The sequence below is a fragment of the Sandarakinorhabdus sp. genome (assembly GCF_040398665.1).
GTDB lineage: Bacteria > Pseudomonadota > Alphaproteobacteria > Sphingomonadales > Sphingomonadaceae > Sandarakinorhabdus.
This window is the reverse complement of the sequence record NZ_JBBATQ010000003.1, coordinates 230687-288234: the sequence shown is the minus strand read 5'-3', so window position 1 is coordinate 288234 and position 57548 is coordinate 230687. Positions and strand designations below refer to the sequence as shown.

Annotated in this window: 54 protein-coding genes and 1 tRNA gene (2 of these 55 running past the window's edge); 24 read left to right on the top strand and 31 right to left on the bottom strand. The window is 64.7% G+C overall.

Features of this window, described 5'->3' with window-relative positions:
* The 7 genes from ABWP22_RS06325 to nhaA all read left to right on the top strand — a co-directional run.
* Nucleotides 1-671, top strand: partial view of a glycosyltransferase gene (locus tag ABWP22_RS06325; protein WP_353199111.1) — the 3' portion only. Its footprint begins 364 nt before the window's first position; only the last 671 of its 1035 coding nucleotides appear in the window; its start codon lies beyond the left edge, outside the window; the stop codon is at nucleotides 669-671.
* 142 nt (nucleotides 672-813) lie between these two features.
* Complete coding sequence (locus tag ABWP22_RS06320) at nucleotides 814-1818, top strand: hypothetical protein (protein WP_353199110.1); 1005 nt, start codon at nucleotides 814-816, stop codon at nucleotides 1816-1818.
* 117 nt (nucleotides 1819-1935) lie between these two features.
* Nucleotides 1936-2811: a glucose-1-phosphate thymidylyltransferase RfbA gene (gene rfbA, locus ABWP22_RS06315; RefSeq protein WP_353199109.1), complete on the top strand. Its 876-nt coding sequence runs from the start codon at nucleotides 1936-1938 to the stop codon at nucleotides 2809-2811.
* Nucleotides 2808-3353 (top strand): dTDP-4-dehydrorhamnose 3,5-epimerase, encoded by a 546-nt coding sequence (gene rfbC, locus ABWP22_RS06310; protein WP_353199108.1) that lies wholly within the window; start codon nucleotides 2808-2810, stop codon nucleotides 3351-3353. The genes rfbA and rfbC overlap by 4 nt, the downstream gene beginning before the upstream one ends.
* Nucleotides 3350-4213: a dTDP-4-dehydrorhamnose reductase gene (gene rfbD, locus ABWP22_RS06305; RefSeq protein ID WP_353199107.1), complete on the top strand. Its 864-nt coding sequence runs from the start codon at nucleotides 3350-3352 to the stop codon at nucleotides 4211-4213. Before rfbC ends, rfbD begins: the two co-directional genes overlap by 4 nt.
* Nucleotides 4210-5304, top strand: coding sequence for a dTDP-glucose 4,6-dehydratase (gene rfbB / locus ABWP22_RS06300; RefSeq protein ID WP_353199106.1), 1095 nt, complete (start codon nucleotides 4210-4212; stop codon nucleotides 5302-5304). The genes rfbD and rfbB overlap by 4 nt, the downstream gene beginning before the upstream one ends.
* Before the next feature lie 60 nt (nucleotides 5305-5364).
* Nucleotides 5365-6552 carry a Na+/H+ antiporter NhaA gene (nhaA, locus tag ABWP22_RS06295; RefSeq protein WP_353199105.1) on the top strand — a complete coding sequence of 396 codons (1188 nt, stop codon included), beginning with the start codon at nucleotides 5365-5367 and terminating at the stop codon, nucleotides 6550-6552.
* A gap of 2 nt (nucleotides 6553-6554) precedes the next feature.
* Here the strand turns inward: nhaA and ABWP22_RS06290 are convergent, their stop codons facing one another.
* The 8 genes from ABWP22_RS06290 to ABWP22_RS06255 form a co-directional block, all read right to left on the bottom strand.
* On the bottom strand, nucleotides 6555-7052 hold the full coding sequence (locus ABWP22_RS06290; protein ID WP_353199104.1) for a Dps family protein: 498 nt from the start codon (nucleotides 7050-7052) through the stop codon (nucleotides 6555-6557).
* Nucleotides 7053-7143: 91 nt separating this feature from the next.
* On the bottom strand, nucleotides 7144-7800 hold the full coding sequence (locus ABWP22_RS06285; RefSeq protein WP_353199103.1) for a hypothetical protein: 657 nt from the start codon (nucleotides 7798-7800) through the stop codon (nucleotides 7144-7146).
* A 23-nt stretch (nucleotides 7801-7823) separates the two neighbouring features.
* Complete coding sequence (locus tag ABWP22_RS06280) at nucleotides 7824-8297, bottom strand: glycine zipper 2TM domain-containing protein (protein WP_353199102.1); 474 nt, start codon at nucleotides 8295-8297, stop codon at nucleotides 7824-7826.
* 94 nt (nucleotides 8298-8391) lie between these two features.
* Nucleotides 8392-9396 (bottom strand): EF-P beta-lysylation protein EpmB, encoded by a 1005-nt coding sequence (gene epmB, locus ABWP22_RS06275; RefSeq protein ID WP_353199101.1) that lies wholly within the window; start codon nucleotides 9394-9396, stop codon nucleotides 8392-8394.
* Nucleotides 9397-9430: 34 nt separating this feature from the next.
* Nucleotides 9431-9505, bottom strand: a tRNA-Val gene (locus ABWP22_RS06270).
* A gap of 104 nt (nucleotides 9506-9609) precedes the next feature.
* Complete coding sequence (gene lon, locus ABWP22_RS06265) at nucleotides 9610-12000, bottom strand: endopeptidase La (protein ID WP_353199100.1); 2391 nt, start codon at nucleotides 11998-12000, stop codon at nucleotides 9610-9612.
* A 139-nt stretch (nucleotides 12001-12139) separates the two neighbouring features.
* Entirely contained in the window at nucleotides 12140-13360 is a 1221-nt protein-coding gene (locus ABWP22_RS06260) for a CaiB/BaiF CoA transferase family protein (protein WP_353199099.1), read from the bottom strand.
* Between the two features lie 15 nt (nucleotides 13361-13375).
* On the bottom strand, nucleotides 13376-14959 hold the full coding sequence (locus ABWP22_RS06255) for an MFS transporter (RefSeq protein WP_353199098.1): 1584 nt from the start codon (nucleotides 14957-14959) through the stop codon (nucleotides 13376-13378).
* Between the two features lie 85 nt (nucleotides 14960-15044).
* Here ABWP22_RS06255 and ABWP22_RS06250 point away from each other — a divergent pair, with 85 nt between their 5' ends.
* Nucleotides 15045-16631, top strand: a complete 1587-nt coding sequence (locus ABWP22_RS06250; RefSeq protein ID WP_353199097.1) for a phytoene desaturase family protein — start codon at nucleotides 15045-15047, stop codon at nucleotides 16629-16631.
* On the opposite strand, the gene ABWP22_RS06245 is transcribed toward ABWP22_RS06250, so the two are convergent.
* Nucleotides 16574-17881, bottom strand: a complete 1308-nt coding sequence (locus tag ABWP22_RS06245) for an amino acid permease (RefSeq protein WP_353199096.1) — start codon at nucleotides 17879-17881, stop codon at nucleotides 16574-16576. The two genes, ABWP22_RS06250 and ABWP22_RS06245, sit on opposite strands and share 58 nt — an antisense overlap.
* Before the next feature lie 88 nt (nucleotides 17882-17969).
* On the opposite strand from ABWP22_RS06245, the gene edd reads away from it, so the two are divergent.
* Entirely contained in the window at nucleotides 17970-19784 is a 1815-nt protein-coding gene (gene edd, locus ABWP22_RS06240; protein WP_353199095.1) for a phosphogluconate dehydratase, read from the top strand.
* Between the two features lie 3 nt (nucleotides 19785-19787).
* Here edd and ABWP22_RS06235 read toward each other — a convergent pair whose 3' ends face one another.
* Nucleotides 19788-20816: a DUF2855 family protein gene (locus tag ABWP22_RS06235; protein ID WP_353199094.1), complete on the bottom strand. Its 1029-nt coding sequence runs from the start codon at nucleotides 20814-20816 to the stop codon at nucleotides 19788-19790.
* Nucleotides 20817-20825: 9 nt separating this feature from the next.
* Nucleotides 20826-22118, bottom strand: a complete 1293-nt coding sequence (locus ABWP22_RS06230) for an acyl-CoA dehydrogenase family protein (protein ID WP_353199093.1) — start codon at nucleotides 22116-22118, stop codon at nucleotides 20826-20828.
* Nucleotides 22119-22340: 222 nt separating this feature from the next.
* Here ABWP22_RS06230 and ABWP22_RS06225 point away from each other — a divergent pair, with 222 nt between their 5' ends.
* Complete coding sequence (locus ABWP22_RS06225; protein ID WP_353199092.1) at nucleotides 22341-22661, top strand: hypothetical protein; 321 nt, start codon at nucleotides 22341-22343, stop codon at nucleotides 22659-22661.
* A gap of 154 nt (nucleotides 22662-22815) precedes the next feature.
* Nucleotides 22816-24516 carry an amidohydrolase gene (locus tag ABWP22_RS06220; protein ID WP_353199091.1) on the top strand — a complete coding sequence of 567 codons (1701 nt, stop codon included), beginning with the start codon at nucleotides 22816-22818 and terminating at the stop codon, nucleotides 24514-24516.
* On the opposite strand, the gene ABWP22_RS06215 is transcribed toward ABWP22_RS06220, so the two are convergent.
* Both ABWP22_RS06215 and ABWP22_RS06210 read right to left on the bottom strand, forming a co-directional pair.
* Entirely contained in the window at nucleotides 24509-25453 is a 945-nt protein-coding gene (locus ABWP22_RS06215) for a pilus assembly protein TadG-related protein (protein WP_353199090.1), read from the bottom strand. The genes ABWP22_RS06220 and ABWP22_RS06215 overlap by 8 nt on opposite strands.
* Entirely contained in the window at nucleotides 25450-26043 is a 594-nt protein-coding gene (locus tag ABWP22_RS06210; RefSeq protein WP_353199089.1) for a TadE family protein, read from the bottom strand. The genes ABWP22_RS06215 and ABWP22_RS06210 overlap by 4 nt, the downstream gene beginning before the upstream one ends.
* Before the next feature lie 20 nt (nucleotides 26044-26063).
* Between ABWP22_RS06210 and ABWP22_RS06205 the strand changes: the two genes are divergently transcribed.
* The 3 genes from ABWP22_RS06205 to ABWP22_RS06195 all read left to right on the top strand — a co-directional run bounded on the left by ABWP22_RS06205 (nucleotide 26064) and on the right by ABWP22_RS06195 (nucleotide 30215).
* The gene (locus ABWP22_RS06205) at nucleotides 26064-26612 is read left to right on the top strand and encodes a GNAT family N-acetyltransferase (RefSeq protein ID WP_353199088.1); all 549 of its coding nucleotides are present in this window, start codon (nucleotides 26064-26066) and stop codon (nucleotides 26610-26612) included.
* A gap of 43 nt (nucleotides 26613-26655) precedes the next feature.
* Complete coding sequence (locus ABWP22_RS06200) at nucleotides 26656-29652, top strand: TonB-dependent receptor plug domain-containing protein (protein WP_353199087.1); 2997 nt, start codon at nucleotides 26656-26658, stop codon at nucleotides 29650-29652.
* Between the two features lie 89 nt (nucleotides 29653-29741).
* Nucleotides 29742-30215 (top strand): Rid family hydrolase, encoded by a 474-nt coding sequence (locus tag ABWP22_RS06195; RefSeq protein WP_353199086.1) that lies wholly within the window; start codon nucleotides 29742-29744, stop codon nucleotides 30213-30215.
* Between the two features lie 55 nt (nucleotides 30216-30270).
* On the opposite strand, the gene ABWP22_RS06190 is transcribed toward ABWP22_RS06195, so the two are convergent.
* Together ABWP22_RS06190 and ABWP22_RS06185 are read right to left on the bottom strand one after the other, a co-directional pair.
* Complete coding sequence (locus tag ABWP22_RS06190) at nucleotides 30271-30909, bottom strand: carbonic anhydrase (RefSeq protein ID WP_353199085.1); 639 nt, start codon at nucleotides 30907-30909, stop codon at nucleotides 30271-30273.
* 10 nt (nucleotides 30910-30919) lie between these two features.
* The gene (locus ABWP22_RS06185; protein WP_353199084.1) at nucleotides 30920-32500 is read right to left on the bottom strand and encodes a SulP family inorganic anion transporter; all 1581 of its coding nucleotides are present in this window, start codon (nucleotides 32498-32500) and stop codon (nucleotides 30920-30922) included.
* A gap of 118 nt (nucleotides 32501-32618) precedes the next feature.
* Here ABWP22_RS06185 and ABWP22_RS06180 point away from each other — a divergent pair, with 118 nt between their 5' ends.
* Nucleotides 32619-33278, top strand: coding sequence for an MBL fold metallo-hydrolase (locus ABWP22_RS06180; RefSeq protein ID WP_353199083.1), 660 nt, complete (start codon nucleotides 32619-32621; stop codon nucleotides 33276-33278).
* A gap of 166 nt (nucleotides 33279-33444) precedes the next feature.
* Here the strand turns inward: ABWP22_RS06180 and ABWP22_RS06175 are convergent, their stop codons facing one another.
* The 5 genes from ABWP22_RS06175 to ABWP22_RS06155 all read right to left on the bottom strand — a co-directional run bounded on the left by ABWP22_RS06175 (nucleotide 33445) and on the right by ABWP22_RS06155 (nucleotide 38218).
* Nucleotides 33445-33861 carry an MAPEG family protein gene (locus ABWP22_RS06175; protein WP_353199082.1) on the bottom strand — a complete coding sequence of 139 codons (417 nt, stop codon included), beginning with the start codon at nucleotides 33859-33861 and terminating at the stop codon, nucleotides 33445-33447.
* The gene (locus ABWP22_RS06170) at nucleotides 33861-34655 is read right to left on the bottom strand and encodes an outer membrane protein assembly factor BamD (protein WP_353199081.1); all 795 of its coding nucleotides are present in this window, start codon (nucleotides 34653-34655) and stop codon (nucleotides 33861-33863) included. Before ABWP22_RS06170 ends, ABWP22_RS06175 begins: the two co-directional genes overlap by 1 nt.
* Before the next feature lie 173 nt (nucleotides 34656-34828).
* Nucleotides 34829-36271, bottom strand: a complete 1443-nt coding sequence (locus ABWP22_RS06165) for an aldehyde dehydrogenase family protein (RefSeq protein ID WP_353199080.1) — start codon at nucleotides 36269-36271, stop codon at nucleotides 34829-34831.
* A 23-nt stretch (nucleotides 36272-36294) separates the two neighbouring features.
* On the bottom strand, nucleotides 36295-37269 hold the full coding sequence (locus ABWP22_RS06160; RefSeq protein ID WP_353199079.1) for an NADPH:quinone oxidoreductase family protein: 975 nt from the start codon (nucleotides 37267-37269) through the stop codon (nucleotides 36295-36297).
* Between the two features lie 43 nt (nucleotides 37270-37312).
* The gene (locus tag ABWP22_RS06155) at nucleotides 37313-38218 is read right to left on the bottom strand and encodes a hydrogen peroxide-inducible genes activator (protein WP_353199078.1); all 906 of its coding nucleotides are present in this window, start codon (nucleotides 38216-38218) and stop codon (nucleotides 37313-37315) included.
* A 133-nt stretch (nucleotides 38219-38351) separates the two neighbouring features.
* Here ABWP22_RS06155 and ABWP22_RS06150 point away from each other — a divergent pair, with 133 nt between their 5' ends.
* From ABWP22_RS06150 to ABWP22_RS06135, 4 genes are all read left to right on the top strand, one after another.
* On the top strand, nucleotides 38352-38900 hold the full coding sequence (locus ABWP22_RS06150) for a peroxiredoxin (RefSeq protein ID WP_353199077.1): 549 nt from the start codon (nucleotides 38352-38354) through the stop codon (nucleotides 38898-38900).
* Between the two features lie 176 nt (nucleotides 38901-39076).
* Nucleotides 39077-39595 (top strand): alkylhydroperoxidase, AhpD family, encoded by a 519-nt coding sequence (gene ahpD, locus ABWP22_RS06145; protein ID WP_353199076.1) that lies wholly within the window; start codon nucleotides 39077-39079, stop codon nucleotides 39593-39595.
* 137 nt (nucleotides 39596-39732) lie between these two features.
* On the top strand, nucleotides 39733-40419 hold the full coding sequence (gene epsC / locus ABWP22_RS06140; protein ID WP_353199075.1) for a serine O-acetyltransferase EpsC: 687 nt from the start codon (nucleotides 39733-39735) through the stop codon (nucleotides 40417-40419).
* A 31-nt stretch (nucleotides 40420-40450) separates the two neighbouring features.
* Nucleotides 40451-40795, top strand: coding sequence for a DUF2794 domain-containing protein (locus tag ABWP22_RS06135; RefSeq protein ID WP_353199074.1), 345 nt, complete (start codon nucleotides 40451-40453; stop codon nucleotides 40793-40795).
* A gap of 1 nt (nucleotide 40796) precedes the next feature.
* Here ABWP22_RS06135 and ABWP22_RS06130 read toward each other — a convergent pair whose 3' ends face one another.
* The 10 genes from ABWP22_RS06130 to gph form a co-directional block, all read right to left on the bottom strand.
* Nucleotides 40797-41837 (bottom strand): hypothetical protein, encoded by a 1041-nt coding sequence (locus ABWP22_RS06130; protein ID WP_353199073.1) that lies wholly within the window; start codon nucleotides 41835-41837, stop codon nucleotides 40797-40799.
* 7 nt (nucleotides 41838-41844) lie between these two features.
* Nucleotides 41845-42741: an SDR family oxidoreductase gene (locus ABWP22_RS06125; RefSeq protein ID WP_353199072.1), complete on the bottom strand. Its 897-nt coding sequence runs from the start codon at nucleotides 42739-42741 to the stop codon at nucleotides 41845-41847.
* Between the two features lie 159 nt (nucleotides 42742-42900).
* Nucleotides 42901-43617: a phosphate regulon transcriptional regulator PhoB gene (phoB, locus tag ABWP22_RS06120; RefSeq protein WP_353199071.1), complete on the bottom strand. Its 717-nt coding sequence runs from the start codon at nucleotides 43615-43617 to the stop codon at nucleotides 42901-42903.
* A 27-nt stretch (nucleotides 43618-43644) separates the two neighbouring features.
* Entirely contained in the window at nucleotides 43645-44355 is a 711-nt protein-coding gene (gene phoU / locus ABWP22_RS06115; RefSeq protein WP_353199070.1) for a phosphate signaling complex protein PhoU, read from the bottom strand.
* A gap of 35 nt (nucleotides 44356-44390) precedes the next feature.
* Nucleotides 44391-45137, bottom strand: coding sequence for a phosphate ABC transporter ATP-binding protein PstB (gene pstB / locus ABWP22_RS06110; RefSeq protein ID WP_353199157.1), 747 nt, complete (start codon nucleotides 45135-45137; stop codon nucleotides 44391-44393).
* Nucleotides 45138-45187: 50 nt separating this feature from the next.
* Nucleotides 45188-46498, bottom strand: coding sequence for a phosphate ABC transporter permease PstA (pstA, locus tag ABWP22_RS06105; RefSeq protein ID WP_353199156.1), 1311 nt, complete (start codon nucleotides 46496-46498; stop codon nucleotides 45188-45190).
* Nucleotides 46498-47892: a phosphate ABC transporter permease subunit PstC gene (gene pstC / locus ABWP22_RS06100; protein WP_353199069.1), complete on the bottom strand. Its 1395-nt coding sequence runs from the start codon at nucleotides 47890-47892 to the stop codon at nucleotides 46498-46500. Before pstC ends, pstA begins: the two co-directional genes overlap by 1 nt.
* Nucleotides 47889-48941, bottom strand: coding sequence for a substrate-binding domain-containing protein (locus ABWP22_RS06095; protein WP_353199068.1), 1053 nt, complete (start codon nucleotides 48939-48941; stop codon nucleotides 47889-47891). Before ABWP22_RS06095 ends, pstC begins: the two co-directional genes overlap by 4 nt.
* 139 nt (nucleotides 48942-49080) lie before the next feature.
* Complete coding sequence (locus ABWP22_RS06090) at nucleotides 49081-50247, bottom strand: sensor histidine kinase (RefSeq protein WP_353199067.1); 1167 nt, start codon at nucleotides 50245-50247, stop codon at nucleotides 49081-49083.
* Complete coding sequence (gene gph / locus ABWP22_RS06085) at nucleotides 50244-50912, bottom strand: phosphoglycolate phosphatase (RefSeq protein WP_353199066.1); 669 nt, start codon at nucleotides 50910-50912, stop codon at nucleotides 50244-50246. The genes ABWP22_RS06090 and gph overlap by 4 nt, the downstream gene beginning before the upstream one ends.
* 134 nt (nucleotides 50913-51046) lie before the next feature.
* Between gph and glmU the strand changes: the two genes are divergently transcribed.
* Together glmU and glmS are read left to right on the top strand one after the other, a co-directional pair.
* Nucleotides 51047-52411 (top strand): bifunctional UDP-N-acetylglucosamine diphosphorylase/glucosamine-1-phosphate N-acetyltransferase GlmU, encoded by a 1365-nt coding sequence (glmU, locus tag ABWP22_RS06080; protein WP_353199065.1) that lies wholly within the window; start codon nucleotides 51047-51049, stop codon nucleotides 52409-52411.
* On the top strand, nucleotides 52411-54234 hold the full coding sequence (gene glmS, locus ABWP22_RS06075; protein ID WP_353199064.1) for a glutamine--fructose-6-phosphate transaminase (isomerizing): 1824 nt from the start codon (nucleotides 52411-52413) through the stop codon (nucleotides 54232-54234). Before glmU ends, glmS begins: the two co-directional genes overlap by 1 nt.
* Nucleotides 54235-54238: 4 nt before the next feature.
* Here glmS and msrA read toward each other — a convergent pair whose 3' ends face one another.
* The gene (gene msrA, locus ABWP22_RS06070) at nucleotides 54239-54775 is read right to left on the bottom strand and encodes a peptide-methionine (S)-S-oxide reductase MsrA (RefSeq protein WP_353199063.1); all 537 of its coding nucleotides are present in this window, start codon (nucleotides 54773-54775) and stop codon (nucleotides 54239-54241) included.
* Between the two features lie 188 nt (nucleotides 54776-54963).
* Between msrA and ABWP22_RS06065 the strand changes: the two genes are divergently transcribed.
* The 3 genes from ABWP22_RS06065 to ABWP22_RS06055 form a co-directional block, all read left to right on the top strand.
* Nucleotides 54964-55752 (top strand): helix-turn-helix transcriptional regulator, encoded by a 789-nt coding sequence (locus ABWP22_RS06065; protein WP_353199062.1) that lies wholly within the window; start codon nucleotides 54964-54966, stop codon nucleotides 55750-55752.
* Between the two features lie 62 nt (nucleotides 55753-55814).
* Nucleotides 55815-57443, top strand: a complete 1629-nt coding sequence (locus tag ABWP22_RS06060; RefSeq protein WP_353199061.1) for a spinster family MFS transporter — start codon at nucleotides 55815-55817, stop codon at nucleotides 57441-57443.
* A gap of 11 nt (nucleotides 57444-57454) precedes the next feature.
* Nucleotides 57455-57548, top strand: partial view of an SDR family oxidoreductase gene (locus tag ABWP22_RS06055; RefSeq protein WP_353199060.1) — the 5' end (the start) only. It continues 677 nt past the right edge of the window; only the first 94 of its 771 coding nucleotides appear in the window; the start codon lies at nucleotides 57455-57457; its stop codon lies off the right edge, out of view.

The following is a 57548-nucleotide window of genomic DNA, read 5'->3' as shown; positions in this document are numbered from 1 at the left end:
ATCTGCGCTCCGATCCGCGTCTGACGGCCTTCTGGCTGCTCAACAACGACACGGTCGTCACCCCGGAATCGCCGGGCGCGTTGCTGATCCGCATGCTAGCCACCCCGCGCGTTGGCATGTGCGGCACGGTGGTGCGCCATTATTGGGAGCCAAGTCGCCTGCAGGCCCTGAATGGGTCATCGTTCAATCTGTGGACAGGCATGGGCAGATCACTGGGCGGCGAAGAGCCGGCAACAATGACATACAGCCCGCAGGATGTTGCCGACGCCACCGATTATGTGCTCGGCGCCAGCCTCGCGGTCAGCCGTGGTTTCCTGGATGCCGTCGGCCCGATGGCCGAGGCCTATTTCCTCTATTTTGAAGAAGCGGATTGGGCCTGGCGCAACCGTCGCCTTGGCAGTGACCGCTTCGAGATTGCCTTTGCCCATGGCGCCACGGTTTTCCACAAGGCCGGCAGCTCGATCGGGTCCAGCAGCGCGCGCAGCGCGCGCTCGCCGTTTTCGGAGTATTGGCTGGCCCGATCGCGGCTGAAATTCATCTGGCGGTTCGCCCGCCTGCTGTGGCCATGGCATTGGGCGCTGTGCTGGGCGCTGGTGCTGCGCCGGTTGATCCGGCGCAAACCGGCGCATGCCAACGCCATCGCCCGCGCAGCGCTGGGCCTGAAACCATGACATGTCGCCGATGCGTAGATGATGCCAACACGGCCACCTCCATGGAGGCATTGACTGTCGCTTCGGCAACAGCAACAGCAACAAACGAAAATCATTCGATGCCTGGCACGGTCAGGCGCGGACTTCAAGAGGAGACTTCGGGATGAACATGCAACGCACATCGCTGTTGGTGATGGCGGCAACCGCCGCCTTGCTGGCCGGCTGCTCCAAGGATGCGGACAAGCCCGATGGCCAGGTTGTGGCCAAGATCGATGGCCGGGATGTGACCATTCACGAAGTGAACCAGGAGATTTCCTCGCTGGGCGCGCAGGCGCAGGGCGCGCCGCGCAAGCTGGTCGAAGCCGTTGGCCTCGCCCGGGTGATCGAGCGCAAGATGCTCGCCCAGGAAGCCCGCAACCGCAAGCTCGACCAATCGCCGCAGTTCGTGCTGGCCAAGACCCGCAATGACGAAAATCTGCTGGTGCAGGCGTTGCAGGCCGAAGTGGCCGGCAAGGTGGCCGAAACACCGCGGGAACAGGCGCAGAAGTTCGTCGAGGAAAATCCGGTGATCTTCGGTGATCGTCGCATCCTGACCCTCGATCAGATCCAGTTCCTGCAACCGCCCAATTTCGGCGCCTTGCCGCTGAAGGACGCCAAATCGATGCAGGCGGTGGAGCGGGTGCTGCTCGACGCCAACATCGAATATCGCCGCGCGCCGCAGCAGCTCGATTCGCTCATCCTCGATCCGCGGCTGAGCACCGAAGTCATCCGCATGGCCAAGGGCCCCAATGGCGAACCGTTCATGTTCACCGATCAGCCGGCCGGGGCGCCGGCGCCGATCGTCTATGTCAACGTCGTCAGCAACATGAAGGTGGAGCCGTTCACCGGTGAACGCGCCATCGCCTATGCCCAGCAGTTGATCGAGCGCCAGGAAATCGCCCGCCGTCTGCAGGCCGAGCTCACCAAGTTGCGCGAAGCGGTCAAGGGCAAGATCACCTATGCCAACGGCCTCGACACGCCCGAAAAGATCGCCGCACAGCTTGACAAGCAGGCGGAGGCCGTGGCGAAGCAAAAAGCCGCCGAGGATGCGCGGGCCAAGGCCGGCAGCGCCAAGGCACCGGCCAAGCCACCGGCGGCTGCGGCACCCGCCGCGCCAGCGGCGAAGTGAGGATCAGGCGGCGGGTAACCGTCGTCGGCAAGGCTTCTCTCACGGTGGCATGATCCGGGTGGCGTTGGCTGGCCAGCCTTGGCTGAGCCGGGTGACAACAGGATCAAGGGATTGAACATGCGCCGTGGGGTCATTCTGGCAGGTGGTTCGGGCACGCGGCTGTATCCGCTGACCAAGCCGGTATCGAAGCAGTTGATGCCGGTTTATGACAAGCCGATGATCTATTATCCGCTGTCGGTGCTGATGCTCGCCGGCGTGCGCGATATCCTGATCATCACCACCCCTGCCGATGCGCCGGCGTTCCACGGCTTGCTCGGCGATGGCAGCCAATGGGGCCTCAATATCCAATATGCCCAGCAGCCGCGCCCGGAAGGGCTGGCGCAGGCCTATCATATCGGCGCTGACTTTGTGGGCAACGACCCGTCGGTGCTGATCCTGGGGGACAATATCTTCTATGGCCATGGCCTGCCGGAGCTGTTGACCAGGGCCGATGCACGCGACCATGGCGCCACTGTGTTCGGCTATTATGTGAAAGACCCGCGATCGTACGGGGTGGTGTCGTTCGACGGCCATGGCCGCGCGCTGACCATCGAGGAAAAGCCCGCCCAGCCCAAAAGCAATTTCGCGGTCACCGGCCTGTATTTCTATGACGGCAATGCCGTGGCCATGGCACGTGATCTGAAGCCATCGCCGCGCGGCGAACTGGAGATCACTGACCTGAACCGGCTCTATCTTGAGGCCGGTTCGCTGGATGTGGAACTGATGGGCCGCGGCTTTGCCTGGCTGGATACGGGCACCCATGGCTCACTGCTCGATGCGGCGCTTTATGTGCGCATCGTCGAAGAACGCCAGGGCCTGAAGATCTGCTGCCCGGAAGAAATCGCCTGGCGCAAGGGCTTCATCGACGCCGAACAACTGGCCCGCATTGCCGAACCGCTGCGCAAATCCGGCTATGGCGAATATCTGCTCGAACAACTGGAGCACGGCCGGTGAAGCTGACCCAAACCGCCTTGCCCGGCGTCGTGCTGATCGAACCCAAGGTGTTCGGCGACGCCCGCGGCTTTTTCCTGGAAAGCTGGAATGCCCGCAGCTTTGCCGAAAATGGTCTCGATCTCGATTTCGTGCAGGACAATCACAGCCGGTCCGCGCGCGGGGTGCTGCGCGGCCTGCATTATCAAATGGTCAATCCGCAAGGAAAGCTGGTGCGGGTGACGCGCGGGGCTGTCTATGATGTCGCCGTCGATATCCGCCGGTCCTCGCCGCATTTCGGCCAGTGGGTGGGTTATGAACTGTCCGACAGCAATCACCACATGCTCTATATTCCGCCGGGCTTTGCCCATGGTTTTGTGGTGCTGAGCGAGGTCGCAGACTTCGTGTACAAGTGCACCAGCCTGTATGATGCCGGCAGCGATCGCGGCATCCGCTGGGACGATCCGGCGATTGGGATCACCTGGCCCGAAACCGGCACTGCCCCCTTGCTGTCCGGCAAGGATGCGGTCGCGCCGTTGCTGGCCGACGCGGAGGTGTTCGCATGAGGGTGCTGGTGGCCGGCAGTGGCGGCCAATTGGGCCGCGCGCTTGGCGCGAGCGTGCCAGCCGGCGTCACGCTGGTTTCGCCGCCAGAGGCTGAATTCGATATCTGCAACGCCGATCAGGTCGCCGCCGTGGTCGCCGCTGCCCGCCCGGATCTGGTGATCAATGCCGCGGCGTGGACCGCCGTGGACAAGGCCGAAGCCGAAGAAGACGCGGCGCTGGCGGTCAACGCCACCGCGGTCGGCCATCTGGCAGGCGCGGCCGCAGCCGCCGGCGCACGCTTCGTGCAGGTGTCCACCGATTATGTCTTCGATGGCGAGGCCTTTCGGCCCTATGCGCCCGATACCGCGCCGGCCCCGGCCAGTGCCTATGGCCGCACCAAACTGGCGGGCGAACGCGCGGCGCAGGCGCTGCATCCGGCGCCGCTGATCATCCGCACCGCCTGGGTCTATGCAGCCGCCGGCAACAATTTCGTGCACACCATGCTGCGCCTGATGGCAACGCGCGATGAACTGCGCGTGGTGGGAGACCAGATCGGATCGCCCACCCACGCCGCCAGCCTGGCCCGCGCCATCTGGGCTCTGCAAGGGCACAGCGGCATGTTCCACTGGACCGATGCCGGCGTGGCGAGCTGGCATGATTTTGCCGTCGCCATCCAGGATGAGGCGGTGGCGCTGGGCTTGCTGACACGGGCCGTGCCGGTGATTCCGATCCGCACGGAAGATTATCCCACCCCGGCGCGCCGCCCGGCATGGAGCGTGCTCGACAAAACCAGCAGCTGGGCCGTCACCGGCCCGGCGCGGCACTGGCGCCACGAACTGATCGATTGCCTGCACGAGATCGCGAAAGACAAGGCCGCATGACCAATATGCTCGTCACCGGCGGGGCCGGCTTCATCGGTGCCAATTTCGTGCATTACTGGCGGCAGCATCATGCCGGCGATACCATCGTTGTGCTCGATGCCCTGACCTATGCCGGCAACCGCGCCAATCTGGCCGGGCTGGATGATGTCGTGTTCGAACATGGCGACATCCGCGACACCGCGCTGGTCGAACGGCTGCTCGGCGATCATGCCGTCGACACCATCGTGCATTTCGCCGCCGAAAGCCATGTCGACCGATCGATCCACGGCCCGGCGGCATTCGTAGACACCAATGTGCTCGGCACGCTCAGCCTGCTTACGGCGGCGCGCAGCGTGTGGCTGGCGGGCAGCGGGCGGCCGCACCGCTTCCACCATGTCTCCACCGATGAAGTCTATGGCACGCTCGGCCCCAACGACCCGGCGTTCAGCGAGACAACGGCCTATGCCCCCAACAGCCCCTATTCGGCGAGCAAGGCGGCCAGCGACCATCTGGTGCGCGCCTGGCACCACACCTATGGTCTGGATACGGTGACCAGCAATTGTTCGAACAATTATGGCCCGTATCAATTCCCCGAAAAACTGATCCCGCTGTTCCTGATCAACGCGCTGCATGGCCGGCCGCTGCCGATCTATGGCGACGGGCAGCAAGTGCGCGACTGGCTGCATGTCGAGGATCATTGCCGCGGCATCGAAGCCTGCCTGACGCGCGGCCGCGTGGGGGAAACCTATAACATCGGCGGCGGTGCCGAACTGCCGAACCTGACCGTGATCGACACGCTATGCGCGGCGGTGGATGCTGCTTTTGCGGCCGATCCGGCGCTGGCGGCGCGCTTCCCCGACGCACCGGCGGCAAAGGGCCTGCCCACCGCCAGCCTGAAGACGTTCGTCACCGACCGCCCCGGCCATGATCGCCGCTATGCCATCGACGAAACCAAGGCCCGCAATGAACTGGGCTACGCCCCGGCACGGACGTTCGAGCAGGGCTTTGCCGCCACGCTTGGCTGGTATCTGGCCAACGAAGGCTGGTGGCGCGCGATCATGGACGGCAGCTATCGCGACTGGGTCGCCACCAACTACGCAGCGCGGGCCTGACGCTCCCCGACGCCGGCCGGTTTTGCTGTTGTCAGGGGCGGCCCGCTGGTAATCAGGGGCATGCCCCGCCTCACCCCCCGTTTGCGCCTGTCAGCCATCAGGCGACTGCTCGCCAGCCAGGCGGGCGGCGGCTATGTGCTGATGGCCGCGGCGGCGATCGCCATGCTGGTCGCCAATTCGGGGCTTGCCGCCGATTATGTTCATCTCCAGCATCTGCAGCTTGGCCCGCTCAGCCTGCTGCACTGGATCAACGATGCGCTGATGGCGTTGTTCTTCCTGCTGGTCGGCTGCGAGATCAAACGCGAATTCGTCGATGGCGAAATGGCGACCTGGCCGCGCCGCATCCTGCCCGGCGTGGCGGCACTGGCGGGCATGGCGGCGCCGGCCCTGGTGTTTCTGGCGGTCAATCGTGAAGTGCCGGCCAACAGCAACGGCTGGGCGATCCCCACCGCGACCGATATCGCCTTTGCCCTGGGCGTGCTGGCCTTGCTCGGCAATCGCGTGCCGGGCAGCCTGAAATTGCTGCTGACCGCGATTGCCGTGATCGATGATCTGGGGGCGATCGTCGTGATCGCCGCTGTCTATACATCCGGCGTCGAGGTGGCGGCCCTGGCGGCGGCCGCAGCCTTGGGCGCGGTGCTGGCGGTGATGAACGCCCGCAATGTGGCTGCGGCCTGGCCCTATCTGCTGGTGGGGGCGGCCTTGTGGGTGGCGGTGTATCTGTCGGGGCTGCATGCCACGCTGGCCGGCGTGATCGTCGCGCTGGCCTTGCCGATCACGCGCAGCCGCGGCGTGCCCGAACATCGCGAAAGTCCCTTGCTGCAAGTGGAACATGCGCTGGCGCCGGTGGTGGCCTTTGCCATCGTGCCGCTGTTCGGGTTTTTCAATGCTGGTGTCGACGTGCGGGCGTTGACCCTGTCGGCTGCGCTCGATCCGCTGGTGATCGGCGTTGTCGCCGGGCTGGTGCTGGGAAAACAGATCGGCATTTTCGGCGCCATCATGGCATTGGTGCGCTCTGGCGTCGTGACCATGCCGGCCGGCGCCACCACACGGCAGATCTGGGGCCTGTCGCTGCTGTGCGGCATCGGTTTCACCATGAGCCTGTTCATCGCCGGGCTGGCGTTCGGCGAAGGCAGTGCACGGGACAACGCCGCCAAGCTGGGCATCATCGCCGGCAGCGTGATCGCGGCCATGGCCGGGGTTGCCGTGCTGGCAGGCAGCCGACGCGGGGCGCCGGCTGCCCAGTGATATCAACCGAGCGTGGAGCGCAGCATCCACGCCGTCTTTTCGTGGACCTGCATCCGCTGGGTGAGCAGATCGCAGGTCGGCTCGTCGTGAGCATCGTCGGCGACCGGGAAGATGCTGCGTGCCGTGCGCACCACCGCCAGTTGATCGTCGGAAAGGATGCGGATCATCTCGGCGGCTTCGGGCACGCCGCTGGCCTCCTTGATGGTCGACAGCGCGGCATAGGCCGAATAGCTGCCGGGCGCCGGTTCGCCGAGCGCCCGGATACGTTCGGCGATCACGTCCACCGCCAGCGCCAGTTCGGAGTACTGACCTTCGAACATCAGGTGCAGCGAATTGAACTGCGGGCCGGTGACGTTCCAGTGGAAATTGTGGGTCTTCAGATACAGCGTGTAGGTATCGGCGAGCAGGCGCGACAGGCCGGCGGCAATGGCGCGCCGGTCGGCATCGGGCATGCCCAGATCAATATCGGCATCGGCGGGAATGAGCTTCTTCTTGGCCATATTGTCTCTCCGTTGACGCGGCCTTGCCGCCGGAACGCCGATGGCGTCCAACGGGTATTCCCGAAGAACGCCATCGCTTTTCCCTTGTGTGTTACTGGCAGACGACCGGGCCGCGATCGATGCTGTTGCCGACCACGGCACCCAGGCCGCCACCGATGATGCTGCCCAGCAGTTTGGAGCCGCCCGGTGCGATCACATTGCCGAGCGCGCCGCCGGCGAGACCGCCGATGATCAGGCCGGTGGTGCCGTCACTGCGCCGGCAATAATAGCGGTTGTCATAACCGCGCCACACCGGCTCGTTGCGGCCGAGCGTGACCGGGCGATAATTGCCGCCGGGGCGATAGAATTGCTCGGCGTGCCAGCCCTGCTGGCGCCAGCCATCCTGTCGCCAGCCGGGGCCATTGCCCTGATTGATGCCCGGCTGGCCATAGGCATAGCGCGGGTTGGCGTTGCCCTGATTGCCATGACGCTGGTTGCCATAGCGATTGTTCGCCAGATCGGCGCGCTCGCGCTGATATTCCCGCTCGGCCCGCTGCAGTTCGCGGCGCTCCTGGCGGATCTCGCGCGGGTTGCCGCGTTGCTCGGCGCGAAAGAGATCGCGGCGCTCGTCCTGCACGCGCTGGGCGGCGCGCGACACGTCGCGGCGGTCTTCACGACGTTCGTTCGGGCCATCCCAGGCCAGGGCCGGGGTGGCCACCGCGCCGGCTGCCATCAGGCCAGCCAGCATCATGATCGGAAGCTTCGTCATTGCGTATCTCCTTGGTTGTTCGTTCAGCGGCAAACCGTCCGGCCGGAATCGATGCTCCGGCCGAGCAAACCGCCGACAATGGCACCGGCCACCGTCCCCAGAGCCTTGTCGCCGCGGCGTGCGACCTGATTGCCGATCACACCACCAACCCCGGCACCGATCAGCGTGCCGGTGCGACCGTCGCTGCGCCGGCACCAGCCGCCATCGTGACGGCCGTTCCAGTTCTGGTTGGTGCCGCGCTGGTCATGCTGGCCCTGATTGTAACGGCCCTGCTCATAGAACCCGCCGGACGGACGATCGTTCCGACCCTGGTGGCGCCAGTGGCGATTGTCCGAACCGCGATCGTTCCGGGCACGATCATCCCAGCCACGATCGTCTTTCCAGCCTTGGGACTGTTGCGGCGCATCATGCCACTGGGCCGCAGCGGGGGCGGCCAGGCCCACAAGAAGTGGGCCAAGGCTGGCCAGCATTGCGGTGGTGATCCGGCTGCGCATCATGTGTCTCCTCGGGTTGACGAGACCTGATTCGCACAATGCGGCTGCCAACAGCCTGAACGGACTTGTTATCGCTTGTTCAGATTGGCAGCCGGCATTACAGCGCCAACAGCGGAGTTTTCGCCGCCTCGCCAGGCACTTCGCGCACAAAGCGCGGCACCAGATAGCCCGGCAGCGACGCCCGCACTTGCGCTTCGATCCGGAGGGCATCGGATTCGTTCACATCAAAATGCGCTGCCCCGGCGACGGGATCGGTGAGATGCATGTAATAAGGCAGCACGCCGCAAGCGAACAGCCGCCGGCAATGCGCGGCGATGGTTTCGGCAGTGTCGTTCACCCGGGCCAGCAACACCGACTGGTTGAGCAGCATCACCCCCGCCCCGCGCAACCGCGCCAGCGCCGCCGCCCCGGCTGCAGACAGTTCGTGGGCGTGGTTGCTGTGAATGACGATCACCACCCGCAGGCGCGTGCCGGCCAGCAGCGCCAGCAGGGCAGCGGTGACGCGCGCCGGAATGGCCACCAGGGTGCGGCTGTGCAAGCGAAGCGTGGTGATGTGCGGAATGACGGCAATCGCGTCCACCAGTGCCGCCAGCCGCGCATCGGGCAAGCTGAGCGGATCACCACCCGACAGGATCACTTCGTCGATGGCAGGATCGGCGGCGATCAATGCCAGCGCCTCTGCCACCCGCGCGCGCGTCAGCATGGTGGCGCCATAATCGGTGTGGCGGCGAAAACAATATCGGCAATGGATGGCGCACGATCCGCTGGCCATCAGCAGCGCCCGGCTGCGATATTTCTGCAGCATGCCGGGGGCGGCGCGGTAATCGGCTTCGGACAGCGGATCGGTGAGGCGCTCGGGCTGCGGCCAGGCCTCCTCACCGCGCGCCAGCACTTGCAGCAGCAGCGGATCGGCGGGATCACCCGGCCGGATCAGGCCGAGAAAATGCGGCGGCACCATCAGCGGAAATGCCGGATCGGCAATCACCCCGGCGGGAAAATCAGCCGCATCCAGGCCCAGCCGTGCCAGCAGCGCCGCTGTGGTAATGCGGGCGGCACGCGCCTCATGCTGCCAATCGTCAGGCGCGTTCAGAACAACAGACATGGGTTCGCCGGGATCAAGGATTGGAAGGCGGACATGGTGGGCGCGACAGGGATTGAACCTGTGACCCCTGCCGTGTGAAAGCAGTGCTCTACCGCTGAGCTACGCGCCCCGATGTCCGCGGGTACACCCTGTCGGGAGCGGCGGATTAGGCGGTTTGGGCGAGGCTGTAAAGCCCCGCCCGCGTTTTTACCGCCCGCTGTCCACGGCCCGGTATCAATGCCGAACCGCCGGTTCGATGGCTGTCACGGCCGACGGCTGCACGGCCAGCGTGTCGGCCTCGCTCCATTCGATGGCGACCAGCGGCTTGGTCAGGGCCAGCGCCAGCACTTCATCGACATGGCTGACCGGCACGATGGTCAGCCCCTGCTTCACATTGTCAGGGATTTCGATCAGGTCCTTCTCGTTTTCGGCCGGGATCAGCACCGTGGTGATGCCGCCGCGCAGGGCTGCCAGCAATTTTTCCTTCAGCCCACCGATCGGCAGCACGCGGCCGCGCAGCGTCACTTCGCCGGTCATCGCCACATCCGGGCGCACCGGCACGCCGGTCAGCGTGGAGATGATCGCCGTCACCATGGCAATGCCCGCCGAAGGGCCATCCTTGGGCGTGGCGCCTTCCGGCACGTGGACGTGGATGTCCTTTTTCTCGAACACGGTGGGGCGGATGCCATAATTGTGGGCGCCGGCGCGCACGAACGACAGCGCCGCCGAAATCGATTCGGTCATCACTTCGCCGAGCTTGCCCGTGGTCTTGATGACGCCCTTGCCCGGCGCGGTCACCGCTTCGATGGTCAGCAGATCGCCGCCCACTTCCGTCCACGCCAGGCCGGTCACCGCGCCGATCTGGTCTTCGATATCAGCGAGGCCATAGCGATATTTGCGCACCCCGGCGAACTCGGCAAGATTCTCGGCGTCGATGGTGACGCTGGTCGCCTTGCCTTCCAGGATGCGGCGCAGCGCCTTGCGGGCCAGCTTGGCGATTTCCCGTTCCAGGGTGCGCACCCCGGCTTCGCGCGTATAATAACGCACCAGATCGCGCAGCGCCGATTCCGCCACGCTGAACTCGGTCTTCTTCAGGCCATGCGCTTCATATTGCTTATCGATCAGGTGACGCTGCGCGATTTCGACCTTTTCGTCTTCGGTGTAGCCCGACAGGCTGATGATCTCCATGCGATCGAGCAGCGGCTGCGGCATGTTATAGCTGTTGGCGGTGGTGACGAACATCACGTCCGACAGATCATAATCCACTTCCAGATAATGATCGCTGAACGCCTTGTTCTGTTCGGGATCGAGCACCTCCAGCAGCGCCGAGGCCGGATCGCCGCGGAAATCCTGGCCCAGCTTGTCGATTTCATCCAGCAGGAACAGCGGGTTGGATGTGCCAGCCTTCTTCAGGCTCTGGATGATCTTGCCGGGCATCGAACCGATATAGGTGCGGCGGTGGCCACGGATCTCGGCTTCATCGCGCACGCCGCCCAGGCTGATGCGGATGAACTCGCGCCCCGTCGCCTTGGCGATGCTGCGCCCAAGGCTGGTCTTGCCAACACCGGGCGGGCCGACGAGGCACAGGATCGGGCCTTTCAGCTTGTTGGTGCGGGCCTGCACGCCGAGATATTCGACGATCCGGTCCTTCACCTTTTCCAGGCCGAAATGATCGGCATCGAGCACGGCCTGCGCCGCCACGATATCCTTCTTGATCTTGGACTTCTTGCCCCAAGGCAGGCCGAGCAACGTATCGAGATAGTTGCGCACCACCGTCGCTTCGGCTGACTGCGGCGCCATCGCCTTGAACTTCTTCAGCTCGGCAATGACCTTCTCGCGCGCGTCCTTCGACAATTTCGTCTTGGCGATGCGCTCCTCGAATTCGGCGACTTCGTCCTTCTCGTCATCGCCCTCGCCCAGCTCGCGCTGGATCGCCTTCATCTGCTCGTTGAGATAATATTCGCGCTGGGTCTTTTCCATCTGCCGTTTGACACGGCTGCGGATCTTCTTCTCGACCTGAAGCACGCCCATCTCGCCTTCCATGAAGGCAAAGAGCTTCTCCAGCCGCGCCGCCACATCAGCTTCGGCGAGCAGGCCCTGCTTGTCGGCGATCTTCAGCCCCAGATTGGCCGCCACCGTGTCGGCAAAGCGGCTGGCTTCCTCGATGGCGCCGATCTGGCTGGAGATTTCCGAGGCAATCTTGCGGTTCAGCTTGATGAACTGTTCGAACTGGCCCTGCACGGACCGCAGCAACCCGGCGACTTCGGTTTCGCTGCGGGTCACGTCCTCCAACTCGGCGATCTCCGCCATCAGATGCGGGCCGCTGGCATCGAGCGCCACCAGCCGGGCGCGGCTCTGGCCTTCGACCAGCACCTTCACCGTGCCGTCGGGCAGCTTCAGCAGTTGCAGCACCGTGGCCAGCGTGCCGACATCATAGAGTTCATCGGCGCCGGGATCTTCATCGCCGGGGTTCTTCTGACTGAGCAGGAACACGGTGCGGCCGTTCTGCATCGCGGCTTCCAGCGCGGCCACGGATTTTTCGCGGCCGACAAACAGCGGCACGATCATCTGCGGAAATACCACGATATCGCGCAGCGGCAGCACAGGCAGGGTTTGACTGGTCATGATCTCTCCATTGGGCCGGCAACTGCCTGCACCCGTCTTGCCTGGCTGATATGGGAAGCGTCCGCGGTGGACGCAATGGCAGAATCAGCGCAGATTATTGCCGCATGATGCAAGGGCCGTGCCGAACCGGCCAGAAAATTCATCCCGTGTTTGCAGCGCCCGTGACCACGCCAGCGGCAAACAGGGCGGCAATGGCGGCAGGATCATAGCCGGCAGCGGCAAGAATCTGCCGGCTATGCTCGCCCAGATGCGGCGCCGGACCGGGGGTGGCCAGCGCCTGGCCAAAGCGGGCTGGCGGGCGCGCCTGGCGCACGCGGCCGACGCTGTCATCATGATCGACCGTGATGCAGATGCCATTATGCTGCACCTGCACATCATCCGGCACATCCATCAGCGCCACCACCGGGCCGCCCACCGCACCTTCGCGCACAAAGCCGGCCATCAATTCGGCGCGGGTGCGGCGGGCGATTTCGGCAGAGACCTGCGGCGCCCATTCGCGCTGATGCTGCAAGCGCCCGCCCAACGACTGAAAGCGCGGATCGCTGGCCAGATCGTCGCGATCAAGGCTGCGGCACAGCGCCACAAATTCGGATGCCTGCAGCGCACCGATCGCCACCTGGCCGTCGGCAGCCTTCCACAGCCGCATCTGCGCGCCATATTCCGGCCCGCGCGGCGGCGCATCATCCAGAAACGCATCATTGTACATGCCGTCCGGCCAGTTGAAGGCCACGGCAGCATCGAGCATGGCCACCTCGATTCGCTCTCCGACGGCGTCTGCCCCGGCCAATGCGCGGCGCAGCAGCGATGCCGTGATGGCCTGGGCGGCGGTGAGCGCGGTCACCTTGTCCGCCACCAGATGGCGCACCAGGCCCGGCGTGCCTTCCTTGTCGGTCTGGCTGGCGGCGATACCGGATACGGCCTGGATCACCGGATCATAGACACGCACGTTGGAATAAGGCCCATCGGGGCCAAAACCGGTGATGCTGCAATAGATCAGCCGCGGATTGATCACCTGCAGCCGCGCCCAATCCAGCCCCAACCGCGCCAGTACCCCGGGACGGAAATTTTCCACCAGCACATCGGCGGTTGCCACCAGCCGTTCCAGCACGGCCAGCCCTTGCGGCGATTTCAGATCGAGGCACAGGCCCCGCTTGCCGCGATTGACCGCGATGAACATCGACGACAGATCGGCCTTGCGCGGCCCCAGGCCGCGCACCGGATCGCCGCCGGGGCTTTCGACCTTGATGACTTCGGCGCCCTGATCCGCCAGCATCTGGCAGGCCATCGGGCCGGAAACGATCTGCGACAGATCAATGATGCGGATCCCCGAAAGTGGCCCGTTTCCTAGGGGTCCGGCCATGGTCAGGCTCCAAACTCAATCGTTGATGTTGATGTGGCGCGAATCCTTCAGGAACAGCAGCATGATCACCAGGCCCACTGCCACCACGACGATCGTGTACCACAGGCCGGCAAACACATCGCCGGTCGACACAACGATATATTGCGAGATCACCGGAAGGAACCCGCCGAAATAGCCGGTACCGATGTGATAGGGCACCGACATGCTGGTGTAGCGCACCCGCGCCGGGAACATCTCCACCAGCACGGCGGCAATCGGCGCATAGGTCCAGCCACTGAGTAGCCCGATGGCCGCGACCGCCAGCAGCAATTGCCAGACGATGACGCGATCGGGATCGGCCTTTTCGGGCCAGCCGGCGGTATTGAGCGCGTTATTCCACGCCGCCTTGTCAAAGCCTTCCAGCCGCGTGCCGGCCACCTTCATGGCCAGCACCGATGCGTCTTCCTTCTCATAGGAAACGCCGCGCTTGGTCAGCCATTCCAGCGCCTTGCCGCACTCGGCCTCCTGCTTGAGGAAGATGTTGTATTCGCAGGGCGGCAGTTCGACGGTGACCGGCGCCGTGGCCATGGCTTCGTACAGTGCCGGATTGGCGCCCTTGGCCATCAGATCGAAAATCGGGAACAGCGCCACCAGCGTCAGCGCAAAGCCGGCCGACAGCACCTGCTTGCGCCCGAAGCGATCCGACAGGGCGCCGAAATAGATATAGGCCGGCGCAGACACGGCGACCCCGACGGCGAGATAGAGCAAGGCCTCCGTTTCCGGCAGGCGCGCGGTGTTCTGCAGGAAATAGAGCGTGCCGAACTGGCTGGTATAGAAGATCACCGTGAAACCGGCCGAAACCGCCAGCGCGACCAGCAGGCGCCCCTTGTTGCCAGGGGCACTCAAGGCATCCTTGAACGGGTTCTTCGACGTGGTGCCGGCCGATTTCATTTTCTGGAACACCGGGCTTTCCGACAGTTTCAGCCGCACCCACAGCGAGATGCCGAGCAGCAGCAGCGACACCACGAACGGCACACGCCAGCCCCAGGCGTTGAACTGGTCTTCCGGAATCAGCGCCTTGGTGGTGAGCACCACAGCCAGCGTGAGCATGAAGCCGCCAGCCGCTGCAGCCTGGATCCAGCTTGTATAGGCGCCGCGCTTGCCGGGCGGGGCATGTTCGGCGACGTAAATCGCCGCGCCGCCATATTCGCCGCCGAGCGCCAGGCCCTGCAACATGCGCAGCGTGAGCAGCATGATCGGCGCCAAAATGCCGGCCTGTTCGAAGGTGGGCAGCAGCCCGATACAGGCGGTGGCACCGCCCATCATCGCAATGGTGATCAGGAACGTATATTTGCGCCCGACCTTGTCCCCGAACCAGCCGAACACCAGCGCGCCCAAAGGCCGGAAGAAGAAGCCGATGGCAAAGGCGAACAGGCTGAACAGCAGTTCGGTGGTCGGGTTGCCGGTGGCGAAAAACAGCTTGCCAAGCAGCCCGGCCAGGATGCCGTACAGGAAAAAATCATACCATTCGAACACGGTGCCCAAGGAACTGGCGACAATCACCAGCCGATCCCGTTTCGGATCGATCACCTCTGCCCCCGCCGCTGACCCTGCGCCCAAGTTCCGGCCTCCCCGCCTGTTGCTTGGTTTCCGGCATAGCGCATGCGGCGGCAGTTGCAACGGGGGGTGCACATGGGCAAGGCTGATGCCCATGCGATACGATGCAATCATAGTCGGCGGCGGCCACAATGGCCTGGTGACTTCCTGGTATCTGGCCCGCGCCGGCCTGAAGGTGCACATCTGCGAAGCGCGCGATGTGGTGGGCGGGGCCTGCGTCACCGAGGAATTCGCAGCCGGATTTCGCAATTCCACCGCCAGCTACACCGTCTCGCTGTTGCAGGAAAAGGTGGCGAGCGACATGCGGCTGGCCGATCATGGCCTGAAGATCGTGCTGCGGCCGCTCGGCAATTTCCTGCCGCTGGACGGCGATTATCTGAAAGTCGGCGCCGGGCAGACCCAGGCTGAAGTGGCGCGCTTTTCGGCGAAGGATGCCGCCGCCCTGCCCGCCTATGATGCGCGGCTGGAGGTGCTGGCCGATCAGATGCGCCGGCTGGCGTTGCAGATCCCGCCGGGGCGCGGACTGGGCGGGCTGGCGGCACTGGCCACGCAGGGCTGGCCGCTCACCGGCCTGGATATGGCCGAGCAGCGCGATCTGCTGGCCCTGTTCACCCGCAGCGCGCGGGAATTTCTGGATGGCTGGTTTGAATCGGATCCGATCAAGGCGGTGCTGGGCTTTGACAGCATCGTCGGCCATTTCGCCAGCCCCGACACGCCGGGGTCGGCCTATGTGCTGCTGCATCACGTGTTCGGTCAGGTGAATGGCGTCAAGGGCGCCTGGGGCCATGCGATTGGCGGCATGGGCGCCATCACCCAGGCCATGGCCAAGGCCTGCGCGGCGGCGGGCGTGTCAATCGGGCTGGAACAGCCAGTGGCCCGCGTGAACATCGCGAACGGCCGCGCCTGTGGGGTGACGCTGGCCGATGGCCGCGTGCTGGAAAGCAAGCTGGTGGTCAGCAATGTCGGCCCGGCGCTGCTGTTCGGAAAGCTCGTCGAGCGCACTGCCCTGCCGGCTGATTTCGCCCGCGCCATGGATGGCTATGCCACTGGCTCCGGAACCTTCCGCATGAATGTCGCGCTGTCGGAACTGCCGGAGTTCAGCGTGCTGCCGGGGCACGGCGCGCATCACGGCGCCGGCATCATCATGGCGCCGAGCCTGGAATACATGGACCGCGCCTACACCGATGCCAAGGCGCATGGCTGGTCCGCCAAACCGATCGTCGAAATGCTGATCCCGTCCACACTCGATGACACGCTGGCACCGCCGGGTTGCCACGTCGCCAGCCTGTTCTGCCAGCAGTTCGCGCCGCGCCTGCCAGACGGGAAAAGCTGGGACGATGCGCGCGAAACGGTCGCCGATCTGATCATCGACACTGTCACCGCGCACGCCCCCAATTTCAAGGCCAGCATCATCGCCCGCCAGATCCATTCCCCGCTCGATCTGGAGCGCAAGTTCGGTCTGGTCGGCGGCGATATCTTCCACGGCCGCATGAGCCTGGATCAGTTATGGGCGGCACGCCCGGTGCTGGGCCACGGCGACCATCGCATGCCGGTGCCTGGCCTCTATCTGTGCGGCAGCGGCGCGCATCCCGGCGGCGGCGTCACCGGCGCCCCCGGTCACAACGCCGCGCGCGCCATCTTGTCTGATCGGCGCTTTGCCTGGGCGCTTGTGTAGGCCAGCATTGGCCACGCCGCCGCCACCAGCCCAAGGCTCCACAAATTGGGCTCCAGCCCGGCCGCATAGAGCGCAAACACCGCGTAACCGCAGCCCGCGACCGCCACCAGCCGCAGCGCGCCGCCCAGCAGCTTCACCGCCGCCAACGCCACCGCCAGATAGCCGATCAGCATTGCCGAGGTGGCCACCAGAATGAAGAATTCGAACAGGCCGGCCAGGCTGCGGCTGACATTGAACAGCACCAGCACCGCCGCCAACCCGCTGGCCAGCCATACCGAAGCAGCGGCTGCGCCATGGCGGTTCAGCCCGGCAAAGCGCGGTGGAAACTGCCCAGCCAGCGCCATCGCCCGCGGCAACTCCGCGGCCATCAGCGTCAACCCATTCACCGTCCCCAAGGCCGAAATCGCCGCAAACACGCCGATCAGCGCCGCGGTTTCCCGCCCGACGAACGGCGCTGCGAAATCGGCAAAGGGCGCGTTGGACTTGGCCAGTGCAGCTTCGGGCATCAGGGCGATCATCGCCGCCGAAATCGCCATGTAGAGCAGCCCGGCCAGCAATGTACCGATGATGGTGGCGGCCGGCACGGTGAATTCCGGCCTGATCACCTTGTCCCCCGGTACGGTCGCCGATTCAAACGCCAGAAACGCCCACATGGTCAACGTCACACTGGTGATCACGCCGCCCGCCTCCATCGGCGCCGGCGGCGTCACCACGGCCGCAGCGCCATTTGTCAGCAGCAACCAGCCCGCAATGCCGACCACGGCCAGCAGCGGCACCAGCTTGGCCAGCAAGGTCGCCTGCTGGAACCAGCTTACCACGCTGGCCCGGTTGAGATTGATCAGCGTCACCAGAACCAGCACCGCCACGGATGTCGCAACGCCCAGCCCCGGCACGGTCGCCAGCGCCGGCCAAAGCACGGTCAGGTTCGAAACCACCGCCACGGCCAAGGCGGCATTGCCCACCCAGACGCCAATCCAGTAGCTCCACGCCGCATAATAGCTGGCCTGCCCGCCAAACGCCCGCTCCACATAGGCATGCGGGCCGCACAGCCCGGGCAATTGCCGCGACAGCGCTGCATAGCAGCCAGCCAGCGCCAAGGTGCCGGCAAGCGCAATCACCCACCCGCCCATAGCCGACCAGCCATAAGGCGCCAGCGTGGCCGGGAGCAGAAACACGCCCGAGCCCACCATATTGCCCATCACCAGGGCGATGCAGGCCATCAGTCCCAGGCTGCGCTGCGGTGTTTCCATATCCGTCTCCCCGCGCCTTGCTGCCCCTTAAGCTGCTGCCCGTCAACGCCACCTGCCCAAACCACGCAGATCGGACTAAGCTGCAGACATGCCGACTCTTCAACCCACCATTGCCCGCGTCACCGATCGCATCATCGAACGCAGTCGGAGCGGGCGCCGCCGCTATCTCGATCTGATCGCCGGCCAGCGTGAGGCCGGCATGAACCGCGGCAACCTCTCCTGTTCGAATCTCGCACATGGCTTTGCCGCCGCGCTGGATGACAAGGCCAGCATAAAGGCCGGTGCCCGCGTCAACATCGGCATCGTCACCGCCTTCAACGACATGCTGTCCGCCCACCAGCCCTATGGCCAATATCCGCCGCAGTTGAAATTGTTCGCGCGCGAAGCCGGCGCCACCGCGCAGGTGGCGGGCGGCGTGCCGGCGATGTGCGATGGCGTCACCCAGGGCCAGGTCGGCATGGAATTGTCGCTGTTCAGCCGCGATACGATCGCGCTGGCCACCGCCGTCGCGCTGTCGCACGGCATGTTCGAAGCGGTCGCCCTGCTCGGCATCTGCGACAAGATCGTCCCCGGCCTGCTGATCGGCGCCTTGCGTTTTGGTCATTTGCCGATGCTGTTCGTGCCGGCCGGGCCGATGCCGTCGGGCCTGCCCAACAAGGAGAAGCAGCGCATTCGCCAGCTCGCCGCCGAAGGCAAGGCCAGCCGTGCCGAACTGCTGGAGGCCGAAAGCGCCAGCTATCACAGCCCCGGCACCTGCACCTTTTACGGCACGGCCAACTCGAACCAGATGCTGATGGAGGTGATGGGGCTGCACATTCCGGGCGCGGCCTTCGTCAATCCGGGCACCCAATTGCGCACCGCGCTCAGTCGCGCTGCCATGCACCGATTGGCGGCGCTGGGCACCGCCGGGGATCGGGCGCTGGGCGTGTGCGTGGATGAACGCGCCATCGTCAACGCCATCGTCGGCCTGCTCGCCACCGGCGGTTCGACCAACCATGCCATCCATCTACCGGCCATCGCGCGCGCCGCCGGCATCGCCATCGATTGGCAGGATTTCGATGAACTGTCCGCCGCGGTGCCGCTGATCGCGCGCGTCTATCCAGGCGGTTCTGCAGACGTGAACCAATATCATGCGGCCGGCGGCATCGGCTTCACCATCCGAACGCTGATCGATGCCGGCCTGCTGCACGGTGATATCCCGACCGTGGGTGGCGACAGCCTCGCCGATTTCGCCCGCGAACCGATGCTGGACGGCGATCGGCTGGCCTGGCGCGACCTGCCGGATAGCCGTGACGAAACGATCCTGCGCCGGGTGAGCCATCCGTTCCGGCCCGATGGCGGCATGCGGCTGGTGCAGGGCAATCTGGGCCGCGCGATTTTCAAGACCAGTGCCGTCGAGGAATCGCGCTGGACCATCGAGGCCCCTGCCCGCGTGTTCGACGATCAGGACAGCGTGCTGGCCGCGTTCAAGGCCGGCGAGCTTGACCGCGATGTGGTGGTGGTGGTGCGCGGCCAGGGACCACAGGCCAACGGCATGCCGGAATTGCACAAGCTCACCCCGGCATTGGGCGTGTTGCAGGATCGTGGGCATGCCGTGGCGCTGGTTACCGATGGCCGCATGTCGGGGGCGTCCGGCAAGGTGCCCGCCGCCATCCATCTGGTGCCCGAAGCCATGGCCGGCGGTCCGATCGCGCGGCTGCGCGATGGTGACCTGATCCGGCTGTGCGCGCGTGACGGCGCGCTGGATGTGGCCGTGGATGCAGCGGAATTTGCCGCGCGCGCCGACGCTGTGGTGGATCGTTCCGCCGACGGGACAGGGCGCGAACTGTTCACCCTGTTCCGCGCCGCCAGCGACAATGCCGAAGCCGGTGCATCGGCAATGCTGCGCGCGGCCGGGCTGTAGCCTTCAGAGGCTGGCGACGATCCCCACCGCAGGATCGATGCGCCCTTCCACCAGGCCTTTCCAGGCGGCAGCCACGACATCGGCGCCGTGCACATGTTCGACCCGCAGCCAGCCCAGCGTGGCGGCAAAGCCCGTCCAGGCCGCATTCAGCCGCGCTTCGTACCCGGCCGGCCCCCATTCCGCGATCCGATTCTGGCCGACGGTCGGTGCAAAGAACAGTTGCGGCGCCGGGCCGGGCAGCTTCGCCGCATTGGGCTGCTGCCAGTGCGTGTCCCCGACCACATGGCTTTCGGCCAGCCGGCCATCCAGCAAGCTGTGCACATCCAGACGCACGTCGCCATTGCCGGCAAAATCGATGAACGCGATTGTCTGACCCGGCACGCCGCCGATCTCGTCATAGCTGAACACCTGATCATAATAGCCGGTGGCCAGGCAGAAATCGCGATTGGCCGCCGACGTCAGCCCCACCACCTGGTTCCGGCCGCGCGCCAGTTGCGCCACGCCCAGCGCGGTTTTCGACGAGGCCGACGACAGCAGCAGCGTATCGACCGGGCGGGTCGCCATCAGCGCATCGATCAGGAAGCTGGTGGCATAGAGCGGCCGGAACAGGCATTGCACGGCATCGATGCCCCAGGCGCTGCTGGCCGGGGCATAGCGATTGTAGATGGGCGGCAGCGCGGCGCGGTGGGCGGCGCCATCGGTGAAGCCATGCGCCGAAATCGCCACCGGTCGCAACACCGCCTGCGCGCCCATCGGCCAGTAACCGAACCAACGGCTGCCCACATCAATGCCGTCGGCGCGGCTTTCGATCACCCGGCCAAAGCCCCACACCGGCACGATGCCATGACCTTCGGGGGCCGGGAAGAAGCGCCAATAGGCGAAATCCTCGCCGTGCACGGCATAGGTGACATTGTTCGCCGTCAGCGCGAACTGCTCGACCGCGAAGCGCGCTTCGCCGTCGGCGATCGGGCCATGATCAGGCAGTGAACTTGTCTCGGCAAGCGCACCGATACGGGCAGCGAGTGTGGTCATGGTGGATCCTTACAGGCCGGCGAACAGTTGCTTGCGCGGCCCCAGATAGCCGAACAGATAGGCCGCTACCTTGCGCATCTGGATCTCTTCCGAACCTTCGGTGATGCGATAGCGGCGGTGGTGGCGATAGATATGCTCGAACGGCTTGTGCCGGCTGTAACCGATGCCGCCATGCACCTGCATCGCCCGGTCGGCGGCTTCGCATACCAGCCGGTTCGCCCAGTAATTGCACATGGAAATCTTGTCGGATAGCTGGCTCTCGATGGCTTCATGCGGCAGCCGGTCCATGTCCCACGCTGTCTTGTAGATCATCAGGCGCAGCATCTCGCATTGCGTGGCCAGTTCGACCAGCGGGAACTGGATGGCCTGGTTCTTCGACAAGGCCTCCCCGAACGGCTTGCGGGTCCGGGCATATTTCACGCTTTCCTCGACGCAGAAGGTTGCGGCGCCCAGCGAGGATGCGGCCTGGCGGATGCGGTTCTGGTGGACGAAGCTCTGCGCCAGCGCCAGTCCCCCGTCCGGTGGCCCCAGCAGGGTCGAATCCGGCACCCAGACATTGGTGAAGCTGACGCGCGGGTGATCAGTGGGCATGTTGAACGTCCACAGATATTCCTCGATCTTCAGCCCCGGCGTGGACGTCGGCACGAGGAAGCAACTGATGCCGCGCGCCGCGCCATTGTTGCCGCTGGTGCGGGCAAAGGTGGCGCAGTGCGTCGCCACATGCATGCCGGTCGTCCACATCTTCTCGCCATTGATCAGCCAACCGGCCACGCCATCGCGGGTTTCCGGCACGGCACGGGTTTCCATGTAGGTGGCGTCCGATCCATGGTCAGGCTCGGTCAGGCCGAAGGCCGTGATGCGCTTGCGGGCAAAGCCGCCCAGGATGAACTCCTCCTGCTGCGCCGGCGTCCCAAAGGCTTCGAACATGGCGACGAACGGGAAATTGCCGACAATGCTGTGCTCGTTCTGCAGATCATTGTGCAGGCCCAGGCCCTTTGCCGCGAAGTGATCGCGGATCACCGCCATCCACAGGTTCGATCCATCCTTGCCGCCATATTTCTTCGGCGCCGAAAACCGCCAATGGCCAGCGGCGTCGGCCCTGATCGTCGCATCGCGCAGCAGCAGTTCCCATTCATGGCGCGGCAGGCCACCATTTTCGAAATCGGTGCGCGCCCATTCGCGGCGATGATCGAAAAAGCGGATATTGTCATCCTTGGCTTCCAGCGGCTTGATTTCGGCTGCGATGAACGCGTCCAGCTCGCTCAGATAGGCCTTCAGATCCTCGGGCAACGCAAAATCCACGGCAAATCCCTCCGCATGTGATGGGGCGAGTGTGGGCCCGGTTGGCGCCGGACATAACTGTTGGATTGGGAAGGAAACGCCGGGGAAAGACCGCTGCCGGCGCTTGTGCCGGCGCTAGTGCAGGCGTTTGCACGCCATGGTCCAAACTTGCAGGATTGCCGGCACCCCTGCTCTGCTGTTAGGCGAGCCGCGGTTCAACCCCCTGCCCTGAAAGAGTCTCCCATGAAGCATCTTGCTGCCATCGCTGCTCTGACCATCGCCGCGCCGTTGTTTGCACAAGCGGCGCCGCCCGCTGCTCCGGCTGCCCCCGTCGAAGCCGCTGCGCCGGCACCGAAATACACCGTCAACACCCCGATCGAGCAGTTGCTGGCCGATCCGGCCGCCAAGGCTGTGCTGGAAGCGTCGATCCCCGGCATCTCGATGCACCCGAGCCTCGATCAGTTCAAGGCGATGAGCCTGACCGAAGTGCAGCCTTATTCGGCCGGCGCGATCACCGACGAGATCATCGCGACGGTGAAGACCAATCTGGCCGCAATCAAGTAACGCCTGGCGCGCTGCGCCAGCCTGACGATGAAGGAGCCACAAGGGCTGCGCAGCCCTTGTGGCTCTTTCTCGTTTTGACCGCTTTCTTCCTCGCCGTTTTCCCCCTTGCACCGCCGCCTGCGCGGCGCAACGATGCGGGCGGGGAGATATGATCATGACAATGCACGCCACCCGTCGCACCTTGATGTCTGCGGCCCTGACCGCACCGCTGTGGGCCAATTGGGCCGCACGCGCCGCCGCTCAGGAACGCGATGCCGATGCCATAATCTACAACGGCCGGCTGATCACCATGAACGACCCGCGGCCGCGCGCCACCGCCATGGCGATCAAGGCCGGGCGCATCATGGCGGTGGGTGATGACAGCGTGCGCGGCCTGGCCGGCAAGGCGACGCGCCTGATCGATCTGAAAGGCGCCTGCGTGGTGCCGGGCTTCATCGATTGCCACAATCACCCGATCGGCGATGTGCTGCTGTATGAAACACTGGTCGGCAACCCCTATGAGGTGGAGTTCGTCACCATCCAGTCGATCATCGACAAGCTGCGCGCCAAGGCTGCAACCACGCCGGCCGGATTTTGGGTGGACGGTTATTTCCACGACGATACCAAGCTGAAGGATGGCCGCCAGCTGACGGTGGACGATCTCGACAAGATCAGCACCACCCATCCGGTGATGGTGCGCCACCGCGGTGGCCATACCGTGTTCGTCAACAGCTTCGCCCTGAAACTGGCCGGGGTGACGAAGGACACGCCCAACCCGCCCGGCGGCACCTTCGATCGCCTGCCCGATGGCCGGCTTTCCGGCCGCATTACCGACAATGCCATCGATCTGGTGGAGGAAAAGGGCCAGCGCCCGGTGCTGGATGCCGCCGAAAAGGCCAAGCGCGCCCGAGCCGGCATGGCGCACATCAGCGGTGCCTTCAGCCGTTATGGTCTGACCACGGTGCATCATCAGGGCGGCGATCTGGCCGCCATTCAGGATGTGCGCGCCGCCGGGCAGCTCACCCACCGGGTCAGCTATGAAGCGCGCGGCGCCTTTCTGGACCAGATGGTGGCCGGCGGGCTGAAGACCGGGTTCGGCGATGACTGGATCCGGCTGGGCGCCACCGCCGAACATACCGCCGACGGCAGTTTTTCGGAACGCACCATGGCGCTTTCGACGCCCTATGCCGGCCGCACGCCGGCCTATTATGGCAATGTCACCGAACCGCAGGACGTGCTCGACGCCTGGGTTGAAAAAATCGTGCGCGCCGGCATCCAGCCCAACATCCATGCCAATGGCGATGTGGCGATCGACATGGCGCTGACCGCCTTCGAACGGGCGCAGGCCAAGCTCGCCGTGAAGGATCTGCGGCCCAAGATCACCCATTGCACCCTGGTCAACGAAGGTCTGCTGAAGCGGATGGCGGCGCTGGGCGCTGTGCCGGCCCCGTTCACCAGCTATGCCTATTACAACAGCGACAAGTTCGGATTTTACGGCGCCGACCGCATGGCCCATGCCATGGCCTTCCGCGATTTCCTCGATCACGGCATCAAGGTGTGCGCCGGCAGCGATTTCTTCCCCGGCCCGTTCGCGCCGTTGATGGGCATCCAGGGTATGGTAACGCGCACCGGCTGGAACGGCGAGACCTGGGGCGCGAACCAGAAGGTCTCGGTGCTGGAGGCGATCCGCATCAACACGCTGCACGGCGCCTGGGCCGCCAAGGAAGAAGCGATCAAAGGCAGCCTGACCGCCGGCAAGCTGGCCGACTATGTCGTGCTGGCCGATGATCCGACCGCAATCGCGCCCGACAAGATCAAGGATATCAAGATCATCGAAACGGTCGTGGACGGCCGCAGCCAGTATCGCCTCAGTTGACGATCCGCGACACCGCCGCGACGTTGGAGAACGCGCACAGCGCGGTGCCCGGCAGACTGGCCGAGGTGTTGAGCCGGTTGTTGTAGGTGGCGGTGCCGGTGGTGTTGATGCGGGTGGCCGGCACGGTTGGGCTGGATGATTGAATGCGGAAAACGATATTGGTTGTGGAGCCATTGGGCAGGGCCGGCGTCAACCGCACGTTCGGCACCATCACCCAGAATTGGCCGGCACCGGGCGCAGTGAACGCGAAGGTGCCCGCGAATTGGGTCGGCGATGTGATGCGGACGGTGATGGTGGTGACCCCGGGGTTCCAGTTGTCGACGCGCACGATCGGATTGCCATCCGGCGTCGCCCAGTAACAGGTGAGGTTCGAGGCATGGCCGGAACCGGCCGAACAGGGGTTGCCCATGGTCACGACTGCGATGCGGCTGGGGGTGCCGCTGCTGATCAGCGACAGCGACGGGTGCGTCGGGCACAGTGCCGTGGCCGTTGCCGCCAAATCGATGCTGTCGAAACCGAACACCGACCCGAAGATCAGTTCGTGGGCATTGCCGTTGGCTGCAGCCTGCCGCGCGGTGATGCGCACGGCGTTGCGGTTGCTGTTGGTGGCCGTGAAGACGCGGGTGCTGTTGTTCCAGTTGCCGCCAACGATATCGCTGCTGGCCAAGACGGTGCCATAGCTTTCTGCCGGCATGTTGAGCTCCACGACACGCTGGGCTTCCGTGGCAGGATTGCTGCCGGCATCGAGCCTGCGCGCCGCCGCCGCCGCCGCCGCATCGGCCGCCACCTGCAACCGCGCCTGCGCCAACCGGATCGACGCGCTGTCGACGGTAAAGCCGATACCAGCCGTGAGCACAGGCAACGCCAGCGCAAACATCGGCGCCATGGAGCCGGATCGCAAGCGCCGGCGGTGCTGGTTCCACAAATCGCGGATCACGCTTCCTTCACCATACGTACGGTCGCGCTGACATTGGCCGGCATCGGTGCCAGCGGCAGGAACGTGGCGCGTGATGACGGGAATGTGATCTGTGCGGTGACGTCGCTGCCCACCACATTGTCGGTGGCCGATGCATCGATATCGTCTTCGGCATCCGGGTCCGCCGTTACCCAAGCGGGCAAGGCGTCCACCATGATGGTTTCGGCACCCTCGGCATTGACCTTACCCACCGCCAGGGAACGGGCGGCGTTACGCGCACCATTCAAGGCGACATTCCATGTATAGAACAACACACCATATTGCAGCGTGCCGCACATCATCACCAGAAACAGCGGCAACACCAATGCAAATTCCGCCGCAGCAGCGGCCCGCCGATCACGCGCAAGGCGGAGCAGCAGTTTTGCAATTGATAATTGCTTAACCATGGTTTCCAAAGCTTGACCCCAATGCCACTGTTCAGTGATATTCTTTGCCGAACTGCGATCTGGATGTGGATTACACCAGATTGGTTCACAAACAATTGCCAGGACCGATTTACCATGGCGCTTTGTTGCCAGACGCTGTTCGGGACCGCATTGTGGCGGCGTCACCCTTCCGCAGGATCATCCCGTTGCTGTCCATCCGCCCGGCGCAAGCCCGTGAAATCCCGCTTCTGGAGGCCTTGATCGCTGCCTCGGCACGCGGTCTGAGCCAGGGCCATTACACGCCTGCACAAACCGAAGCCGCGATCGCCCATGTGTTCGGGGTGGACAGCGAACTGGTGCGCGACGGCACCTATCTGGTGGCCGAGACCGAAGACGGCATCGCCGGCTGCGGCGGCTGGAGCCGGCGCGCCACCCTGTTTGGCGGGGATCGTTTTGCCGGGCGCGTATCGGGTCTGCTCGATCCTGCGCATGATGCCGCCAAGGTGCGCGCTTTCTTCGTGGCGCCGCATGCCGCCCGCCGCGGCGTGGGGGCGGCGTTGCTGAAGGCCTGCGAAACGGCCGCAGCGGCAGCAGGATTCGCACGCACCGAACTGATGGCGACCTTGCCCGGCGTGCCCTTCTATACCGCTTACGGCTATCAGGCAGTATCACCGATCAGCCTGGATTGCGGCGGGGTCGCCGTGCCGTTCCTGCCGATGCACAAACATCGATTGCTGCACGGCGCGGCGGTTTGACGCACAAACTGTTGCGCAAAGGCCACGCCCGGCAACTGTATCATTGCAGCCACAGCAGAGAGATCATTTTTTAAGGTGCGCGAATGGCGTATGTCAGGCAACGGCAAAAACAGCGGTTACACGATGCGAAGTTGCAAGGCTGAAAGAAGGGCTTTGTCGACGGAACACGCAGGTTTTGCCACCTGCAGGGTGTCGCTGGACATTTCGGCTTGAGGGCCGGATGCGTTGGCGTGGCGAGGTTGCCGGCAGGCAGGGTCGCATTGGTTGGTGTGGCGTAGACGCAAGCCAATGCGATCAGACGACCGAATTTGATCTGAAACAGGGGACTGACATGACGCAAAGCAAGAACACGGCCCGCGCGGGCGATTTCAAGTTGGCAACGTCGGTGCTGGCGTTGATGCTGGCCGGCATGGCCGCACCGGCCTTGGCCGCGCAGGACCAGGCCGCTCAGGCCGCCGCCGCCGCGGAAGACAAGGAAGACGCCACCATCATCGTGACCGGCACCCGCCGTACCGACCGCACCGTCGGTGAAAGCGCCGTGCCGATCGACGTGTTCAGCGCCGACGATTTCAAGGCGCAGCCTTCGCCGCAGCTGCAGAACATCCTGAAGACACTGGTGCCGTCGTTTAACCAGAACCGCAACCTGTTGGGCGATGCCTCGGCCTTCGTGCGTCCGCCCAACCTGCGCGGCCTGCCGGCTGACCAGATCCTCGTGCTGGTGAACGGCAAGCGCATGCACCGTTCGGCGTTGGTTCAGGTGACCGGCGATTCGCTGAACGCCGGTTCGCAGGGCCCCGATCTGTCGCAGATTTCGTCGCCGGCCGTGAGCCGCATCGAAGTGCTTCGCGACGGCGCCGCCGCCCAGTATGGTTCGGACGCCATCGCCGGCGTTATCAACATCGGCCTCAACCGCTCAGACTCCGGCTACAACCTCGCCGCGCGCTATGGCCAGACCTATCGTGGCGACGGCGAAGACCTGCAGATCAGCGGCAACGCCGGCTTCAAGCTGGGTGATGGCGGTTTCTTCAACATCACCGGTGAATTCATCGATCAGAACGTGTTCGACCGTTCGGTGCCGCGCCCGGAAATCGCTCCGCTGATCGCTGCCGGTATCAAGCCGCCGCGTCCCACGGGCAACCAGCTCGGCCAGCCGTCCAACCGCGCCTATCGCATGGTGTGGAACGCTGCTTTGCCGGTCGGTGATGGTGACGAAGTCTATCTGTTCGGCAACTATGGCTGGCAGCGCCAGTCGAACGACTTCAACTACCGCCGTCCGCGCGCTGTGTCGGCAGCTGACATCCCTCTGCGTCCGGGCACCGGCACCTTCGGCAAATCGATCGGCACGCTGTGGTATCTTGATCAGGTTGGTGTCGATCCCGTCAGCGGTCGTCCGATCTACAACGAAGCCGGCCGCACCTGGACGGAAACCACCACCTTCCCGAATGGTTTCGTGCCAGTGTTCGAAGCGTCGATCGAAGACATGTCGATCGTCGGCGGGTACAAGGGCGCGACCGAAGGCGGCATCAAGTATGATGTTTCGGCCTCGTATGGCCGCAACCAGATCCGCTACTTCATGTATGACACGCTGAACCCCTCGATGGGCCCGCAGTCGCCGAACGACTTCTATCTCGGCAAGGCTGTGCAGACGGAATATAACCTGAACGCCGATTTCAGCTATGAAACCGACATTGGTCTGTTCAAGCCGTTGTTCATCGCTGCCGGTCTGGAATTCCGCCGCGAAGCGTTTGAAGTGGGCCTGGGTGACCGTGAATCGTGGGTTGCCGGCATCTATGGTTCACAGCTGGTGCGCCGTGCCGACGGCACCACGTTCAACGTGACCAAGCCTGTCGGCGCCAACGGCTTCCCCGGTTTCGGTCCGGATTCGGTGATTGAAGGCGGCCGTAACAACTATTCAGCCTACCTCGATTTCGAAGCCGAAGCGATTGAAGGCCTCGATCTTGGTCTGGCTGTCCGTTACGATCACTTCAACGATTTCGGCAGCACCTTCAACGGCAAGTTCAGCGCTCGCTGGGCCATCAACGACGCCATCGCCCTGCGCGGCGCGGCTTCGACCGGCTTCCGCGCGCCGACGCCGGGTCAGCAGTTCACGCAGAACACGCAGACCGGCTTCCCGCTCGGCAGCCCGGTTCCGGTGGCCACCCAGACGGCACGTCCGGACAGCATCTCAGCGCAATATTTCGGCGCCCAGTCACTGTCCCCTGAAAAGTCGATCAGCTTCTCGGGCGGCCTCGTGCTGACCCCGGGCGGCGGCTTCAATGTCACGGCCGACTTCTACAACATTGTCGTGCGTGACCGGATCGGCATCACCTCGTCGGTGACCGTGACCCCGGCTGACCAGCTGTCGCTGCTGGCGCTGGGCCTGACCACCGCGCTCGATCTTGGCCAGGTGAACTATTTCACCAACGGGTTCCGCACCCGCACGCAGGGCTTCGACATCGTCATTTCGCACCGCGCGGATACCGATGCTGGTCGTTTCAACACCAGCCTGGCCGTGAACTACAACAAGACCAAGGTCACCGACCGTCGTTCGATTGCTTTGTCGACCATCCGGCCGACTGACAGCCGCGTGCTGAGCCTGATCGATGACACCCGTCGCGGTAACATCGAAGGCAACAACCCGCGCTGGCGCGCCGTTCTGTCGGAAGCCTATACCAATGGCAATTTCGACCTGACCGCGCGTGTGAACTACTTCGGTAGCTTCACCAGCTTCTTCGCTCCGATCGGTTCGGTCCCGAGCGGCGTGGATGCGACGGCGTTCCGGGCTCTGTATCCGGCGACCCTGTGGCCAAAGGATTTCGGTGCTGAAGTCAGCATCGATCTGGAAGCCGGTGTCACCTTCGCCGAGAAATATCGTCTCGCTGTCGGTGTGGAAAACCTGTTCAACAATTATCCGGATGTCGAAACCCGCAATGCCTATCCGTCGACCGGCGGTCAGGCCAACGGCTCCCTGTACCCTGGCTCCTCGCCGCTGGGTCAGGCTGGTGGCTTCTGGTACGTGCGCGCTACCGCGAAGTTCTGATCGCGGCGCGAGCATTAACGCTTGCCAAGCACGGGCGGCAGGGCAATCCTGCCGCCCGTTGCCGTTTCAACCAACCGGAGGATCATGTCATGAAATTCTTCACGCTCGCCGCCGCTGGCCTCGCGCTGGCCATCACCGCCCCGGTCGCGGCCCAGAATGTCCAGAAAATCGGCACGCCCGGCGGCCGCATCCTGACCACCGCCGTCGTCAAGCCCGGTGCCACCACCGTCTATCTATCGGGCAACCTCGCCTCGCCGATCGATCCGGCCAAGCCGACCGAATTTGGCGACACCAAGACCCAGACGATCAGCACCTTGAAGAAAATCAAGGCGCTGCTTGAAGCCCAGGGCATGACCATGAAGGACATCATCCGCATGGACGCCTTCCTCACCGCGGCGCCGGGCATGGACGGCAAGATGGATTTCAACGGCTTCAACGCCGGCTTTGCCGAGTTTTTCGGCAATGCCGAAAACCCCACCACCACCACCCGCACCACCATGCAGGTCGCCGCCCTGGCCGGCCCGAATTTCCTGGTGGAATTGACGGTGATCGCCGCCAAGTAAGCCAGCGCCTTGCGACAACGAGCGGGCTGCCGGCACCACCGGCAGCCCGTTTGCGTCATACCAGCACGCGTTCCGGTTTCGGCACTTCGGCCAGCACCGTGCCCGCATCGATGCGCATCAATGGCTTGATATGGCCGTCGCGCAGATCATAGACCCAGCCATGCAGCGTCAGCGGCTTGCCGGCAGCAAAGGCTGCCTGCACCGGCGCCGTGCCGGCCAGGTGCAGCAACTGATCCCGCACATTCACTTCCACCAGCCGGTTCACCCGCGCCTCGCCAGGCGACAGCGCCTCGATTTCGGTGCGATGATCGCGCAGCACCTGGCGGGCATGTTCCAGCCAGTCGGCAATCGGGCCTTGCACCGTGCCATCGAGCGCTGCCTGGATGCCGCCGCAGCCATAATGGCCGCAGATCACCACATGCGCCACCTCCAGCACATTCACGGCATAGTGCAGCACCGCCATCAGGTTGCGATCATCGGGATAGACAAGATTCGCGATGTTGCGATGCACGAACAGGCCGCCGGGCACGGCCTGGGTCATCTGATCGGGCGCCACGCGGCTGTCGGAACAGCCGATCCACAGGAACACCGGCCGCTGCAGATTGAGGTTGCGGTTGAAGAACTCCGGGTTCTCGCTGAGCATTTCAGCAGCCCAGGCCCGGTTGGCCAGCAACAATTGATCGATTTCCTGCATCGCAGACCCTTCAGGTGGCGCGGGCGCGCGACAATGGTGCCTTCACCATCGGCGCGAATTTCATGGCGTGATCGGCCTTCACCTTCACATCGATGTTGCGGAAGGCCGCGGCGCGCACGAAGCTGTTGATGATATCGATGCAATCCAGATCGACATAGGTGGTGCCCGACAGATCGAGCAACATCACGCTGCCATCCGGCACCCGGCCCAGCGCCTCCTGCAGGGCCGGCTTGTGCATGAAATACAGGTTGCGCCGCGCCCGCACCATCACCGTGCCGCCATATTCGACATAGGTGATGATGTTGCCGGTGGACCGCCAGATCACGAAGCCCATGCCCACCGCCAGACCGATCCCGATGCCGATCAGCAGATCGCTGAACAGGATCGCCAGCACGGTGACGACGAAGGGGATAAACTGGCTGATGCCCTGTTTCCAGCGCTGCACGAACAGCGCGGGCTTGGCGAGCTTGTAGCCCGTGGCGATCAGCACCGCGGCCAGCGCCGACAGCGGAATCAGGTTGAGGATCGACGGGATGATCGCAAGGCCGAGCAGCATCCAAAGGCCATGCAGCATCGTCGACAGCCGCGAATCCGCGCCCGATTCAACGTTCGCCGATGATCGCACGATCACCGACGTGACCGGCAGACCGCCGAGCATGCCCGATGTGATGTTGCCGATGCCCTGGGCAAGCAACTCGCGATTCTTGTCCGTCACCCGGCGTTTCGGGTCGAGCTCGTCCACCGCCTTCACCGACAGCAGCGATTCCAGGCTGGCGACAATGGCCAGCGTCAGCGCGGTGGTCCACACGGCGGCATTGGTGATCGCGCTGAAATCCGGCAGCCGGATCTGATCGGCCAGATCGAGGGGATTCGCCGATACCGGCACCTGCACAAGATGGCTGGGCGCCACCACCAGGCCGGGGGCGAACTGGCGAAAGGCTTCGTTGGCGGCCACCGAGAACAGCACCACCACCAGCGGGCCGGGCAGCAGCTTCAATGGGCCATCCTTGGGCTTGGCCTTGTCCCACCAGAACAGGAAGGCCAGGCTGATCAAGGCGATCAGCGCGGCGCCGATCAGGAAATTGCTCTGGATGGCCGTCAGCAACGTGGTGAAGGTGTTTTCACCGTCCGGCTGGAAGAAGCCCATGTCGCCTTCGGGATCGCCATCATAGCCCACCGCATGTGGGACCTGCTTCAGAATCAGGATCAGGCCGATCGCCGCCAGCATGCCGGTGATGACGGCACCCGGCACGAATTCGGCAATCACGCCGCCGCGCGTCGCGGCAAACAGCAATTGCAGCGCGCCGGCCAGCACGACCGCCATCAGAAAGGCTTCAAAGCTGGGCAGGCCAGTGATCGCGGCCAGCACGATGGTGGTGAGGCCGGCTGCCGGCCCGGCGACTGACAATGGCGAGCGGCTGAACCCGCCGACAACGATGCCGCCGACGATCCCCGCCACCAGGCCCGACATCAGCGGCGCGCCCGACGCCAGCGCCACACCCAGGCACAAGGGCAGCGCCACCAGCGCCACCACGATCGAGGCCGGCAGATCCTGCCGCCAACTGGCAAACATGCGGCTGATCGGCTGCATCCTGTATTGGTCTCCGGTCTGAACGTTACGTTGGCTCAGCGATGGCAATGGCTATCATTGCCCACCGGCAATGTCACTGCGCTTGCATGCGCCCGCGCTGCGCGGCACACAGGGCTTCATGACCAACGCTCCGCTTCAGGCCGTCATCATTCCCGTCACCCCGTTGCAGCAGAACTGCACGCTGATCTGGTGTACCAGAACCATGCGCGGCACCTTCACCGATCCGGGCGGCGATCTCGATCGGTTGATGCACGAAGCCGACAGCCGCGGCGTCACCATCGAGAAACTGCTGGTGACGCACGGCCACATCGATCATTGCGGGCTGACCGCCGTGCTGGCGCGGCAATTGGGCGTGCCCATCGAAGGCCCGCACATCGATGACAAATTCTGGATCGACATGAACCCGGCGCAAGGGGCCGCCTATGGCCTGGCCGGCGCCGAAGCCTTCACGCCGGACCGCTGGCTGAACAATGGTGACCAGGTGACCGTGGGTGAACTGGTGCTCGATGTCTATCACTGCCCCGGCCACACCCCCGGGCATGTCGTGTTCCATCATGCGCCGTCCAACCTGGCAATCGTCGGCGACGTGCTGTTTCAGGGCAGCATCGGCCGCACCGATTTCCCCAAGGGCAATTTCAACGATCTGGTGGAATCGATCACCAGCAAGCTCTGGCCGCTGGGCAATGCCACCGCCTTCGTGCCCGGCCATGGCCCGATGAGCACGTTCGGCCGCGAGCGCCAGTCCAACGCCTTCGTCGCCGATCGGATGCTGAACTGATTTCCGATAATTGTATTTTACAAGGTTACAAAGGTTCCGCTTTTTTCCAACAATTGGCGCGCGAAGATATATCTTGCGTTGGCAGAGCGCCAATTTTTGTGCGGCAGCATACTCGCACGCGGACCTGTAGGACAGGCCCTGCGGAAAACGCCTGATCCGGCAGCGTTCAGACGAAGTCGGTGGAACCGGGCGGCGGCGCGATGCCCAACCAAAGCGCCCACAACGACAAGCCGATCAGCAACAACCAGGTGAGCACCACCCCAACCGAGCGGAACAGGTTGGGTGACGGGCGTGACATGCCGATGGCATGCGCGATGCGGGCCACAATCAACAGGGCGCCACAGCCCCACAACAACAACGAACCATGGCCGGACGCCAATTCCACGCCGGCCATCAGCAGCAGCAGGAACGGCACATGTTCGGCAAAATTGGCGTGCGCACGCACGCGCTCCAGCAGCACCTGGTCGCCACCGTCACCAAAGGCCACCATGCCCGCCAAGCGCTTTTGCACCACGCGCAGGCTGAGCAGAAAAAACACCAGGCCCAGGCAGCCCGCCGTGATCAAGGTGACCGGCAGCAGCATCAGGCGGCCTTCTTCGGCGCATCCGGCACGAAGCGCTGTACCAGTTTATAGCTGCGCTCATACCATTTGGAGGCCGGATAATTGTTGCCGAGCACGGCGGCCGCCTTCACCGCTTCTTCGGGAATGCCCATCGCCAGATAGGCTTCGACCAGCCGGTGCAGTGCCTCGGGCGCATGGCTGGTGGTGTCATATTGATCGACCACGGTGCGGAACCGGATGATCGCGGCCACCTGCAGGCCCTGATCCTGATAAAAGCGGCCGACTTCCATTTCCTTGCCGGCCAGGTGATCGCGGGTCAGATCGATCTTCAGCCGGGCATCGGCGGCAAAATCGGTGTTGGGATAACGACGGACCAATTCGCCCAGCGCATCCAATGCCTGCTGGGTGATCTTCTGATCCTTGGTTACCGGCATGATCTGGTTGTAATAGCTCAATGCCACCATGTAATAGGCATAGGGTGCCTCACGGCTGCCGGGGTGCAGCGACAGAAACCGTTGCGCGGCGCCGATCGATTCCTGATATTCGCCAGACACATAATAGGCAAAGGCCGACATGAGCTGCGCGCGGCGCGCCCAGACACTATAGGGGTGCTGGCGTTCGACTTCATCGAACTGCGCCGCCGCAAGGCGATACTGGCGCTTGTCCAATGTCTGCCGCGCGGCGCTGTAGAGGGTTTCCACATCCTGCGCGATGTAGCGCTGATCCTTCTTGGCCTTGCCGCCGCCATTGGCACAGGCCGACAGCAGCACCAGGGCAGACAGGGACAGGATGGCGGTGCGATTGAGACGGGGCATGGCAGCCTATTAGCAGGATGGGTTGGCGGGGGGAAGGTTCGCACATCCGGATGAGTGGCGGCTGTCTGCCCTGCCCACCCCCAACCCCTCCCGCAAGCGGGAGGGGAGTCGATTGCGCTTGCTCGTATTGCTCCCCTCCCGCTTGCGGGAGGGGCCGGGGGTGGGAAATGTGGTCAGAAATCCTGCGGCCGCCGCCGGATCACCAGATTGCGGATCTCGGTCATGTCTTCCATGGCAAAGCGCACGCCTTCGCGGCCCAGGCCACTGTCCTTCACGCCGCCATAGGGCATGTTGTCGACACGGTAGCTCGGCACGTCGTTGATCACCACGCCGCCAACCTCCAGCACGTCCCAGGCCTTCAGCATGTGGAACAGATCGCGGGTGAAGATGCCGGCCTGCAAGCCGAACTTGCTGTCGTTGACCATGTCCAGCGCCTCGTCGAACGTGTGGAAACGCGCAAAGAAGGCCACCGGGCCAAAGGCTTCCTCGGTGTTCAGCTTTGCCTCACGTGGCACATCCTCCAGCAGGCTGGCAGCGAGCATCGCACCATCCCGTGTGCCGCCGCACAACAGTTTCGCGCCGCCGGCAACGGCTTCCTGAATCCAGCCGTCCAGCCGCGCCGCTTCCTTCACGTCGATCATCGGGCCAATGAACGTGGCTTCCTCGCGCGGATCGCCGGCGATCAGTCTGGCAGTGCGCTCGACCAGCTTGGCCTTGAACGCATCATACACGGCATCATGCACCAGGATGCGCTGCACGCCGATGCAGGATTGGCCGGATTGATAGAACGCGCCGAACACCGTGCGATCCGCCGCATCATCCAGATCGGCATCGGGCATGATGATCACCGCCGCATTGCCGCCCAGTTCCAGCACCACCTTCTTCTTGCCGGCGCGGGCCTTCAGATCCCAACCGACCTCGGGCGATCCGGTGAAGCTGAGCAATTTCAGCCGATCATCGGTGGTGAACAGATCGGCGCCGTCGCGGTGCGCCGGCAAAATCGCGAAGGCGCCGGCCGGCAGATCGGTTTCGGCCAGCACTTCGCCGATGATGATGGCGCCCAGCGGCGTGCGGCTGGCGGGTTTCATCACGAACGGGCAGCCGACGGCAATCGCCGGCGCGATCTTGTGCGCCGCCAGATTGAGCGGGAAATTGAACGGGGAGACAAAGCTGCACGGCCCGATCGGCACGCGTTTCCACATGCCCTGATAGCCTTTGGCGCGGGCCGAGATATCCAGCGGCTGCACCTCGCCGGTCATCCGGACGCTTTCTTCGGCGGCGATGCGGAACGTGTCGATCAGCCGGCCGACTTCGCCGCGCGCGTCTCGGATCGGCTTGCCAGCTTCGATGCACAGCGCATGCGCCAGTTCCTCGAAGCGCGCGGTGAAGCGGTTCACACAATGCGCCAGCACCGCCTGGCGCTCGAAACTGGCCATGCGCGCCATCGGTTCGCTGGCGGCCACCGCTGCGGCGATGGCGCGATCGATGGTGGCGGCATCGGCCATGGCGACGCGCGTTGCCGGCTCTCCGGTGAACTTGTCGGTCACCACCAGATCGGCGTTGGGCTGTTCGGCCCGGTTGGCGACATAGAGCGGATAGACATCCCTGAGCGCCATGGCCCGAACTCCCTTGATATTGGTCAGACGGTCAGCACGATCTTGCCCAGCGCCTTGCGATCCATCATCCAGCGGATTGCCTCGGCGCCTTCGGCCAACGGGAAGTGCCGCGACACGTGCGGCTTCAGCTTGCCGTCCGCATACCAGCGCAGCAATTCTTCCATGTTCTCGCGGTGCAGCGCCGGTTCGGCCTGGGTGAAGGCGCCCCAGAACACGCCGACAATGCTGGCGCCCTTGATCAGCGGCAGGTTGAGCGGCAGCGCCGGGATGGCGCCGGCAGCAAAGCCGATCACCAGATAACGGCCGTTCCAGGCGATGCCGCGAAACGCCGGCTCGGCAAAACGATCGCCGACCGGATCATAGATCACGTCCGCGCCCTTCCCGCCGGTCAACTGCTTGATGCGGTCCTTCAGATCCTCGGTGGCGTAGTTGATCACCTCGTCCGCGCCCATCTGCCGGCACAGTTCGAGCTTTTCATCCGAAGACGCGGCGGCGATCACCCGCGCGCCCATCACCTTGCCCAGTTCCACCGCGGTCAGACCGACACCGCCGGCCGCGCCCAACACCAGCAGGGTCTCGCCAGGCTGCAGATTGGCGCGCTGCTTGAGCGCGTGGTGGCTGGTGCCATAGGTCATGGTGAAACCGGCGGCGATGTCGAACGGCATGCCCGGTGCCATCTTCACCACCTGGCCGCGATTGGCGATCACTTCTTCGGCCATGGCGCCATGGCCGGTCATGGCGATCACCTGCTCGCCAACCGCCACATCGGTGATGCCTTCGCCAATCGCGCTGACGATGCCGGCGCACTCACCGCCGGGGCTGAACGGCAAGGCCGGTTTGAACTGGTAGAGATTCTGGATGATCAGCGTGTCGGGAAAATTGACGCCCACCGCCTTGACACTGATCCGAACTTGGCCGCGGCCGGGTTCGGGCAGGGCAATATCGGCCACCACCAGCTTTTCCGGACCCCCATGTTCAACGCACAAGACTGCCTTCATCGCTCAACTCCCCGTCATTCGTTGGCTGCAGCATAGCGGCGGGTCAGCCCAGCGCCAATCCTGCCAATATTGCATCGCCCAGCAGCCGGAATTCGGCTTCACGCGGGCTACCCTGCCGCCAGACCAGGGCGACCGTGCGCGACGCATCGCCCGAAACCGGCCGCGCAATCAGATTGGTGCCGGCCAGGATGCCGGCATCCAGCGCCAGTTTCGGCACCAACGTCTGCCCCATCCCGCCGGCCACCATCTGCACCAGCGTGATCAGGCTGGTGCCGCGATGTGCCGGATCGGCGCGCAGTTCCGGGCGCCCGCACGCCGACAGTGCCTGATCCTTCAGGCAATGCCCATCTTCCAGCAACAGCAGATGATCGGAATTGATCGAATCGGGCGCCACGGCCGGCGGCGGATCGGGCAGATCGCCCGGCGCGAACACCAGGTAGAACGGGTCTTCGAACAAGGGCATCACGCCAAGGCCGGGCGTTTCCCACGGCAGCGCCAGCAGCACGACATCGAGCATGCCGCGGCTCAGGGCTTCACTCGCCGGACCGCTCATGTCTTCGCGCAGATGCAATTTCAGATCCGGGTAACCGTGGCGGATATGCGCCGAAATGCGCGGCAGCAGATAGGGCGAGATCGTCGGGATCACCCCCAGCCGCAGCGGGCCGGCGAGCGGCTTGTCGCCGCCCACGGTGAGGCCGACCAGTTCATCGGTTTCGCGCAGCACGGCATAAGCCTTGGCCACCACCCGCTCACCCATCGGCGTGAAGCGCACGACGCGGCGGTTGCGCTCCACCAGCCGCACCCCCAGCAGCGATTCCAGTTCGGCCAGCCCGGCCGACAGCGTCGATTGGGTGACAAAGCAGGTTTCCGCCGCGCGGCCGAAATGGCCATGGATGTGCAGCGCGGTCAGATACTGCAATTGCTTCAGCGTGGGCTGATAGGCTGTCATTGATGCAATCGATTTGTAATAGAGATATTATCGATTGGATTTCTATCTCGCATCGGACCAGGAGGCAAGGCGTCGGCAGCGCGATGGCGCGCGGTCGGTACGAGATTTCACCCCTGACCAAAGGATTTACCACATGGCTCTTACTGTTGGCGATACCGTTCCGTCGTTCGTTCTGCCGGTGCAGCAGGGCGTTGCCGCCTTGCCGGCTGGCGAAACCCTGGACATCACCACGGCCTATCCCGGCAAGTGGAAGATCCTGTTCTACTGGCCGAAGGATTTCACCTTCGTCTGCCCGACCGAAATCATCGGCTATGGCGATCTGCTCGGCGATTTTGCCGATCGCGATGCCGTGCTGATCGGCGCGTCGACCGACACCGATTTCGTGCACTTCGCCTGGCGCAAGAGCGACGAGCGTCTGGCTGCGTGCGATTTCCCGTGGCTGGCCGACAACTCCAAGCTGCTGGCCAATGCGCTGGGCATCATCGTTGCCGAAGCCGGCGTGCCGCTGCGCGCCACCTTCATCATCGATCCGGACAATATCATCCAGCACGTCACCGCCAATGGCCTCAACGTGGGCCGCAACCCGGCCGAAACGCTGCGCATCCTCGATGCGCTGCAGACCGACGAGCTGTGCCCTTGCAACTGGCAGGGTGGCGAAGAAACGCTGAAGCCGGCGGCGTGATGTTGTTCCCTCTCCCCCTGCGGGAGAGGGCGACACGTCGAAGGCGAGCGGGGTGAGGGGTTGGCCGCACGTGCCCCCTCCCCTCCTCACATGCCCTCTCCCTCCCACCGCCACGCGGCGGGCCCCTCCCTCTCCCACCCGGAATATTCCTGGGGGAGAGGGGAAAAGGTAGACCCATGCTTTTCTCTGAACTCGCGAAAACCTTGCCGGATTACGCCAAGGATCTGCGCCTGAACGTCTCCAGCCTGCTGGCCGAGCAACTGCTGAGCGATCAGCAGAAGTGGGGCACGATCGTCGCTGTCGCGCATGCCTGCGCCCACAAGCCGCTGATCGACGCGGCCGAGGCTGAAGCAGCGAAGAAGCTCACGCCCGAAGCGTTGAACGCTGCCAAGGCGGCCGCCAGCATCATGGCGATGAACAATATCTATTACCGCTTCACCTACATGGCGTCGCGGCCCGATTACAAGACGATGCCGGCCAAGCTGCGCATGAACGTGATCGGCGCGCCGGGCATCGAGAAGGCCGATTTCGAGCTGTTCAGCCTTGCTGTCTCCGCCATCAACGGCTGCGGCATGTGCATCGATGCCCACGACAAGGTGCTGGCCCAGCACGGCGTGGGCGCCGACAAGATCCAGGCCGCCGTGCGGATCGCGGCGGTGATGCATGCGGTGGCGCGGACGCTTCAGGCGCTGTAAACGGACAGCGGCTGCAACGCCGTCAGACGACCGCAGGCGCGAAAGGCCAGCTATGCAATGGCATGGCTGGCCTTTCGCGTTGAAATGGGCTAAGCCTGACTCAATTCGATGGCGCACGACCATCAGCAGGTAGGCCCATGTCTCTGATCGCCTTTCTCGATTCGGTGAAGCATCGTGACCCGGCGCCGCGTTCTCGATGGGAAATCCTGATCTATCCGGGCGTCTGGGCGCTGGGCTTTCACCGCATCGCGCACGGGCTGTTCCGGGCCCGCTTCTTCTTTCTGGCGCGGTTGGTCAACCATATCGCCCGCCTGCTCACTGCCATCGATATCCATCCCGGCGCCCGCATCGGCCGCAACTTCTTCATCGATCACGGCTTTGTGGTGATCGGCGAAACGGCCGAGATCGGTGACAATGTTACCATCTATCAATGCGTCACCCTGGGCGGCACCGATCCGGCCGGCGGCCGGGGCGGCAAGCGCCACCCGACCATCCTGGATGGCAGCATCATCGGTTCGGGCGCCCAGGTGCTGGGCCCGATCACCGTGGGCGCCAATGCCCGCATCGGCGCCAATGCGGTGGTGACCCGCGATGTGCCGGAAGGCGCCACCATGGTCGGCATTCCAGCCAAGCCGGTGGTGATGGCGGCGGAGGATTATGCCAAGCCGTTCATGCCTTATGGCACGCCCTGCGCGCAGAAGTTCGACCCCGAAACCCAGAAGCTGGAATTGCTGCGCTGCGAGATCGACGTGCTGAAATCCCGGCTGGATGCGCTGACCCGCGACGAGGAACACCGCCCAAGAAAGGCATCTGGCGCCGGTTGACCTGTATCGCTGCGCGCGCCACATTTGCGGCGTGAGCATCGTTATCCCGTTGGCCATTGCCCCCGGCGTCCGCCAGATCGCCTTCACCCGGATCGAGCTTGATCGGATCATGTCGCTGTATGGCCGCATGGTCGCCGCCGGGCTGTGGCGCGATTATGCGCTGGAGCTGGGCGCCAAGCAGGCCAGCTTTTCCGCTTTCCGCCGCTCCGCCGAAAATCCGGAGGTGCGGCTGGTGAAAGACCCGGCGCTGCGCGCCAAGCAGGGCGAATGGGTGTTGTATGGCGAAGGCGGCGTGGTGCTGAAACGCGGCCACGAACTGGCCGGGGTGCTCGCGGTGGTGGAACGGCGGTTGCTGAAGGCCGTGGAGAGCAGCTGATTCAGCCCGTTGCTTGCGGCAGGCGCGCGCGCAGGCGTGGCGGCACATAGAGCAGCAATTCGCCGCGCACCGTTCGCCATGCGGCCGAGAGCAGCACCAGAAACAAGCCGATGATCAGCGCCGTGACGCCGAAGGCCGCAGACACGTCGCCGCCGCCGCCGATCAGGGCCTGGATGGCGTAGATGACATAGCCCAGCGCCGAGACAATCAACGCGCGCCGATCGATCGCCAGCGCCAGCACGGTCAACAGCAGATAGACCAGGACAATGGCCAATGCCGATCCAAGCCCCGGTGGACCATCGGCGAGCCCGGCGGCTGCGAACACCGGATGGATGATCATCGGTGCCGCCAGCAGATGCAACCAGAACGCCACATCGCTGCGCCGCGTGGTCCGCGCCAGATCGCGGCTATCGTACCACATGGCTAGTGCAAACACGCCGAGTCCGCACAGCGCTATCATCGGCAGGAATGGCGGTGAATCGAGCTTGAGTGCCCAGGCAAGCCCAGCGGTTCCGGGCAGGACGACGACAGAAGCCGCGGCACCGGCACCGGCGGCGATGGTGATCGGCACCATGAAACGCCGCCAGTGCAGCCAGGCCGCCGCAATGCCGAGCCCGCCAGCCGCCACCATGGAAACCAGTGCCGGCGTCGCAGCCATGGCGTCCAACGAGCCGCCGCCGACGCTGATCGCCGTGGCGAACGCCGATCCGACAAAGCTGAGCAGCAGCACGACACTGGGCAAGGCCATGCGGCGTTTGCGGGTGAAATATTCGGCCAGGCCCCAACTGATGGCAGCGAGCAGCGGCGGCGCCAGCACGGGCACGATCTGGCTGGTCAGGCTGCCCACCGCAAACAACAGCAGGCCGATGGCGATGGTGACAAAGATGTCGTTGAAGCTGGTCAACAGCCGGAACTGTTCTTCGTCCGGCCCCACAGCCGTGTCGCGCCGCAAATCCTGGGTGAAGCGCAGCAGCCGATCTCGCGTGTCGGCATCGATGATGCCGGCGGCCACCGCCGCGTCGAGATCGGCCGCTTCGATCACGCTTGGCTCAACGCGCCCCGCCCAAGGCCATTTGCGCCTGCGCGCCGCCATTGTCGGGCACGACCTCACCGGTGCGGTCGCTGATCTCGGCAAAGCGCGCCGCCACGGTTTCGGCGGTCAGTTCTTCCGGCGACAGATGCACGCCGCGGGTCAGCGTCACATAGGCGCGCTCGATGCCGCCGGCGCCAGCGTTCAGGATGACGTTGGTTGGCGCCTCTTCGGACACCAGGAACACGGAGGCTGGCACCACGGTTTCCGGCCCCATCTTCTCCAGCATGGCCGGCGGCATCAGATCCTCGGTCATGCGGGTCGCCGCCAGCGGCGCGATGGTGTTGACGTGGACATTATACTTGGCGCCTTCCAGCGCCAGCGTCTTCATCAGGCCGACCAGTGCCAGCTTGGCTGCGCCATAATTGGCCTGGCCGAAATTGCCATAAAGGCCGGTGGACGACGTGGTCATCAGGATGCGGCCATAGGCCTGCTCGCGCATCAATTCCCACACCGCCTTGGTGCAGTTGACGCTGCCCATCAGGTGCACGTCGATCACGGTGCGGAACTCGTCCAGCGTCATCTTCACGAAGGTCTTGTCGCGCAGGATACCGGCATTGTTGATCAGGATATCGATGCGGCCCCAGCGTTCCTTGACGTTGGCCACCATCTTCTCGACCGCAGCCATGTCGGTGACGCTGGCGCCATTGGCCATGGCTTCGCCACCCATGGCGGTGATTTCATCGACAACCATCTGCGCGGCCGACAGCGACGCGCCGGAACCATCACGGGCACCGCCCAGATCATTGACCACAACCTTGGCACCGCGGCGCGCCAGATCCAGCGCATAGGCCCGGCCGAGGCCGCCGCCGGCACCGGTGACAATGGCAACACGCCCTTCGAAGGAAAGCGACATTGGCTACATACCCCTGAATTTGTTGCGGGCGTCGGCGGCGGCTATGCGGCCGCGTTGCCAGCCCTGATGTTCATACGGCCTGCGCACGGGAATCGATGCCAAGCCCTTGGCGCTTTAACCGGGCCGGAGCAGGCTGCAAAGCGAATCCGCAACTTTGGCTCAGGCCGCCTGCACCGCCGGGGTAGCATCCAGCGAATAACCGGCGGAGCGCACGGTGCGAATCAGGTCCGGCAGCTCGTCGCCGGTCGGCCCGGCGTTGACCGCCTTGCGCAGCCGGCGGATGTGCACGTCCACCGTGCGCTGCTCCACATAGACATCGCGGCCCCACACGGCATCGAGCAGTTGTTCACGGCTGAACACCCGGCCGGGATGTTCGAGGAAATGCCGCAGCAAGCGGAATTCGGTGGGGCCAAGCTGCACGGTGCGGCCATCGCGCATCACCCGGTGCGCCGTGGTATCCATGGCGATGCCAGCGAATTCCAGTTGCCCGCCCGACAATGCCGGACGCAGGCGGCGCAGCACGGCGCGGATGCGGGCGATCAGTTCGCGGGGGGAAAACGGCTTGGTCATGTAATCGTCGGCGCCGGTTTCCAGCCCGCGGATGCGATCGGCCTCGTCGCCGCGCGCGGTCAGCATGACGATCGGCAGATTGGCGGTGGCCGGCGCACGGCGCAGGCGGCGGCAGACCTCGATGCCCGACAGATTGGCGATCATCCAATCGAGGATGACCAGATCGGGCTTTTCCTCCTCGGCCAGGGTCAGCGCCTCCTCACCGTCACCGGTGCGCACGACATCGAAACCCTCTTTCTCAAGATTGTAGGTCACCAGCTCGATGAGGCTGGCATCGTCTTCGACGAGAAGGATCTTGGCACGCATGTTATACTCTCCCGAAAGGGGGCAGGCTTATTCAGGGCTGTAGACGGTGGAGGCGAAATCATTCTTCGGGCGTTCGGCCGGGCGTTGGCCGGTGACGGAAAAATGCACCATTTCGGCCACCGATGTGGCGTGGTCGCCGATGCGTTCCAGGTTTTTCGCCACGAACAGCAAATGCGTCGATGGCGTGATGTAGTGCGGATTTTCCATCATGAAGGTGAGCAGCGACCGGAACAGCGAGTTGTAGAATTCATCGACCTGCTGATCGCGCGACAGCAACCCCACCGCCTTCACGGCATCGCGATCGACAAAGGCATCCATCGTGTCGCGGATGATTTCCACCACGATGCGCGCCATTTCCGGGATGATCACCGCCGGGCCCACCGGTTGCGATTGCGCCACCACGATCGTGCGCTTGGCGATATTCTTGGCATAATCGCCGATGCGCTCCAGCACGCCGGCGATCTTCAACGCGGCCACGATTTCGCGCAGATCGCTGGCCAGCGGCGCCCGCAGCGCGATGATGCGCACCGCCAGCACTTCGGCTTCGGCCTCCAGTTGATCCAGCCGCTTGTCGGCTTCGATCACCACCCGCGCCGCATCGATGTTGCGGCTGATCAGCGCGTCGACGGCATCAGCGATCTGGGTTTCACACAGGCCGCCCATACGGCTGATCACGGCGCGAAGCTGGGCAATATCCTCGTCGAAACTCTTGACGGTGTGGGCAGTGACTTCGGGCATGGCCTGTTCCTTTGCGCCGCTGGCTGATGGGGGCGTCAGCCGTAACGACCGGTGATATAATCCTTGGTGCGGGTTTGCTGCGGGTTGGTGAAAATGGCCGGCGTCTCGTCATATTCCACCAGCGTGCCGAGGTGGAAAAACGCCGTGCGCTGGCTGACGCGGGCGGCCTGCTGCATGTTGTGGGTGACGATCACGATGGCATAACGGCCGCGCAGTTCGTCGATCAGCTCCTCGATGCGCGCGGTGGCGATCGGATCGAGCGCCGAGCAGGGCTCGTCCATCAGGATCACTTCGGGATCGACGGCGATGGCGCGGGCGATGCACAGGCGCTGCTGCTGCCCGCCCGACATGGCAGTGCCGCTTTCACCCAGCCGGTCCTTCACTTCGTCCCACAGGCCGGCGCGGCGCAGCGCGCTTTCGACGATATTGTCCATATCGGCCTTGGCGCGGGCCAGGCCGTGGATGCGCGGGCCATAGGCGACATTTTCATAGATGGATTTGGGAAAGGGATTGGGTTTCTGGAACACCATGCCGACCCGCGCGCGCAGCTGCACCACATCCATCACCGGCGCATAGATATCCTGGCCATCCAGTTCGATGCGGCCTTCGACGCGCGCGCCGTCCACCGTGTCGTTCATGCGATTCAGGCAGCGCAGGAAGGTGGACTTGCCGCAGCCCGATGGCCCGATGAACGCCGTGACATGTTCGGGGGACACATCGATGGAAACATCCTTGATGGCCTGTTTCTGGCCATAAAAGACATTGACGTTGCGCGCCGTCATCTTGGGCACATGGTTGTGGCCAATGGCGGCATTTGGGGCAGGATTGGTGTTCACCAGCGCCTCTCGAAACGATTGCGAAGATAGATGGCGACGCTGTTCATCAGGATGAGGATGAACAGCAGCACCATGATGGCCGCCGAGGTCTTCTCGACAAAGCCGCGCTGCACATCATCCGACCACAGGAACACCTGCATCGGCAGCACGGTGGCCGGCGCAGTCAGGCCCTGCGGTGTATCGGTGACAAAGGCGCGCATGCCGATCAGCAGCAGCGGCGCGGTTTCGCCAAGCGCGCGGGAAATGCCGATGATCGTGCCGGTCATGATGCCGGGCAACGCCAGCGGCACCACATGCTGGAATACCACCTGAATGGGCGAGGCGCCGATGCCCAGCGCCGCATCGCGGATCGACGGCGGCACCGCCTGGATGGCAACGCGCGCGGCGATCACGATCACCGGCATGATCATCAGCGCCAGCGTGATGCCGCCCACCAGCGGCGAAGAGCGCGGCAGGCCGGCATAGTTGAGGAAAAACGCCAGGCCCAGCAGGCCGAAGATGATCGACGGCACTGCCGCCAGATTGTTGATCGACAATTCGATGATGTCCGCAAGCCGGCCCCTCGGCGCGAATTCCTCCAGCCAGGCCGCCGAAAACACCCCCAGCGGGAACGCGATGGCGATGGTGACGAACAAGGTGAACAGCGATCCCAGCGCCGCGCCGCCGATGCCGGCCAGCTCAGGTTCGGTCGAATCGGCATTGCCGATGAAGGCCTGGTTGAAAACGGTGCGCAGCCGGCCTTGGCTATCCAGCCAGCGCCAATCGGACACTTCGCGATCGGTCACACCGCGGCTGTCGGCCGGCGCATCCAGATCATATTTGCCCTTGGCAAGCAGATCGATGCTGGAGCGCACCGGCACCCACAGGGTTTCGGTGCGGCCGATCAGCGTGGGATCGGCGACCAGGCGATCCCGAAGTGCAAGCCAGGCGGCGTCGGACAGCATGTCGGACGCTGGCCCCAGTTGCAGCGCGGCCTTGTCCATCAGGGCGACATAATCGGCCCGCGCCAGCACGGCCTGGGCGCCGGGCCCACGCAACGCCGCCGAATCGACCCCCAATGTGGCAGCATCGAACATCACTTCCACCCGCGCCTCGGTGCGCAGAAACCCGGTCCAGCCATCGCGCACGATGGTGAACAGCAGAAAGGCGAGGAAGCCCGCCGCCACCATCAGCGCGCCGGCGCCCAGCCGCCGGAAATTGCGCTCCGCCCGATAGCGCGCGGCGATGCGGCCCTGCATTTCAGGGGAGGCCCAGTCGGTCGGCTGGCGCTCAAGCGGCGCGGCAGCGGAGGCGGCAATTGTCGCCATCACTCATAGGCCTCCCGATAGCGTTTCACCACCGCCAGCGCATAGATGTTGAGCACCAACGTCATGCAGAACAGCACCAGGCCCAGCGCGAAGGCCGACAAGGTCTTGGCGCTGTCGAATTCCTGATCGCCGGTGAGCAGCGCCACGATCTGCGTGGTCACGGTGGTGACACTGCTGAACGGATTGGCCGTCAGATTGGCGGCCAGGCCGGCGGCCATCACCACGATCATGGTTTCGCCGATGGCGCGCGACACGGCCAGCAGCACACCGCCAACGATGCCGGGCAAGGCGGCGGGCACCATCACCTTCTTGACGGTTTCCGACATGGTGGCGCCCATCGCCAGGCTGCCATCGCGCATCGCCCGCGGCACCGCGGTGAGCGAATCATCGGCCATCGACGACACGAACGGGATGATCATGATGCCCATCACCAGCCCGGCAGCGAGCGCGCTGTCGGACGAGGCATCGGACATGCCGATCGCCACCGCCAGTTGGCGCACCAGCGGCGCGACGGTCAGCGCCGCGAAAAAGCCGTAGACGACCGTGGGCACCCCGGCGAGCAGTTCGAGCACGGGCTTGAGCCAGCGGCGCAGCGACGGCGCGGCATATTGGGTGAGGTAGATCGCTGACAGCAGCCCGAGCGGGATCGCCACCAGCATGGCGATGATCGCGCCGATGAAGATTGTGCCCCAGAACAACGGCACCGCCCCGAACGAGCCGGTGGACCCGACCTGATCGGCCCGCAGCGCCGTCTGCGGGCTCCATTGCAGGCCAGTGAGAAATTCGACCGGCGAGACCATGCCGAAGAAGCGGATCGATTCGAAGATCAGCGACAGCACGATGCCGAAGGTGGTGAGAATGGCCACCACCGACGCCAGCAGCAGCACCGCCTGCACCTGGGATTCCACGGCCGTGCGGGCGCGGAAATCCGGGCGGATGCGGCCATAGCCCCACAGGCCGCCGCCGCACAGCAGCGCCACGGCCAGCGCACCGGCCAGCAGGTCACCATTGGCCACCGCCGCCGCATAAACCGGCGCCAGTTTCGGTGCGACCGGATTGAACGCCTGCGGCAGATCGCCGGCGACCAGCCCGCGCACTTCGTTCATCAGCGCGGCACGGTCCAGCTTGTCCACCGGCTGATCGGCCGCGGGCAAGGCGCCGACCACCTGCTGCTCGATCCAGCGCTCGCCGACCAGGCTCCAGCCGGCCAGCACGATCAGCGCCGGGGCCAGCGCCAGCACCGCCACATAGGCGCCGTGATACACCGGGCGGCTGTGCACGGCGCCGAACCTGCCGGCAGCCGCGACGATCATCTTGCCGGCCCGCGCCCGCGCCGCCAGATAGGCGAAGCCAGCCAGGCCAATCACCAGCAACAGGGCAATCAACAGCGTCATGTCACGCTGGCCTCATCCATCGGGGTCAGATCACGGGCCAACGCCTCGCCGGCGCGCCTGACGGCTTCGGGCGCCGCCACCAGGCCCTTGCGCGCCAGATAGCCCTTGCGGCCCCAGGTCGATTCACGGGCATATTCGGCCAGAAATTCGCGCATGCCGCGCACGGCGGGCACATGCTGCACCTTTACATAGAGATACAGCGGCCGCGACGCCGGGAACGTGCCGCTGGCGATATTGTCATAACTGGCGCGAACACCGTGCAGCGGCACATCCTTCACGCGGTCACTGTTTTCCTCGACAAAACTATATCCGAACACGCCCAACGCATTGGGATTGGCAGAAATCTTCTGCACGATCAGATTGTCGTTCTCGCCGCCCTCAACAAAGGCGCCATCTTCGCGCACCTTCTCGCAAATCTGCTTATGGGCGGTTTCGTCCTGCTTTTTCAGGGCCTGCATCGCCGGCTCGCTGTTGCAGCCTTTCAGCATGTACAGTTCATTGAAACTGTCGCGCGTGCCCGATGTGGGCGGCGGGCCGATCACCTCGATGCGGATCGCCGGCAGCGCCGGATTGACATCGGACCACAAGGTCGCCCGGTTCGGCCCCTTGCCGAACGGATTGGCCGCAAGCGCCAGATAGACGTCGCGCTCGGTAAGGCCGGGGAAATCGGCACTGCGCGCCTGTGCGACCACCAAGCCATCGACGCCGACCTGCAATTCGATGAGGCCCTTCACGCCATGATTGCGGCAATCCGCGATCTCGCTGGCCTTGATGCGGCGCGAGGCGTTGGCGGCATCGGGGAACTGCGCCCCCAGGCCGGCACACATCAGCTTGATGCCACCACCCGTGCCGGTCGATTCGACGATCGGCGCCGGAAATTGCTGCCACTTGCGCTTGAACTGCTCGGCCACGGCCGTGGTGAAGGGATAGACGGTTGACGAACCGACAATGCGGATCTGGGTGCGGCTGCCCCCCGAACAACCAGCGAGCAGGGCCAGCACCGCAACTGCGATACCGGCCGTAACACGAAGACGTGCATGCTGCGTCAAGCTGGACCCCTGCATTGCGCCCGGACGAATCATCACCGTGATGAACCTTGCAGCGCACGCCCTAGCCGGCGCTGGTGAGGGACTTATGACGATATTGTGACATTCTTGTTACGCCGATGATCGGGCAAAGCTTGCGCGGTCACACCAGCGGCAGCGTGAAACACACCGTTGTCCCCTCCCCCAGCCGGCTGTCGATCTCCAGTCGGCCACGGTGGCGCTCCACGATATGCTTGACGATGGCGAGGCCAAGGCCGGTGCCGCCCAGGGTGCGGCTGCGCTGCGAATCCACCCGATAGAATCGTTCGGTCAGGCGCGGCAGATGTTCGGGCGCGATGCCCTCGCCGTGATCGGCCACGCTGATCCGCACCGTCGGATCACGCCCGGCGGCACCGGGATCGGCCACCAGCGACACGCGGATCGGCGTGCCGACGCGGCCATATTTCAAGGCGTTGGACACAAGATTGTGCAGCACCTGCAGTATCTGATCGCGATCGGCGATCACGCGCGGCAGATCGGCCGGCTCGTCGATCAGCAACTGGCGCTGATCGGTATCCAGCCGGATCGCCAATGTGCGGCCGACTTCGGCGGCGATGCCCTTCAATTCCAGCGCCTGGGTGGGCCGGATGAACTTGTCGAGCTCGATGCGCGACAGGCTCATCAGATCGTCGATCAGCCGGCGCATGCGATCGGCTTCCTGTGCCATGATCGCCAGAAAGCGCTGCCGCGCGGGTTCATCCTCGGCCGCCGGGCCTTGCAGCGTTTCGATGAAGCCGGTCAGCGTTGCCAGCGGCGTGCGCAGTTCATGGCTGGCATTGGCGACGAAATCGACGCGCATGCGCTCGGTCACCTTGGCCTGGGTGACATCGTCGAGCAGCACCAGACAGCGGCCCCCGACTCCATTGGCACCATCGCCCACAACGCGCAGCCGGAAACTGCGGTTGGCGTTGCCCAGCCCGCTGATCTCGCAATCTTCCACTGCCTTGCCGGCCATCACCGCTTCCACGGCGTCGAGCAGCACCGGGTGGCGCACGGTCAGCCGCAGATCGCTGCCCACCACCCGATCCCCCAGCAGCGCGCGCGCCGCGCCATTGGCCGCCGCCACCCACGACCCTTGCGTGATCAGCACGGCATCGTTCAAACTGTCGATATGGATGCGATCGGGCGGCGGCGGGGCCGGCGGTGGTGGTGGCGTTTCGGCCGGCACCATCGGTGCGGCATCGGCATCGGGCCGCGACAGACGGCCGAGCACCAGCCCGACGAGCAGCATCGCCAGCGTCAGCAGCAGCGTTTCGCCGGTGCTGGTCATGCGGCCAGCCCCGCCAGGGCGGGCAGCAACTGGTCATAATGATCGATGACCACATCGCCGCCCAGATCAGCGGCCGGCGTATCGGTGTAACCGAAGCTGACCAGCACGATGGGCAGGCCGGCATTGCGCGCGCCGCCGACATCGGTGGCGGAATCGCCGACAAACACGGCGCCCGAAGTTTCCGCGCCGCAGGCCGCCAGCGTGGCCAGCACATGCGCGGCATCGGGCTTGGGCCGCGGCGCCGAATCAAACCCGACGATGGCGGCAAAGCGCGCGCGCCAGCCGAGCGCGTCGATCAACGCGACGGCGAGCGCCGTGGGCTTGTTGGTGCAGATGGCGAGCTGGCAGCCGGCTGCCGCCAGCGCATCGAGCGCGGCTTCGACGCCCGCAAACGGCCGGGAAGCATCGGCAATATGCGCCGCATAATGTTGCAGGAACAACGGCATCGCACCTTCGACCAGATCGGGCCGGGCCTCACCGGTCACAGCCAAGCCCCGCGCAATCAACGCACGCGCGCCGTGGCCAACAAGGTGGCGCACATGATCGACCGGAACCGGCGGGCGGCCCAGACCGGCGAGCACATGGTTCATCGCACCGGCCAGATCGGGCGCGGTGTCGACCAGGGTGCCGTCAAGATCGAACAGGATGGTGCGGGGCAAAATCACGAATGATCATCCTTGCCAGAACGATGTTGCGGATATGCGACGGAGCGATGCGCTTCGCCCAACGGCTTTGCAAGCACGGCACATGCGCGCAGCTTCACTTTTCAAGCCACGGCGCATGTGGCAGGGCTGCGCGGGTGACCGCCGATCTGCCCCCACCCCCGAAACGTCCATTTGCCGCTGTCATCCTGGCGGCCGGCATGGGCACGCGCATGAAATCGGCGCGCCACAAGGTGCTGCACGCCATCGCCGGCAAACCGATGCTCCGCCATCTGATGGACAGCCTGGCCAGCCTGGGCCCGATGCGCACGGTGGTGGTGGTCGGCGCGTTGCGCGAACAGGTGGAAACCGAAGTCAGCAGCCGCGGCGAGGTGGTGGTGCAATCACCGCAATTGGGCACCGGCCATGCCGTCGGGCAGGCACAGGCCGCGCTGGCCGATTTCGACGGCAAGGTGCTGGTGCTGTATGGCGATGCGCCGCTGGTGCCGGCGGCGACCATGGCGCGGTTGCTGGACGCGCTGACCGATGATGTCGCGGTGGCGGTGCTGGGCTTCCGGCCAGCCGATCCGGGCGCCTATGGCCGGATCATCGCGCAGGGCGGCCACATCGCCAAGATGGTGGAATTCAAGGACGCCAGCGCGCAGGAACGCGCCGAAACCCTGTGCAATTCCGGGCTCATGGCCGTGCGCGCCGCCGATCTGTTCGCCTTGCTCGCCCGCGTCACCAACAACAATGCCGCTGGCGAATATTATCTGCCCGACGTGGTCGGCCTGGCGCTGGCCGATGGCCGCACCTGCACCGTGATCGAAACCCATGCCGACGAGGTTGCCGGCGCCAACAGCCGCGCCGAACTGGCCCAGTTGGAAGCGATCTTCCAGCGCCGCCGCCGCGCCGAGCTGATGGCGGCCGGCGTGTCCATGCAGGCGCCCGAAACCGTGTTCCTGTGCGCCGACACCGACATCGCGGCCGATGTGGAGATCGAGCCGTTCGTGGTGTTCGGCAAGGGCGTGACCATCGCCAGCGGCACCCGCATCCGCGCCCACAGCCATATCGAAGGCGCAACCATCGGCGCCGATTGCGAGATTGGCCCGTTCGCCAGGCTGCGGCCCGGCACCGTGCTGGGCGCCGGTGTGAAGATCGGCAATTTCGTCGAAACCAAGAATGCCGCGTTCGGCGCCGGGGCCAAGGCCAGCCATCTGTCGTATCTGGGCGATGCCAGCATCGGGGCCGCAGCCAATATCGGCGCCGGCACCATCACCTGCAACTATGATGGTTTCTTCAAATATCGCACACAGATCGGGGCCGGCGCCTTCATCGGTTCGAACAGCGCGCTGGTGGCACCGGTGACGATCGGCGACGGCGCCATCGTGGCGGCAGGCAGCACCATCACGCGCGATGTTGCCGGCGATGCCCTGGCCCTGGCGCGCGGGGCACACACCGAAAAGCCGGGCTGGGCGCTACGCTTCCGCGCTGCGGCGGCCGCAAAAAAGGACAGACGTTAATGTGCGGCATCATCGGCATCGTGTCTGGCGAACCTGTGGCCGACCGGCTGGTCGATGGCCTCAGGCGGCTGGAATATCGCGGCTATGACAGTGCCGGCATCGCCACGATCCATGATGACGTGATGGACCGGCGGCGAGCCTCTGGCAAACTGGCCAATCTGGCGCGCGAACTGGCCCTGAACCCCCTGCCCGGCCACATCGGCATTGCCCACACGCGCTGGGCAACGCACGGCGCGCCGACCACCGACAATGCCCACCCGCACGCCACCGAACATGTCTGCCTGGTGCACAATGGCATCATCGAGAATTTCAAGCCGCTGCGCGACGAAGTGCTGGCCGCCGGCTGCACGCTCACGTCCGACACCGACACCGAGGTGGTGGCGCATCTGCTCGAACTGGCGCTGGCGCGCGGGTTGACCCCGGATGCCGCCGTGGCCGAGACCCTGAAGCGCCTGCACGGCGCCTTCAGCTTCGCCATATTGTTCAAGGATCATCCCGGCACCATCTATGGCGCGCGGCGCGGTTCGCCGCTGGTCGTCGGTCGTGGCACCGGCGAGATGTTCCTCGGTTCCGACGCGCTGGGCCTGGCGCCGTTCACCAATCGCATCGCCTATCTGGAAGAAGGCGATTGGCTGCGCATGTCGGCCGATGGCGTCACCATCTTCGATGCCACCGACCAGCCGGTGGAGCGCGTCTTCATCACCTCATCGGCCAGCGCCGCGGTGATCGAAAAGGGCAACCACCGCCATTATATGGAAAAGGAAATCCACGAGCAGCCGATCGTGGTGGCGCAGACCCTGGGGGCCTATCTCGATCCGCTGGCACAAACCGTGGCACTGCCCGATCTGCCGTTCGATCTTTCGGCCGTGAAGCGCGTGCAGATCGTCGCCTGCGGCACCGCGCTGCTCGCCGGCCATGTCGCCAGTTACTGGATCGAAGCCCTGGCACGGGTGCCGGTGAGCATCGAGAATGCCTCGGAATATCGCTATCGTGACCCGGTGTATGAAGCCGGCGGCCTGTGCCTGTTCATCAGCCAATCGGGCGAGACTGCCGATACGCTCGCCGCCTTGCGCCATGCGCTGGCCGGGGGGCAGATGGTGGCCGCCGTGGTCAATGTCGGCACGTCGACGATGGCCCGCGAAACCCAGTTGCTGTTGCCCACCCATGCCGGGCCGGAAGTTGGCGTGGCCAGCACCAAGGCCTTCACCTGCCAGTTGGCCGTGCTGGCGGCCTTTGCCATTGCGCTGGGCAAGGCCAAGGGCCAGGTGCCCGTGGCCGAGGAAGCCCGGCTGGTGCAATTGCTCACCGAAGTGCCGTCGGCGATGAACGCCGCGCTGCAATGCGAAGACGCCATTTCGGCACTGGCGCCGAATTTGGCCAAGGCGCGCGACATCCTCTATATCGGCCGCGGCCCGGATTATCCGATGGCGCTGGAAGGCGCGCTGAAGCTGAAGGAAATCAGCTATATCCACGCCGAAGGCTATGCCGCTGGCGAGTTGAAGCATGGGCCGATCGCGCTGATCGACGAACATGTGCCGGTGATCGTCATCGCCCCATCGGGACCGCGGTTCGAAAAGACCGTGTCCAACATGCAGGAGGTGATGGCGCGCGGCGGCCAGGTCGTGCTGCTGAGCGACGCAGACGGCATCGCGGCGCAGGGCCAGGGCACCGCGGCGGCTGTTGCCATGCCGATGGTCGATCCGTTCATCAGCCCGTTGATCAGCGCCATCCCGGTGCAGTTGCTGGCCTATCATGTCGCCGTGGCCAAAGGCACGGATGTCGATCAGCCGCGCAATCTGGCCAAATCCGTCACGGTGGAATAGGCCGTCAGCGGCCCTTCAAACGCGCCGCATAGCCCTTGCGGAACTTGGCCAGTTTCGGCGCGACCACGGCTGCGCAATAGCCATTGCTGGCGCCATTCTTCTCGAAATAGCGCTGGTGATAGGTTTCGGCCGGATACCAGGGCGCATTGGGTTCGATGCTGGTGACGATCGGATTGTCCCAACTGGCCTGATTGCGCATGATCGCCGCTTCGGCTTCCCCGGCCTGCACAGCATTCTGCGGAAAAATCGCCGAGCGATACTGGGTGCCGGTATCGGCGCCCTGCCGATTGAGCGTGGTCGGATCATGGGTATAAAAGAAAATGTCGAGCAGTTCTGAATAGCTTATTTCGGAAATATTGAATTCGATGCGCACAGCTTCGGCATGACCCGTGCGGCCCGAGCAGACCTGCTCATAGCTTGGATGATCAACAGCGCCGCCAATATAGCCCGATTGGACCGATTCCACACCACGAAGTTCGTTGAACACCGCTTCCGTGCACCAGAAGCAACCGCCTGCGAATATTGCGATATTTTCCGTCATGGCCACCTCGTTGTCAAAAGTAATTTTCCGGATTATATAGTTACAGCGCCGGCAACATTCAGGGCAGTGGATAGGCTGGCATCATCGCGCCGACAAGGGGGGCGGGCTTAAGTGCCGCGTCGCAGGGTGTATGCGACGCATCATGTTGCGTGTTGTTGGGGGTGTTGCGTGTGGGGAGTTTCAAGGATGTGCAGACATTCGTGCGCGATGTGCGCGCGTCGCCATCGCTGACGGATATCGGTCTCATCCTCAAGGATGCAACGCGCAGTTTTCATTTTGATCATTTTGCCATGGCGCAGCGTGTGACCGGCCCGGCCGTCATGATGAATTTGCCATTGGGGCCCGTGCGGTTGACGGATTTTCCGGATGCCTGGGTGGAACAGTTGGTGAGCCAGGGCCGCATCGCCGATGATCCGGTGCTGCTGGCCAGCGAGCGCAGCGTCGCGCCTTTTGCGTGGAGCAATCTCGAAACCTTGCTGCCCATGAATGATCGCCACCGCGCTTACATGGCGCAAGCACGGGCCGCCGGTCTGGCCGAAGGCTATACCGTGCCGATCCATGTGCCGGGGCAGGCATCGGGCCTGGTCAGCTTCGTGATGGGCGGCGGCCGCGAACTGCCGGCCGAAGCACTGCCGGCCGCGCAATATCTGGCGTGCTTTGCCTTCGAAGCCGCGCGGCGGCTGAAGCTGGCCGCCAATGACAGCGGCACGGGCGGCGGCATTCGCCTGACCCAGCGTCAGCTCGATTGCGTGGTGCTGGCGGCGCGCGGCAAATCCAATTGGGTGACCGGCAAATTGCTCGGCCTGACCGAAGGCACGGTGCACAAATATCTTGAGGCCGCCAAGCGGCGCTATGGCGTGTCCAGCCGCACCGAGCTGGTGGTGCGCGCGTTGTATGACGGGCATTTGTCGTTTGCCGATGTGATGGGCGCAGAAATGATGGGTGCTGGGGCGGGTGACAGGCGCCGGGACGACTGATAAGCCATTGCGGCTGTTGCCAGCAGGGGTCGCCAGATGCCCCCGGCCAGCCGGGAGGGGTCATGGATCAGCAGGACGGCGAAACCATAGCTGGCAGTGAAGGCAAGGTGCCGCCGGTGGGCGGGCCCTATGCCTGGTATGTGCTGGCGCTGCTGGTGCTGGTCTATGTGTTCAATTTCATCGACCGGCAGATCCTGTCGATCCTGGCGGAAGACATAAAGCGCGATCTGGGGCTGACCGATTCCCAGCTCGGCTTTCTCTATGGCACCGCCTTTGCCGTATTCTATGCCCTGTTCGGGGTGCCGATCGGCCGGCTGGCCGACAATTGGGTGCGCACCCGGCTGCTCAGCCTTGGCCTCACCCTGTGGTCGGGCATGACGGCGCTGTCCGGCCTGTCGGGCAGCTTCACGCAATTATCGCTGGCGCGCGTCGGCGTCGGCGTCGGCGAAGCGACCGCTGGCCCGTCGGCCTATTCGATGATTTCGGATTGGTTTCCCAAGGCGCGGCGCGCCACCGCGCTGTCGATCTACGCCGCCGGCCTCTATCTTGGCGGCGGTGTATCCTATTTGATTGGCGCGGTGATCGTGAAGGGCTGGAACGCCGCCTATCCCGGCGGTGGACCGCTGGGCCTGGTCGGCTGGCAGGCCGCATTCATGGCCGTGGGCATTCCCGGCTTGCTGCTGGCGCTTTGGGTGGCCACGCTGATCGAACCCATCCGCGGCCGCGCCGACGGCCTGCCGCCGCCGAAGGCCCTGCCCGGCCGCACCATCCTGCGCAATTTTGCCGCCGACCTGGCCAGCGTGATCCCGCCGTTCACGCTGATCAACATGGCGCTGCTCGGCCGGCGGGCCTTGCTGGAAAATGTGGCTGCGCTGCTGCTCGTGGCCGGGCTGGTCGCCATGCTGGTCGCGGTCACTGGCGAAGTGCCCCAATTCGTTGCCGTGGGCACCGGGCTCTACGCGGTCATCAGCTGGGCCCAATCGATCAAGCGACGTGACAAGCCGACCTATGAAATGATCTGGGGCACGCCGGCCTTCGTGCTGACCATCCTGGGCTTCGGCTCGATCAGCTTCGTCGGCTATTCCGTCGGTTTCTGGGCCGTGCCCTATGCCCTGCGCACCTTTGTCGATCCGATCGAGGCGAGCGGCGGGCCAGCGGTCTGGTACGGCACGCGCGAATCCGTGGCGTTCATCCTGGGGGCCGGCGGTGCGCTGGGCGGCTTTGTCGGGACCATCCTGGGCGGTGTGCTCGGCGATTGGGCCAAGCAGCGTCATCCATCGGGCCGCATCATGGTCGGCTGTCTGGCCACATTGGTGCCGGCGCCCTTCGTCTGGCTGCAATATACCACGACCGATCTGGCGACGTTCTTCCTGTGCTTTGCCCCCACCACCGTGTTCGGCGCCATGTATGTGGGGGTTGCGGCGGCCACGACGCAGGATCTGGTGCTGCCGCGCATGCGCGGTGCCGCCACCGCCACCTTCTTCATCGGCACCACCCTGTTCGGGCTGGGCCTGGGCCCTTGGTTCACCGGCTTCGTCTCGGCGGTGACCGGCAATCTGGCCACTGGCGTGCTGGCGCTGTTGCTGATGGCGCCCTTCACCATCGTCACCTTGTTCATGGTCTATCGTCTGCTGCCCGCCGCCGAGGCCAGCCGGCTCGACCGGGCGCGCGCCGCTGGCGAGGCAATCTGAAAGGAAACAACATGAAGATCGAACAGTTGTTCAGCGTCGCCGGGAAGACCGCCGTGGTCACCGGCGGCAGCCGCGGCATCGGCGAGATGATCACGCGGGCGCTGG

Coding starts and splice junctions, on each gene's coding strand:
- ABWP22_RS06320 (WP_353199110.1), top strand. CDS start 814: ATGAACATGCAACGCACATCGCTGTTGGTGATGGCGGCAACCGCCGCC.
- rfbA (WP_353199109.1), top strand. CDS start 1,936: ATGCGCCGTGGGGTCATTCTGGCAGGTGGTTCGGGCACGCGGCTGTAT.
- rfbD (WP_353199107.1), top strand. CDS start 3,350: ATGAGGGTGCTGGTGGCCGGCAGTGGCGGCCAATTGGGCCGCGCGCTT.
- rfbB (WP_353199106.1), top strand. CDS start 4,210: ATGACCAATATGCTCGTCACCGGCGGGGCCGGCTTCATCGGTGCCAAT.
- nhaA (WP_353199105.1), top strand. CDS start 5,365: ATGCCCCGCCTCACCCCCCGTTTGCGCCTGTCAGCCATCAGGCGACTG.
- ABWP22_RS06290 (WP_353199104.1), bottom strand. CDS start 7,052: ATGGCCAAGAAGAAGCTCATTCCCGCCGATGCCGATATTGATCTGGGC.
- ABWP22_RS06285 (WP_353199103.1), bottom strand. CDS start 7,800: ATGACGAAGCTTCCGATCATGATGCTGGCTGGCCTGATGGCAGCCGGC.
- ABWP22_RS06280 (WP_353199102.1), bottom strand. CDS start 8,297: ATGATGCGCAGCCGGATCACCACCGCAATGCTGGCCAGCCTTGGCCCA.
- epmB (WP_353199101.1), bottom strand. CDS start 9,396: ATGTCTGTTGTTCTGAACGCGCCTGACGATTGGCAGCATGAGGCGCGT.
- lon (WP_353199100.1), bottom strand. CDS start 12,000: ATGACCAGTCAAACCCTGCCTGTGCTGCCGCTGCGCGATATCGTGGTA.
- ABWP22_RS06260 (WP_353199099.1), bottom strand. CDS start 13,360: ATGGCCGGACCCCTAGGAAACGGGCCACTTTCGGGGATCCGCATCATT.
- ABWP22_RS06250 (WP_353199097.1), top strand. CDS start 15,045: ATGCCCATGCGATACGATGCAATCATAGTCGGCGGCGGCCACAATGGC.
- ABWP22_RS06245 (WP_353199096.1), bottom strand. CDS start 17,881: ATGGAAACACCGCAGCGCAGCCTGGGACTGATGGCCTGCATCGCCCTG.
- edd (WP_353199095.1), top strand. CDS start 17,970: ATGCCGACTCTTCAACCCACCATTGCCCGCGTCACCGATCGCATCATC.
- ABWP22_RS06235 (WP_353199094.1), bottom strand. CDS start 20,816: ATGACCACACTCGCTGCCCGTATCGGTGCGCTTGCCGAGACAAGTTCA.
- ABWP22_RS06225 (WP_353199092.1), top strand. CDS start 22,341: ATGAAGCATCTTGCTGCCATCGCTGCTCTGACCATCGCCGCGCCGTTG.
- ABWP22_RS06220 (WP_353199091.1), top strand. CDS start 22,816: ATGACAATGCACGCCACCCGTCGCACCTTGATGTCTGCGGCCCTGACC.
- ABWP22_RS06195 (WP_353199086.1), top strand. CDS start 29,742: ATGAAATTCTTCACGCTCGCCGCCGCTGGCCTCGCGCTGGCCATCACC.
- ABWP22_RS06190 (WP_353199085.1), bottom strand. CDS start 30,909: ATGCAGGAAATCGATCAATTGTTGCTGGCCAACCGGGCCTGGGCTGCT.
- ABWP22_RS06185 (WP_353199084.1), bottom strand. CDS start 32,500: ATGCAGCCGATCAGCCGCATGTTTGCCAGTTGGCGGCAGGATCTGCCG.
- ABWP22_RS06180 (WP_353199083.1), top strand. CDS start 32,619: ATGACCAACGCTCCGCTTCAGGCCGTCATCATTCCCGTCACCCCGTTG.
- ABWP22_RS06175 (WP_353199082.1), bottom strand. CDS start 33,861: ATGCTGCTGCCGGTCACCTTGATCACGGCGGGCTGCCTGGGCCTGGTG.
- ABWP22_RS06170 (WP_353199081.1), bottom strand. CDS start 34,655: ATGCCCCGTCTCAATCGCACCGCCATCCTGTCCCTGTCTGCCCTGGTG.
- ABWP22_RS06165 (WP_353199080.1), bottom strand. CDS start 36,271: ATGGCGCTCAGGGATGTCTATCCGCTCTATGTCGCCAACCGGGCCGAA.
- ABWP22_RS06160 (WP_353199079.1), bottom strand. CDS start 37,269: ATGAAGGCAGTCTTGTGCGTTGAACATGGGGGTCCGGAAAAGCTGGTG.
- ABWP22_RS06155 (WP_353199078.1), bottom strand. CDS start 38,218: ATGACAGCCTATCAGCCCACGCTGAAGCAATTGCAGTATCTGACCGCG.
- ABWP22_RS06150 (WP_353199077.1), top strand. CDS start 38,352: ATGGCTCTTACTGTTGGCGATACCGTTCCGTCGTTCGTTCTGCCGGTG.
- ahpD (WP_353199076.1), top strand. CDS start 39,077: ATGCTTTTCTCTGAACTCGCGAAAACCTTGCCGGATTACGCCAAGGAT.
- epsC (WP_353199075.1), top strand. CDS start 39,733: ATGTCTCTGATCGCCTTTCTCGATTCGGTGAAGCATCGTGACCCGGCG.
- ABWP22_RS06125 (WP_353199072.1), bottom strand. CDS start 42,741: ATGTCGCTTTCCTTCGAAGGGCGTGTTGCCATTGTCACCGGTGCCGGC.
- phoB (WP_353199071.1), bottom strand. CDS start 43,617: ATGCGTGCCAAGATCCTTCTCGTCGAAGACGATGCCAGCCTCATCGAG.
- phoU (WP_353199070.1), bottom strand. CDS start 44,355: ATGCCCGAAGTCACTGCCCACACCGTCAAGAGTTTCGACGAGGATATT.
- pstB (WP_353199157.1), bottom strand. CDS start 45,137: ATGACGGCGCGCAACGTCAATGTCTTTTATGGCCAGAAACAGGCCATC.
- pstA (WP_353199156.1), bottom strand. CDS start 46,498: ATGGCGACAATTGCCGCCTCCGCTGCCGCGCCGCTTGAGCGCCAGCCG.
- pstC (WP_353199069.1), bottom strand. CDS start 47,892: ATGACGCTGTTGATTGCCCTGTTGCTGGTGATTGGCCTGGCTGGCTTC.
- ABWP22_RS06090 (WP_353199067.1), bottom strand. CDS start 50,247: ATGACCAGCACCGGCGAAACGCTGCTGCTGACGCTGGCGATGCTGCTC.
- glmS (WP_353199064.1), top strand. CDS start 52,411: ATGTGCGGCATCATCGGCATCGTGTCTGGCGAACCTGTGGCCGACCGG.
- msrA (WP_353199063.1), bottom strand. CDS start 54,775: ATGACGGAAAATATCGCAATATTCGCAGGCGGTTGCTTCTGGTGCACG.
- ABWP22_RS06060 (WP_353199061.1), top strand. CDS start 55,815: ATGGATCAGCAGGACGGCGAAACCATAGCTGGCAGTGAAGGCAAGGTG.